Source organism: Lactobacillus paragasseri (genome assembly GCF_003584685.1).
GTDB lineage: Bacteria > Bacillota > Bacilli > Lactobacillales > Lactobacillaceae > Lactobacillus > Lactobacillus paragasseri.
The window spans coordinates 1,211,104-1,268,774 of sequence record NZ_AP018549.1; the positions used below are offsets into that span (position 1 = coordinate 1,211,104).

Annotated in this window: 56 protein-coding genes and 1 other annotated feature (1 of these 57 running past the window's edge); of the genes, 6 read left to right on the forward strand and 50 right to left on the reverse strand. The window is 35.0% G+C overall.

What is annotated here, in order from left to right; translation table 11 throughout:
* Positions 1-174 precede the first annotated feature (174 nt).
* The 3 genes from LpgJCM5343_RS05850 to rpsO all read right to left on the reverse strand — a co-directional run bounded on the left by LpgJCM5343_RS05850 (position 175) and on the right by rpsO (position 3,237).
* A complete protein-coding gene (locus LpgJCM5343_RS05850; protein ID WP_003648635.1) occupies positions 175-1,032 on the reverse strand; it encodes a hypothetical protein in 858 nt (285 codons plus the stop codon).
* Positions 1,032-2,807, reverse strand: coding sequence for a ribonuclease J (locus tag LpgJCM5343_RS05855; RefSeq protein WP_077958801.1), 1,776 nt, complete (start codon positions 2,805-2,807; stop codon positions 1,032-1,034). The genes LpgJCM5343_RS05850 and LpgJCM5343_RS05855 overlap by 1 nt, the downstream gene beginning before the upstream one ends.
* 160 nt (positions 2,808-2,967) lie before the next feature.
* Positions 2,968-3,237 carry a 30S ribosomal protein S15 gene (rpsO, locus tag LpgJCM5343_RS05860; RefSeq protein WP_003648633.1) on the reverse strand — a complete coding sequence of 90 codons (270 nt, stop codon included), beginning with the start codon at positions 3,235-3,237 and terminating at the stop codon, positions 2,968-2,970.
* A gap of 193 nt (positions 3,238-3,430) precedes the next feature.
* Between rpsO and rpsT the strand changes: the two genes are divergently transcribed.
* Positions 3,431-3,688 (forward strand): 30S ribosomal protein S20, encoded by a 258-nt coding sequence (rpsT, locus tag LpgJCM5343_RS05865; RefSeq protein ID WP_003647133.1) that lies wholly within the window; start codon positions 3,431-3,433, stop codon positions 3,686-3,688.
* Between the two features lie 69 nt (positions 3,689-3,757).
* On the opposite strand, the gene holA is transcribed toward rpsT, so the two are convergent.
* The 9 genes from holA to typA all read right to left on the reverse strand — a co-directional run bounded on the left by holA (position 3,758) and on the right by typA (position 13,258).
* The gene (gene holA, locus LpgJCM5343_RS05870) at positions 3,758-4,747 is read right to left on the reverse strand and encodes a DNA polymerase III subunit delta (RefSeq protein ID WP_003648632.1); all 990 of its coding nucleotides are present in this window, start codon (positions 4,745-4,747) and stop codon (positions 3,758-3,760) included.
* Positions 4,744-7,029: a DNA internalization-related competence protein ComEC/Rec2 gene (locus LpgJCM5343_RS05875; RefSeq protein ID WP_101890794.1), complete on the reverse strand. Its 2,286-nt coding sequence runs from the start codon at positions 7,027-7,029 to the stop codon at positions 4,744-4,746. The genes holA and LpgJCM5343_RS05875 overlap by 4 nt, the downstream gene beginning before the upstream one ends.
* Positions 6,983-7,669, reverse strand: coding sequence for a helix-hairpin-helix domain-containing protein (locus LpgJCM5343_RS05880; protein WP_039156264.1), 687 nt, complete (start codon positions 7,667-7,669; stop codon positions 6,983-6,985). Before LpgJCM5343_RS05880 ends, LpgJCM5343_RS05875 begins: the two co-directional genes overlap by 47 nt.
* Positions 7,670-7,727: 58 nt before the next feature.
* Complete coding sequence (locus tag LpgJCM5343_RS05885) at positions 7,728-8,738, reverse strand: SepM family pheromone-processing serine protease (protein WP_101890795.1); 1,011 nt, start codon at positions 8,736-8,738, stop codon at positions 7,728-7,730.
* Positions 8,725-9,225, reverse strand: coding sequence for a pantetheine-phosphate adenylyltransferase (gene coaD / locus LpgJCM5343_RS05890; protein WP_077958796.1), 501 nt, complete (start codon positions 9,223-9,225; stop codon positions 8,725-8,727). Before coaD ends, LpgJCM5343_RS05885 begins: the two co-directional genes overlap by 14 nt.
* Before the next feature lies 1 nt (position 9,226).
* Entirely contained in the window at positions 9,227-9,775 is a 549-nt protein-coding gene (gene rsmD, locus LpgJCM5343_RS05895; RefSeq protein WP_113576144.1) for a 16S rRNA (guanine(966)-N(2))-methyltransferase RsmD, read from the reverse strand.
* Positions 9,772-10,107, reverse strand: coding sequence for a YlbG family protein (locus LpgJCM5343_RS05900; RefSeq protein WP_003648624.1), 336 nt, complete (start codon positions 10,105-10,107; stop codon positions 9,772-9,774). The genes rsmD and LpgJCM5343_RS05900 overlap by 4 nt, the downstream gene beginning before the upstream one ends.
* Positions 10,104-11,288, reverse strand: coding sequence for an FtsW/RodA/SpoVE family cell cycle protein (locus tag LpgJCM5343_RS05905; RefSeq protein WP_020807146.1), 1,185 nt, complete (start codon positions 11,286-11,288; stop codon positions 10,104-10,106). The genes LpgJCM5343_RS05900 and LpgJCM5343_RS05905 overlap by 4 nt, the downstream gene beginning before the upstream one ends.
* 113 nt (positions 11,289-11,401) lie before the next feature.
* Positions 11,402-13,258, reverse strand: coding sequence for a translational GTPase TypA (gene typA / locus LpgJCM5343_RS05910; RefSeq protein WP_003647125.1), 1,857 nt, complete (start codon positions 13,256-13,258; stop codon positions 11,402-11,404).
* 244 nt (positions 13,259-13,502) lie between these two features.
* On the opposite strand from typA, the gene def reads away from it, so the two are divergent.
* From def to LpgJCM5343_RS05930, 4 genes are all read left to right on the forward strand, one after another.
* Entirely contained in the window at positions 13,503-14,057 is a 555-nt protein-coding gene (gene def, locus LpgJCM5343_RS05915) for a peptide deformylase (RefSeq protein WP_020807147.1), read from the forward strand.
* 189 nt (positions 14,058-14,246) lie between these two features.
* Complete coding sequence (locus LpgJCM5343_RS05920; RefSeq protein ID WP_003648621.1) at positions 14,247-14,474, forward strand: DNA-dependent RNA polymerase subunit epsilon; 228 nt, start codon at positions 14,247-14,249, stop codon at positions 14,472-14,474.
* Between the two features lie 5 nt (positions 14,475-14,479).
* Complete coding sequence (gene rnjA / locus LpgJCM5343_RS05925; RefSeq protein WP_101890796.1) at positions 14,480-16,159, forward strand: ribonuclease J1; 1,680 nt, start codon at positions 14,480-14,482, stop codon at positions 16,157-16,159.
* 48 nt (positions 16,160-16,207) lie between these two features.
* Positions 16,208-17,143, forward strand: coding sequence for a diacylglycerol/lipid kinase family protein (locus LpgJCM5343_RS05930; RefSeq protein ID WP_048686472.1), 936 nt, complete (start codon positions 16,208-16,210; stop codon positions 17,141-17,143).
* A gap of 40 nt (positions 17,144-17,183) precedes the next feature.
* Here LpgJCM5343_RS05930 and recD2 read toward each other — a convergent pair whose 3' ends face one another.
* The 26 genes from recD2 to LpgJCM5343_RS06060 form a co-directional block, all read right to left on the reverse strand.
* Positions 17,184-19,562: an SF1B family DNA helicase RecD2 gene (gene recD2 / locus LpgJCM5343_RS05935; protein ID WP_101890797.1), complete on the reverse strand. Its 2,379-nt coding sequence runs from the start codon at positions 19,560-19,562 to the stop codon at positions 17,184-17,186.
* On the reverse strand, positions 19,531-20,193 hold the full coding sequence (locus LpgJCM5343_RS05940; RefSeq protein WP_101890798.1) for a tetratricopeptide repeat protein: 663 nt from the start codon (positions 20,191-20,193) through the stop codon (positions 19,531-19,533). Before LpgJCM5343_RS05940 ends, recD2 begins: the two co-directional genes overlap by 32 nt.
* Positions 20,194-20,195: 2 nt before the next feature.
* Entirely contained in the window at positions 20,196-20,855 is a 660-nt protein-coding gene (locus LpgJCM5343_RS05945; RefSeq protein ID WP_020807150.1) for a histidine phosphatase family protein, read from the reverse strand.
* Between the two features lie 96 nt (positions 20,856-20,951).
* The gene (gene mnmA, locus LpgJCM5343_RS05950) at positions 20,952-22,079 is read right to left on the reverse strand and encodes a tRNA 2-thiouridine(34) synthase MnmA (protein ID WP_020807151.1); all 1,128 of its coding nucleotides are present in this window, start codon (positions 22,077-22,079) and stop codon (positions 20,952-20,954) included.
* Between the two features lie 17 nt (positions 22,080-22,096).
* Positions 22,097-22,432 (reverse strand): DUF1831 domain-containing protein, encoded by a 336-nt coding sequence (locus LpgJCM5343_RS05955; RefSeq protein WP_101890799.1) that lies wholly within the window; start codon positions 22,430-22,432, stop codon positions 22,097-22,099.
* A 113-nt stretch (positions 22,433-22,545) separates the two neighbouring features.
* Positions 22,546-23,700, reverse strand: a complete 1,155-nt coding sequence (locus LpgJCM5343_RS05960) for a cysteine desulfurase family protein (protein ID WP_101890800.1) — start codon at positions 23,698-23,700, stop codon at positions 22,546-22,548.
* Between the two features lie 96 nt (positions 23,701-23,796).
* Positions 23,797-24,498: a 5'-methylthioadenosine/adenosylhomocysteine nucleosidase gene (locus LpgJCM5343_RS05965; protein WP_003648612.1), complete on the reverse strand. Its 702-nt coding sequence runs from the start codon at positions 24,496-24,498 to the stop codon at positions 23,797-23,799.
* Between the two features lie 15 nt (positions 24,499-24,513).
* Positions 24,514-24,795 (reverse strand): hypothetical protein, encoded by a 282-nt coding sequence (locus LpgJCM5343_RS05970; RefSeq protein ID WP_020807154.1) that lies wholly within the window; start codon positions 24,793-24,795, stop codon positions 24,514-24,516.
* Entirely contained in the window at positions 24,788-25,351 is a 564-nt protein-coding gene (locus LpgJCM5343_RS05975; protein WP_003648610.1) for an NUDIX hydrolase, read from the reverse strand. Before LpgJCM5343_RS05975 ends, LpgJCM5343_RS05970 begins: the two co-directional genes overlap by 8 nt.
* 13 nt (positions 25,352-25,364) lie before the next feature.
* Entirely contained in the window at positions 25,365-25,574 is a 210-nt protein-coding gene (locus LpgJCM5343_RS05980) for a cold-shock protein (protein WP_020807155.1), read from the reverse strand.
* The gene (gene ileS / locus LpgJCM5343_RS05985) at positions 25,574-28,375 is read right to left on the reverse strand and encodes an isoleucine--tRNA ligase (protein WP_077958787.1); all 2,802 of its coding nucleotides are present in this window, start codon (positions 28,373-28,375) and stop codon (positions 25,574-25,576) included. Before ileS ends, LpgJCM5343_RS05980 begins: the two co-directional genes overlap by 1 nt.
* Before the next feature lie 232 nt (positions 28,376-28,607).
* Positions 28,608-29,399: a DivIVA domain-containing protein gene (locus LpgJCM5343_RS05990; RefSeq protein WP_039156241.1), complete on the reverse strand. Its 792-nt coding sequence runs from the start codon at positions 29,397-29,399 to the stop codon at positions 28,608-28,610.
* Positions 29,400-29,403: 4 nt separating this feature from the next.
* Complete coding sequence (locus LpgJCM5343_RS05995; RefSeq protein ID WP_003648607.1) at positions 29,404-30,201, reverse strand: YlmH family RNA-binding protein; 798 nt, start codon at positions 30,199-30,201, stop codon at positions 29,404-29,406.
* Between the two features lies 1 nt (position 30,202).
* Positions 30,203-30,499, reverse strand: coding sequence for a YggT family protein (locus LpgJCM5343_RS06000; RefSeq protein ID WP_003647107.1), 297 nt, complete (start codon positions 30,497-30,499; stop codon positions 30,203-30,205).
* The gene (locus LpgJCM5343_RS06005) at positions 30,499-30,933 is read right to left on the reverse strand and encodes a cell division protein SepF (RefSeq protein ID WP_003648605.1); all 435 of its coding nucleotides are present in this window, start codon (positions 30,931-30,933) and stop codon (positions 30,499-30,501) included. The genes LpgJCM5343_RS06000 and LpgJCM5343_RS06005 overlap by 1 nt, the downstream gene beginning before the upstream one ends.
* An 18-nt stretch (positions 30,934-30,951) precedes the next feature.
* Complete coding sequence (gene ftsZ / locus LpgJCM5343_RS06010; RefSeq protein WP_077958786.1) at positions 30,952-32,325, reverse strand: cell division protein FtsZ; 1,374 nt, start codon at positions 32,323-32,325, stop codon at positions 30,952-30,954.
* A gap of 19 nt (positions 32,326-32,344) precedes the next feature.
* A complete protein-coding gene (gene ftsA / locus LpgJCM5343_RS06015; protein WP_003648603.1) occupies positions 32,345-33,715 on the reverse strand; it encodes a cell division protein FtsA in 1,371 nt (456 codons plus the stop codon).
* A 64-nt stretch (positions 33,716-33,779) separates the two neighbouring features.
* Positions 33,780-34,634: a cell division protein FtsQ/DivIB gene (locus LpgJCM5343_RS06020; protein WP_039156229.1), complete on the reverse strand. Its 855-nt coding sequence runs from the start codon at positions 34,632-34,634 to the stop codon at positions 33,780-33,782.
* Positions 34,635-34,652: 18 nt separating this feature from the next.
* The gene (gene murG, locus LpgJCM5343_RS06025; protein WP_003648601.1) at positions 34,653-35,765 is read right to left on the reverse strand and encodes an undecaprenyldiphospho-muramoylpentapeptide beta-N-acetylglucosaminyltransferase; all 1,113 of its coding nucleotides are present in this window, start codon (positions 35,763-35,765) and stop codon (positions 34,653-34,655) included.
* Position 35,766: 1 nt separating this feature from the next.
* The gene (gene murD, locus LpgJCM5343_RS06030; RefSeq protein WP_003648600.1) at positions 35,767-37,149 is read right to left on the reverse strand and encodes a UDP-N-acetylmuramoyl-L-alanine--D-glutamate ligase; all 1,383 of its coding nucleotides are present in this window, start codon (positions 37,147-37,149) and stop codon (positions 35,767-35,769) included.
* A gap of 7 nt (positions 37,150-37,156) precedes the next feature.
* Positions 37,157-38,116 carry a phospho-N-acetylmuramoyl-pentapeptide-transferase gene (gene mraY / locus LpgJCM5343_RS06035; protein WP_003648599.1) on the reverse strand — a complete coding sequence of 320 codons (960 nt, stop codon included), beginning with the start codon at positions 38,114-38,116 and terminating at the stop codon, positions 37,157-37,159.
* Between the two features lie 25 nt (positions 38,117-38,141).
* A complete protein-coding gene (locus LpgJCM5343_RS06040; RefSeq protein ID WP_101890801.1) occupies positions 38,142-40,292 on the reverse strand; it encodes a penicillin-binding protein in 2,151 nt (716 codons plus the stop codon).
* Positions 40,292-40,654 carry a cell division protein FtsL gene (gene ftsL, locus LpgJCM5343_RS06045; RefSeq protein ID WP_003647099.1) on the reverse strand — a complete coding sequence of 121 codons (363 nt, stop codon included), beginning with the start codon at positions 40,652-40,654 and terminating at the stop codon, positions 40,292-40,294. The genes LpgJCM5343_RS06040 and ftsL overlap by 1 nt, the downstream gene beginning before the upstream one ends.
* 29 nt (positions 40,655-40,683) lie before the next feature.
* On the reverse strand, positions 40,684-41,631 hold the full coding sequence (rsmH, locus tag LpgJCM5343_RS06050; RefSeq protein WP_048686454.1) for a 16S rRNA (cytosine(1402)-N(4))-methyltransferase RsmH: 948 nt from the start codon (positions 41,629-41,631) through the stop codon (positions 40,684-40,686).
* Between the two features lie 5 nt (positions 41,632-41,636).
* Positions 41,637-42,068: a division/cell wall cluster transcriptional repressor MraZ gene (gene mraZ, locus LpgJCM5343_RS06055; protein ID WP_101890802.1), complete on the reverse strand. Its 432-nt coding sequence runs from the start codon at positions 42,066-42,068 to the stop codon at positions 41,637-41,639.
* 180 nt (positions 42,069-42,248) lie between these two features.
* On the reverse strand, positions 42,249-42,584 hold the full coding sequence (locus tag LpgJCM5343_RS06060; protein ID WP_003648595.1) for a DUF3397 domain-containing protein: 336 nt from the start codon (positions 42,582-42,584) through the stop codon (positions 42,249-42,251).
* 98 nt (positions 42,585-42,682) lie between these two features.
* On the opposite strand from LpgJCM5343_RS06060, the gene LpgJCM5343_RS06065 reads away from it, so the two are divergent.
* On the forward strand, positions 42,683-42,811 hold the full coding sequence (locus LpgJCM5343_RS06065; RefSeq protein ID WP_003648594.1) for a DUF4044 domain-containing protein: 129 nt from the start codon (positions 42,683-42,685) through the stop codon (positions 42,809-42,811).
* Between the two features lie 46 nt (positions 42,812-42,857).
* On the opposite strand, the gene mreD is transcribed toward LpgJCM5343_RS06065, so the two are convergent.
* The 12 genes from mreD to LpgJCM5343_RS06125 all read right to left on the reverse strand — a co-directional run.
* A complete protein-coding gene (mreD, locus tag LpgJCM5343_RS06070) occupies positions 42,858-43,391 on the reverse strand; it encodes a rod shape-determining protein MreD (RefSeq protein WP_101890803.1) in 534 nt (177 codons plus the stop codon).
* The gene (gene mreC, locus LpgJCM5343_RS06075; protein ID WP_039156214.1) at positions 43,391-44,242 is read right to left on the reverse strand and encodes a rod shape-determining protein MreC; all 852 of its coding nucleotides are present in this window, start codon (positions 44,240-44,242) and stop codon (positions 43,391-43,393) included. The genes mreD and mreC overlap by 1 nt, the downstream gene beginning before the upstream one ends.
* Positions 44,243-44,306: 64 nt before the next feature.
* Entirely contained in the window at positions 44,307-45,308 is a 1,002-nt protein-coding gene (locus tag LpgJCM5343_RS06080) for a rod shape-determining protein (protein WP_003648591.1), read from the reverse strand.
* Positions 45,309-45,444: 136 nt separating this feature from the next.
* Entirely contained in the window at positions 45,445-46,056 is a 612-nt protein-coding gene (locus LpgJCM5343_RS06085; RefSeq protein WP_035429888.1) for a JAB domain-containing protein, read from the reverse strand.
* A gap of 38 nt (positions 46,057-46,094) precedes the next feature.
* On the reverse strand, positions 46,095-46,775 hold the full coding sequence (locus tag LpgJCM5343_RS06090; RefSeq protein ID WP_101890804.1) for an HAD family hydrolase: 681 nt from the start codon (positions 46,773-46,775) through the stop codon (positions 46,095-46,097).
* Positions 46,772-48,031 (reverse strand): bifunctional folylpolyglutamate synthase/dihydrofolate synthase, encoded by a 1,260-nt coding sequence (locus LpgJCM5343_RS06095; RefSeq protein ID WP_101890805.1) that lies wholly within the window; start codon positions 48,029-48,031, stop codon positions 46,772-46,774. Before LpgJCM5343_RS06095 ends, LpgJCM5343_RS06090 begins: the two co-directional genes overlap by 4 nt.
* 2 nt (positions 48,032-48,033) lie before the next feature.
* Positions 48,034-50,673 (reverse strand): valine--tRNA ligase, encoded by a 2,640-nt coding sequence (locus LpgJCM5343_RS06100; protein WP_020807170.1) that lies wholly within the window; start codon positions 50,671-50,673, stop codon positions 48,034-48,036.
* Between the two features lie 40 nt (positions 50,674-50,713).
* Positions 50,714-50,922: a binding site (T-box leader), on the reverse strand.
* A 41-nt stretch (positions 50,923-50,963) separates the two neighbouring features.
* Positions 50,964-53,591 carry a cation-translocating P-type ATPase gene (locus LpgJCM5343_RS06105; protein ID WP_101890806.1) on the reverse strand — a complete coding sequence of 876 codons (2,628 nt, stop codon included), beginning with the start codon at positions 53,589-53,591 and terminating at the stop codon, positions 50,964-50,966.
* Between the two features lie 213 nt (positions 53,592-53,804).
* Positions 53,805-54,908 carry a glycerophosphodiester phosphodiesterase gene (locus LpgJCM5343_RS06110; RefSeq protein ID WP_101890807.1) on the reverse strand — a complete coding sequence of 368 codons (1,104 nt, stop codon included), beginning with the start codon at positions 54,906-54,908 and terminating at the stop codon, positions 53,805-53,807.
* Between the two features lie 12 nt (positions 54,909-54,920).
* Complete coding sequence (locus tag LpgJCM5343_RS06115; RefSeq protein ID WP_101890808.1) at positions 54,921-55,622, reverse strand: pseudouridine synthase; 702 nt, start codon at positions 55,620-55,622, stop codon at positions 54,921-54,923.
* 51 nt (positions 55,623-55,673) lie between these two features.
* Positions 55,674-56,891, reverse strand: coding sequence for a tRNA uracil 4-sulfurtransferase ThiI (gene thiI / locus LpgJCM5343_RS06120; protein ID WP_101890809.1), 1,218 nt, complete (start codon positions 56,889-56,891; stop codon positions 55,674-55,676).
* A gap of 9 nt (positions 56,892-56,900) precedes the next feature.
* Positions 56,901-57,671, reverse strand: partial view of a cysteine desulfurase family protein gene (locus tag LpgJCM5343_RS06125; protein WP_020807175.1) — the 3' portion only. The gene runs 384 nt beyond the window's last position; only the last 771 of its 1,155 coding nucleotides appear in the window; its start codon lies beyond the right edge, outside the window; the stop codon is at positions 56,901-56,903.

Genomic DNA, 57,671 nt, shown 5'->3' on the forward strand with positions numbered 1-57,671 from the left:
TATGACCCTCCTGTAAATTTGCAAGAAGTCCGTTGAGTAAGTAACGGATAATTCTCTGTTGATTATTATACTACTTTCAAAGGTAAAAGCCTAGCTCGTACCCCTTTGAAAATATCCTTTATTGATTATACTAGATCCAGAGAAAATGTAAACCTTTTTTGCTCAATATCGGGACTAAAAATCAGAATTTGTTGCTTTTTCATATGCCAAATATTCATATATTTTATTTAGAAGTTTCTGATTTGCTCCGCCTTCTTTTTTCTCAAGATATTTTCTGAAATCATGAGCAAATTGGTCCGGATCTTTAATATAATCTCTTAAGCGTGGATAAAGCATCCCTAAACAAACATTCATTTCGCCAATCATTAAAGGTAATTTGCTTGGATCCTGTCTAAAATAATCAGCTAAACTTACGCAAACTTCTCGATAAATTGGACTTTTCTCAAGTAAGTCTGTTTCCTTAGGAATAAACTCTTTTGCTTCTCCTAAAATATAAACTTGAATTTTTTCGTTATCTCCAAGTTTCACCAAGTCTTCGCATAATGAAAGCCGTAATGCAAAATTAGGAGATGGATCTATCAAAATACTCTTTGCTAGATTAGTAAAATTTTCTACGCTTAAACAGTATAAGAGTAAATAATCTCTTTCCTGAATATACTTAAGCTTTTTAAAATTTTTCATTATTTCTAGCTGCTTAATTTGGCTAACTGGTTCAATCTTGAGCGGTAACTTTTTATCAAGTAAGTACTCTAATTGCTTAGCTTCAATTGCATAATGCTGAAACTTCAAAATCTTAAGATAAGTGTCGTAAACCTTCTTATTAGAAAAAAGGTCAGGCTCCTCTTTAATTAAAGAATATGCCTGATCTCCCTTCTCTTGGCTTAAGTATATTTCACATAACTCACAAACAATATCTGAATCATGGCCTAATCGTAAAGCTTCAAGCAAATATTGTTTAGCTTGCGGCAAGTCATTATGTTCTTTAGCTTCCTTAGCTAAAAGCAAAAAATTGTCTTTGCTTGCATGTGTCATTATGCTTTTGCCTTCTTTTGTTCTGAATCTTTTTTATGATAACTTCTTCTATTTTGACGCTTTTCTGAATTATTTTCTTGATTGTTTCGTCTAGCCATTGCACGATGTCTATTTTGGTTAACTTCCATCACAACTGGCAAAACAACCGGACGACGACCTGTTTGCTTGTAAAGATACTTTTCAACATCATTACGGACATCTTGCTTTAATTCAGTCCAGTCAAATTTCTTATGTTCAAAGTTATTGTTAACTGCTTCTTTGATTACATCAGAAGCACCATTCATCAAAGCATGGTTAGCCTTAATGTAAACAAAACCTCTAGTTGAAACACGTGGTTCTGAAATGATTTTCTTTTTCTTTCTATCGATAGTAACAGCAGCGATAAAGACACCATCATCAGATAAAACTTCACGGTCTCTTAAAACAATGTTACCAACGTCCCCAACACCAGAACCATCAATCATGATATCTTCCCCAGGAACAGCATCGGTACGATAGAAGCGACCTTTTTCTAAAGCGTAAGCATCCCCATTATGTGGTAAGAAAATATCTTTCTTATTCATTCCAGCTTCAATTGCTAAATCTTTATGAATTTCAAGTAAACGGTATTCCCCAATAACTGGAATTAGGAACTTAGGCTTCAATGTATCAATTAGCAATTGCAAATCACGACCGGTTGCGTGTCCACTAGTATGCTTATCTCTACCAAGTTCTTTAACCGTACCACCCGCACGGTAAATCATGTCACTTGTCTGAGCAACCATTGTTTCAACTGAATGAGAAGGAGTAGTAGCGATAAATACCAAGTCACCCTTCTTGATTTTGATCATGCGGTGGCGGTTAGTTGCCATTTTTTGAAGTGACTTAAGTGGCTCACCCATGCGACCGGTTTCTAAGATCACTAATTCTTTATCAGGAATCTTCTTTAAATCTTTACTATGAACTAACAAGCCTTTAGGGACATTTAAGTAGCCTAATTTCATGGCAGTGTAGACAATTTTACCTGCATCTCTACCAGTTAAGAAAACGTGTCTTCCAGTTGCTGCTGCTGCTTGAAAAATCTCTTGGACACGGACAATATTCGATGCTTTAGCTGCCGCAATGATGCGGCCGTTATAGTTTTCAAATATATTAAAAATATACTTTTCAATGCTAGTCTGACGATCATTTGGGAAGTTAGCTTCAGCATTAGTTGAATCACTAAGTAATGCTAAAACGCCTTTTTGTGCAATTTCAGACAAGCGTACAAAATCAGTCCGGAAACCGTCTTTTGCTGATGGATCAAACTTAAAGTCCCCAGTATAAACAATTTCTCCTTCTTTAGTAGAAATATCAATACCTAAAGAATCTGGAATTGAGTGCGTAGTCTTAAAGAAAGATACATTTGCATTCTTAAATTCAATTTCTGTATCTGCATCAATAACATGGAATAAGTCATTTTTACGACGTCTATTTTCACGTTGGACAGCAATCTTAGCTAATTCAATCGTTAATTTTGAACCAAAGACTGGAATATCATAATCTCTTAAGATATATGGCAAAGCACCAATTGAATCAGCATGACCGTGTGTTAAGAAAATACCGGCAATCTTATCACCATAATCACGGAAGAAATCTAAGTCAGGGATTACGACATCAATTCCAAGTAACGATGAATCAGGATATTTTAAACCTGCATCCATAATAAAAATTTCGTCTTCTACTTGAACAGCGTACATATTTTTACCATTTTCACGTGCGCCGCCCAAGATCATTATCTTAATCTTTTGTGACATTTTCTTGCTTCTTTCTATATTTACTTAAATTATTTATGGATCTTAATGATCAAAACGAAGTTAATCTAATTAATTTTACCATATACTTATATGAATTTGAAAGAAACAAAAAAGCTACTCTTTATGACAAAGAGTAGCTGAGGCTTATGAATTATTAAGATTAACGACGTAAACCTAACTTGTTAATTAATTCACGGTAACGTTGAATATCCTTGTTCTTCAAGTAACGAAGTAAGTTACGACGGTGACCAATCTTCTTAAGCAAACCAACGTATGAGTGGTGGTCTTGCTTGTTAGCCTTTAAGTGAGCGTTCAAGTTGTTGATATCACTAGTTAAAAGTGCAATTTGAACTTCTGGAGAACCAGTATCGCCATCGTGACGTGCGTATTCTTTAATTAATTCATCTTTCTTTTCTTTTGAAATAGCCATTAGAAAATACCTCTCTTTTAAATAATTGCCATTAACAACGTTAACCGTCGGCGGCGGGAAAACAGCGTTAATGGTTCCAACAAATAATAATATTACATTGAAGTTTTTAAAAAAGCAAGCCCAAATTACCTTGCACCAAAAGCTTCTATTAAGTATAATTAACGAGTAAATCTATTTTATCGAGGTGATTTTGATGCCACAAATTAAATCAGCAATTAAACGTGTTAAGACTACTGCTACTGCTAACAAGCGCAATGCTGCTGAATTAAGTAAATTGAGAACTGCTGTAAGAAAATTCAACGAAGCTGTTGAAAATGACGCAAAAGATGTCCTCGATTTAGAAGTTAAAGCTGCACGTGCTTTAGATAAGGCTGCTTCTAAAGGTCTTATTTCTAAGAACAAGGCTAACCGTGATAAGTCACGCTTATCTAAGAAGGCTGCTAACAAGTAATCACTTGCTTGACACTTTATATTAGACAAAATAAAAGCTCGGAGATAATTCTCCGGGCTTTTTTGTCGTCTAAATTTTTAGTAAGAAAAGTTTTAAAAACTCATCCCCGCGATATGTTCCATTTTTATATCCAAAATCAAGTTCAATTGCCTGCTTTAATAGGCTCGCTAACTTGTTCAAAGAAACTTTATTCTCCATAGCTAACTTTACCCGATATGGATTTACCTTTAACTCTTTAGTAATTTGATCTTTACTCCAACGCCGATTTTGAAGAACTTTAACGCAAGTCAAAAATTCAATTTGCGACTCAAAAATAGCTAATAATTGAATCGCACTTGCTCCTTCTCTTAGATGATCATCTAAACGCTGAGTAGCTTCTTGATAATTTTTATTAAAAGCGGCTGTTAATATTTCAAAAATATTTTCCGAAAGAGAGCGATCAATATTTTCATTAATTAGGGTCTCTGTAATTCTTTTATCTTCCCCAACAATATTTTTTAATTTCAAGTAATTACTTAACGCTGCATCTAAAACTTGATCACTTCTTTGGATTAAAATTTGCAGCGCCATGTTTGTAATTTGGTAGCCTTCTTCCTTGCTAATTGCTTTAATTACCCCACTCACTTCATAGGGCTTAAGCGCTGTTTCAACAACATTAACATGCTCCAGCAAAAATTTACTGATCTTTTTTCGGCGATCGATTTTTTCATAATTAGCTACAAAAGCCACTATATCTTCTAAGTCATCTAAATGTTCAATAATTTTAGTTAATTTTTCAATTTGCTTTTTATACTTTTGCGGGACCTTAGCCATTAAAAAGAAAGGATTCTTAACAACGACAATTTTCTTAGAACTAAACAAAGAAGACTCTGTTAAAGTAGCCATTAGTTCATCCAACCCATCTTCAAGGCAATCCACAATTACTTGATCAAGGTCTGTAAATTTCTTTTGATTAAGATAATTACGCACTAAATAATCATTAAAAAAAGAATCTGGTCCCTGGATCAAAAGATTAGCATTCTTAGGATTAGTCTGTTTAAAAAGAGAGATTAATGTCATTTTGTATTTCCTTTATAAAAAGTCGTAATTGTCTCACTGTTAAATGGTGAGTAATTCCAAGTAATTGTACCACTATCTTGCGTATTTAAGTATGGAATGCTCAGGTCTTTCAATGTTTTTAAAGTTTCCTGATGGGGATGACCAAAGCGATTATCTCGTCCTGATGAAATAAAAACAAGTTGCGGATTTAACTGTTTTAAAAAGTCTGGATCACTAGAAGTCTTACTACCATGATGCCCCAGCTTGAAATAATCTACTTGTAAATTATAGTGATTTAAAATTTCTTTCTCTCCTTCTCTACCTAAGTCTCCGGTAAAAAGCCAACGTTTATTTGCTAACTTAAAAGTTAAAGACAGAGAATCTTCATTTTTACCCAAACCAGGTTTAAAAGGATAAACTACATCAAAATTTAAATCTTTAGTTTTAACTTTATCTCCTGCAAGTAAGGGAACTAATTGGACATCTTTTAAATGTCCATTTATTTTCCTTCTAAAAGATTGGTTATCTGTTAATCCTTTAGCAAAATATAACTTCTTTACTGGAATTTGATCAAGGAGTGCTTTTAAATCACCAATATGATCTGCATCCTGATGACTTAAAAAAACGCCATCCAAATGATCAATTCCTTGAGCATATAAAAATGGAATCGTAATTCGGTTTAATTGCGGCTCGCTTTTCCTTTTACCAAAATTCAATTTTCCACCGGTATCTATTAAATAAGTCTTTCTGTTCAAAGGCGTAGTAATCAAAATGCTATCGCCTTGGCCAACATCAATAAAAGAAATTTGTCCTTTTAAAGGAAAATGAATCAAGCAAAAAATACTAACATATGCTCCAACTATCATCGATCTTAACTTTAACTTTTGAATCATATGTTTAGGTAAAATAATTAAAAACACTGTCACAACTAATAAAAATATTGTTTGCAGCCAATTGATTTGACCAAAAGTTACTAAGCCCAATTGCTTATCAGCAATAAAATTAGTTAAATCTGCAAGTCCTTTAAAAATTGGTTCACTTAACTTTACAGTTGCTGGCAAACACCAAAACAAAAAAATTACAATAAAGGTCAGTGGTAAGAGAATAAAATTAAAAATTGGAACAATTAAAAAGTTATAAATGACAGTTAAAAAATTAATCCGATAAAAATTATGCAATAAAATCGGTGTGATTAACAAATTAAGAGCAAAATTCTGTCTAATTTTCTTAAAGTCTTTACTTATTTCTAAACCCAAAACTAGTAAATAGCTCAAAATAGCTCCACTGCTTAAAAATAATAAAGGATTAAAAAGTAAATGCGTTAAAACCACTATCCCTAACTTGTCGCCGCTACTAACCATAATTTCCTTTCTTTTAAAGAAAACACTCCAAAAGTAACTTAAACTTGCACGAACAAACCCAGCCTGAAAATTAGACAATAAGATTTCGATTACTAAAAAAGTAACGCAAAGTATTGTAACCTCTTCTTCTGTTCTCTTCATCACTGTCCCTAACCATGTAATACCTAAGATATATAAACTCACATGTAAACCGGAGATACTCAGAAGATGAATAATGCCTAAGTCTCGATAACTATTCAGTAAAACCTTATTATCTGTACTCGGGTTTTGTGCTAACACCATTTCACTAGCAAAAAATCTAGTATATTGGGGCATTTTTTCAAAATAATTCATCAAAAATTTACGGAGCATATGAACCCAATCAAAAACAACAATATGCTTAGGATAAATTTGATAACTCTCAAGCTTAACTCTTTCCCTGATCTTTTTACTGCGATAATATTTTTGATAATCAAATTCACCAGGATTCGTTGCAGGCATAATTGTTTCTACTTTTGCCTTGTAGTTTACCAAATAAACGACATGATATTTGTTTAATTCCTTTTCAAAAGACTTATTTGCACTTCCATTGACTAAAACTTTATTCTTCCCTATTTTTCCTTCTCCATAGAAGAAATTATCACTCACCTTCACTTGATCACTATATATTAGAATCGGCTCTCCAATTTCTAATTCACTTGTTCTTTGATTAATAAAGCATAAAGTTGTAATTACTCCTAAAAATATTGCAACTAAATGCCAATATTGCGGAAATTTATAAATTAGCAACAAACAAAAAATAATTAAAAACAATGTAGCAACAATACCTTGGATAAGGTTACTGGTCTGCAAGATAAGAAAAGTTGCTGAAATACAAACTAAGCCAAGCAATAAATAAAATCCAGTGGCATAGAAACTAGAGTGCCAACTGATCTTTGAGCTTTTCAAAAGTTTTTTCACCAATTCCTGTTACCTTGGTCAAATCTTCAATTTGCTTAAAGCCACCATTTTGATCACGATATGCAATGATTTGTTCTGCCTTCTTTTGACCAACGCCGTTTAACTTTTGTAAGTCCTGCACCGTTGCTGAATTTAAATGAACTTGCTCTGAACTTGAACTAGAAGTATCGGAAGCGGCAGGATTTTGACTATTTGAAGCTCCATTTCCAGGAAGATTTTCTACTTTTTCACCAATATGCGGGACATAAATTTGATCTTGATCTTTTAATAAGGCTGCTCGATTAATTGCCCGCGTCTCTGCTTTATCAGTTAAGCCGCCACAAATTCTCAACAAATCGTTTAGTCTAGCCCCATTTTTCAATGTATAGACACCACTATGTCTAACAGCTCCAGCAATGTCTACAGTTACTGTGTTTTGCTTTGATGAGCTATTTAAGTTTGATGTAGATTGGGTAGTTTTGTTCTCACTTTTAGAAAATTCCGTTGACTGGGTCTTATTATTTTCGCTCAAGACCTGGGTGTTATTGACTGCTGGCTGGTTATTTTTCTGAATAAAATATCCTCCACCTAGGATCAAAACAATAATTCCAATCACCCAAATTTTCTTTTCTATTATGAATTCTTTGATTTTTTCTAAATCCATTTTTATCACCTCATTATTTATTACGAAAAAAAGCAGCAATTTTTTTGCTGCTTTCAATTTATTTTTCTAAATAATTTAGTGCATCTTCGAAACGAGCTACGGGCACAATCTTCATCTTAGTATGTATTTTCTTAGCAGTTCGGACTGCTTCGGCATAATTTGTTTCATTCTTTTTAACAACTTCTGGTTGATCAGTTGGTGCAAAAAAGACTCTCATTCCTTGACGGCTGGCGGCTATTACCTTTTTATCAACGCCACCAATCATTCCTACCTTACCATCACTATCAATTGTTCCCGTACCAGCTATTTTCTTAGCACTAAGATTCTTACCAGTAAACAATTGATAACACTCAAGTGTAAACATTAAACCTGCAGACGGGCCACCAATATCTCCTGCATCAATCTTAACTGCAGGATCAGTTACGACCTTCGTATGATCTACCAACTGAATACCAATTCCATAACGATTGGTCCCAGATAATTTAACTGTTTTTCCTGAAAAAGTCAGATGCTTCTTTCCTTGAATAACTGCTATTTGTACTTTTTTATGCTTTAATGAAGAAACGTATTTTATTAGATCCTGACTAGAAGAAAATTTTCTACCATTTACGCTAACTAGAATATCTCCAACTTTCAACTTATTCTTAAAAGTTGAATTTTTCATAACTTCCATCACATAAACGCCTAAAAATTCTTGACGATACGGGACTTTTGCTTTCTTAGCTGCGTAATAGATTGCATTGTTCTGACTAGTTTCCATGTAGTATTGCTGCATTTGATTATATTCAGCACTACTTGATGTCCCCATTAATTCAGTCTTTGAATAACGGCTATCTCCTGCCCTAAAGAAACTAGTTAAATAATCAATCATAACCGCAGGACGTTCACTCACAGTGACTAGATAAAAATTAGGATTAGGTTTTCTTGTACTTTTAACATACTTACTAATTTGAAAAGCTTCCCCCGGCGCTTCAATATAGTATTGCGTAGGCCATAGACAAAAAACAACTGCTATTAAAAATGCTGCTATTCCTAGCAGCCAAAATTTTAATTTTTTATTTTTCTTCATTATTTCGATTCCTCAGCTTTTCTTTCAAAGCAGCTGCCACTGACTTTGGAACTAGAGTTGAAACATTGCCACCAAAAAATACTGTTTCTTTAATCATACTTGAAGAAATGAAGCTATCTTCTGGACGAGTAAACAATAAAACTGTATTTAATTTTGGATCTAAAGTCTTATTAATTCCAGCAATATCACGCTCATAATTAAAATCAGTGGTATTTCTCAATCCTCGAACAATTGCCCCAGCATTAAGCTCATGAGCTACTTCAACAGTCAATTCAGCTGGACGAGCAATCACTTCAACATTTTCATCGTTTTCAAAAACTTTTCTAGCCAAATCTAAGCGCTCTTTTTCATCAAAAAGATACTTCTTACTTGTATTCGTCATAATTACTACGTACAGTTTTTCAAACATTCTGGCTGCTGCTTCAACCACCTCAACGTGACCATTGGTTATTGGATCGAAACTCCCAGGGAAAATTGCCTTTGTCATTTTACTTCCTCTTGTAAACTTTTACTTTTGTTCTACCTAACTGATGATCCTTAATAATTGAAAAGCCAGAAACTTCTGGTAATTCATCATGCTCATCAGTCTCAGCTACAATCAATGCATTATCATTTAATAGATCATTTTCAAGCAATTTAGTCATAATCTTAACAATCTTTTGCTTAGCATATGGAGGATCAAGAAAAATTAAATCAAACTTTTTCCCTTCCTCGTTTAAAATTTTAATGGCACGATTATCATTACACTTTAGAACTCTAAATCTATCTTCTTCTTTAGTAAGTTCAACATTTTTCCTAATAATTTGACATGCTTGACCACTAATATCAACTAAAACTGCACTGTCATAACCGCGAGAAACAGCTTCAATTCCTAAAGCTCCACTACCAGCATAAAGGTCTAATACTCGCCCACCATCAAAAAATTGCCCCAAGGAGTTAAACAAAGAGCCCTTTACTTTATCGCTAGTCGGACGAGTAGCATTACTTTTTAAAGTATGTAAATTACGCTTAGCATATTTTCCTGCAATAATCCTCAAACTCGTAAATCCTCGTTTTCTTCTCGTAATTTTTCTGCTTCTTCTTTTAGTTCACGCATCATCTTTTCTTCGTGTTCAGCAGAAAAATCAAGCTTATCGGTTTTTGAAGTTTCTACTGACTGGACATAATTCTTACTCTTTAATTCAGTAATTACCTTTGAAGCATATTCTGAACTTACATATAGAACTACATACTTATTTTTACGTGAAAAATAGATAATATTGCCAAATCGGCGCAACTTGTATTGATCGCTAATTTGATAAAGCCAAACAATTATTTGTGTGCGCGCCGTCATTTTGTTATTTGACTCATCTTTAAAAACCAAACTCAAAGTACACTCCTACTTTCTATCATTGTCTTCTTTTCAGCAGCTGAAATATTTAAGACTAATCCTAAAGCAGCAGTTAAGACAATCATTGAAGATCCACCATAAGAAATAAATGGCAAGGTTACCCCAGTGATCGGCAAAAGACCCAAAACTGCTCCTACATTAAAGAGCGTTTCGGTAAAAATCATAGTTACCACACCAAAGCAAACCAAAGCATTGAACTGTGAATCAGCGTGAATTCCAACTTCCATAATGCGCCACATCAGGAAGAATAATAAGGAAATAATCACAATCGCACCAATTACACCTAACTCTTCAGCAGTAATAGATAAAATAAAGTCGGTATATGGCTCTGGTAAATAACCTCTTTTTTGCATACTGTTACCTAAGCCAACACCAAATAAACCGCCATTGTGAATTGCATAATAGGAATTAACTAACTGAGCACCACCAGTTTTTTCTAGTTTGAAGGGATGAACAAAGGCTAATAAGCGTTGGAACTGATAAGAATCCTTAATGAATCCTGGTGTCCAAACCAATAACACTAGCATCAGTAAGACAATCCCAACGAAAAGCCCGATAAGCCAATAAACTGCTAACTTAGTTGGAATACCAGAAACACTGTACATCACAAACACAATCATAAACAGAATGGCTGAGCCACCAAAATCTGGTTCTAAAATAACCAGTCCAATCATCATAAACGAAATAACTGTCGGTCCAAATAAATTATGCCAAATTTGACCTGGAACAAACTTTCCATCCCGTCTTGATAAAACAAAAGCTAAATATAGTACTAAAGACAACTTAGCTACTTCCACAGGTTGAATATTAATAAAACCTAAATTGATCCAGCCAACTGCACCATTAATAGCAGCTTTTCCATGACTAATTACTTTCAAGACAATCAAAAAGAATAGCATAGAAAATGAAATACCTAAGTAAGACATAACAAATTTTCTATTTTTGAATATTTTTAATTTCAAAGCAAAACATGGAATTCCAAAGAATAAAAATGCAGCAACAAAATATATAATTTGCCTTTTCATATATACACTAGGTGAAAAGCCATTTACTAACAAAATATCTGAACTTGCTGAATAGACCATGATAACCCCAATGGTTGACAAAATCAGGTATGGGATCAAGATGCTATAGTCTAAGTATCTTAATTTTTGTCGCACGATATACTTGCCCCTTTAGTTAAATAATCTTTCTCATTATATCACTACCTTTACGGATAAAAAAAAGTAGCTCCACAAAATGAGCTACTTTTAAAAATCAAATAAGAATTTAACTACTTATTACGTCTCTTATCTGCCTTTTTTCTTTCGTTAGTGTTTAAGATCTTCTTACGTAAACGAATGCTTTCTGGAGTTACTTCACAGTATTCATCATCATTCAAGAATTCAATAGCTTCTTCCAAAGTCATAGTCTTAGGAGTCTTAATTGAAGCTGAGTGGTCCTTACCTGCTGCACGGGTGTTAGTTAAGTTCTTACCCTTAGTTACGTTAACAGCAATATCGCGTTCACGTGATGATTGACCTACAATCATACCTTCGTAAACTTCAACACCAGCACCGATGAATAATTCACCACGTTGCTCAACTGATTGAAGTGAGTAAGTAGTTGATTGACCTTGGTTAATTGAAACCAAAGCACCATTACGACGACCTGGTTCCCAGTTCTTAACTACTGGTTTATATGAATCAAAAGTATGGTTCATAATTCCGTAACCAGCAGTTTGAGACATGAATTCGTTGTTGTAACCAATCAAACCACGTGATGGTACTAAGAATTCAAGTCTAGTTTGACCATTACCAGTAGATTCCATATTCTTCATTTCACCTTTTCTTTGTGAAAGAGAATCAATAACTGAACCTACGTAAGCATCTGGTGTATCAACTTGAACTGCTTCAAATGGTTCACACATTTGACCATCAATTTCACGGTAAATAACCTTAGGACGTGAAAGTTGTAATTCGAATCCTTCACGACGAAGTTCTTCAACTAAAATTGACAAGTGTAATTCACCACGACCAGAAACAGTCCAGGCATTTAATTGATCAGTTGGTTCTACCTTCAAAGAAACGTCAGTACGAGTTTGACGAATCAAACGGTCTTCAAGTTTCTTAGGAGTAACTTGGTCACCTTCACGACCTGCAAATGGTGAATCGTTTGCAACAAAGTCCATTTGAAGAGTTGGTGGATCAATCTTAAGAAGTGGCAATGCTTCAGGCTTATCTGCAGAAGCAATAGTTTCACCAACATAAATATCATTAATACCTGAAATAGCAATAATGTCGCCGGCTTTTGCTTCTTGAATTTCGTTACGTTTCAAACCGAAGTAACCGAATAACTTAGTAACACGGAAGTTTTGCGTTGAACCATCACGTTTCATAACAGTGATGTTGTCTCCAACCTTAACTTTTCCGCGGTAAATACGACCTACACCAATACGACCTACATAATCATCCCAATCAAGCATAGTGATTTGGAATTGTAGAGGCTCATCAGAGTTATCAACTGGAGCAGGAATGTTCTTAACAATAGTATCAAAAATAGGATCCATTGTTTCTTCTTGCTTAGCTGGGTCTGAGTCATATGAAGAAGTACCATTTAAAGCAGATGCATAAACAACTGGGAAATCAAGTTGTTCATCACTAGCACCTAATTCAATGAATAATTCAAGAACTTCATCTAGAACTTCCTTTGGACGAGCACCTGGACGATCAATCTTGTTAATAACTACGATTGGCTTAACACCAGCTTCTAAGGCCTTCTTAAGCACAAAACGAGTTTGTGGCATAGTACCTTCGTAGGCATCAACAAGTAATAAACATCCATCAACCATGTGCATGATACGTTCTACTTCACCACCAAAGTCAGCGTGTCCTGGTGTATCCAAGATGTTAATTGTAGTGTCACCATACTTAACAGCAGTGTTCTTAGATAAGATTGTAATACCACGTTCACGTTCAATAGCATTGGAGTCCATAGCACGGTCTTCTAGGTTCATGTGCTCTGGCAATGTATCTGATTGTTTTAATAATTGGTTAACCAAAGTAGTCTTACCGTGGTCAACGTGTGCGATAATGGCAATATTTCTAATATCGTCTCTTCTTTGCAAAAGAAATTCCTCCCCGAACTTCATAAAAAAACTGTGACTCCAGTCACAGCTATCTTATGCAAAATAATAATGCAGTTATTGAAGCTTTATATCTCTATAGTTTCGTTTTACAATTCTACTCTAAAAATATCATGCCGTCAACGAAAGTACAAGCTGTGAACTGTTTATTTTTAACAAAAATATTATACCAAAAACTTCGATTATTGCCGTCTTTTCTTTCAATTGTTATCATATTCATAGCAAATTTAAAATTAAGGAGATATTTATTTTGATTTTAATGCATGATATTACGCGCGATGGCAACCCTGTCTTAAGACAAGTTGCTAAGCCTTTAACCTTCCCATTAGCTGATGAATATAAAGAATTAGCTGACGAAATGATGCAATATTTAATTAACTCGCAAGATCCTAAAATTGCTGAAAAGCACCAATTAAGAGCTGGCGTTGGCCTAGCTGCTCCTCAAGTCGGCAAGAGCATTCAGATGGCTGCCCTTTTAGTTCCAAATGATAAAGGTGAGATTATTTTCAAAGAAGTTTTTGTCAATCCAAAAATTCTTTCTGAATCAGTTAGAAAAGCTTGTCTTGCTGAAGGCGAAGGCTGCCTAAGTGTTGACAAAGATATTGAAGGCTATGTTCCTCGTCCTGATAAGTTAAAGATTCATTATTATACAGTTGATGGCGAAGAAAAGACAATTCGCTTAAAGGATTATCCAGCAATTGTTGCTTCTCACGAAATTGACCACTTAAATGGTCACTTATTCTATGACCGTATCAATAAGCGAAATCCTTTTGATTTAGCAGAAGATACCATTGTTATTTCTTAAAAATTAGTTCTTAATTTTTAAGAAATTAGGCGTTAGGACAAAATGTTCTATCGCCTTTTTACGTACTATATATAATGTAAATTGGTATACTTAAAAGTAAGTTTATGATAAAATTTTAATAGCTATGAATTTCTGCGACTTTTTCGCAGAAGTTTTTTTGAACGTTTTAATATAAGGAGATTATAAGAAATGATCTACAAAGTTTTATACCAAAAAGACCAGATCGTTAATCCAAGAAGAGAAACTACTAAAACTCTTTTTTTAGAAGCAGATAATGTAGTTGCAGCAAGAACTATGGTTGAGGATAATACCCCCTACAATATTGAACTCATCCAAGAATTAACTGGAAACTCACTTGCTTATGAAAAGCAAAGTCCAGATTTTAAGCTGACAACTTTCAAATCTGAAGATAAATAACGACCTTGAAATTAAAGAATAATGAAGTCGGCGTTTTCGCTATAGGGGGTCTAGGCGAAATCGGCCGTAATATGTACTGCGTTGAATACCAAGATGAGATTATCATCATGGACTGCGGTATCAAATTCCCAGAAGATGACATGATGGGAATTAATTATGTTATCTCAGACTATTCTTACCTTATTAAGAATAGGAAAAAAATCAAAGCATTAGTTGTAACTCACGGACATGAAGACCACATTGGCGGAATCCCTTACCTTTTAAAGAAGATTCCTGAAATTCCAGTTTATGCAACACCATTTGCCCTCGCTTTAATTCGCGGGAAACTTGATGAACATGGAATTTTAAATTCTAGTGAACTTCACGAAGAGCATGAAGATACGGTTTTGAAATTTGATAAGCTTTCAGTCAGTTTCTTCAGAACAACTCACTCAATTCCTGATACTTTGGGAATTGCAGTTCATACTCCAGAAGGTGCAGTAGTCTTTACGGGAGATTTTAAGTTTGACTTAACCCCTGTAATGAATCAACCTGCCCCTGACTTTCAGAAGATGGCTAAGTTAGGTCAAGAAGGCGTACTTGCCCTCCTATCTGACTCAACTAATGCAGAAGTTCCAACCTTTACAAAATCAGAAAGATTTGTTGCTCACTCCCTACACGATATCATCACTGGAATTAAAGGTAGAATTATTTTTGCTACTTTTGCTTCTAACCTTTATCGTGTATCAACTGCTATTAAGGCAGCTGTTGACACTGGAAGAAAAGTCGCAATCTTTGGTCGCTCAATGGAAAATGGTGTTCAAAACGGTATTGATCTGGGCTATTTAAATATTCCCGAAGGAACTTTAGTTGATGCCAATGAAATCAACCATACTCCACCTGAAAAAGCGATGATTTTATGTACTGGTTCTCAAGGAGAACCACTTGCAGCTCTTTCAAGAATTGCAGATGGAACTCACCGTCAAATTTCATTACAACCAGGCGATACAGTAATCTTCTCATCTAACCCTATTCCGGGCAATACAACTAGCGTAAACCACTTAATTAATAAGTTAACTGAAGCGGGCGCTAATGTTGTTCATGGTAAGATTCATAATGTCCACACTTCTGGACACGCTGGTCAAGAAGAACAAAAGATGATGATCGAGTTAACCAAGCCTGAATACTTTATTCCTGTCCACGGTGAATACAGAATGCAAGTTGTTCATACTGAAACTGCTCAGTCTACTGGAATGGCTAAAGATCACACCTTCGTTCTAAAAAATGGTGATGTACTTGCTTTAACCAAAGATTCATCAAGAATTGCTGGTCACATCAATATCTCGGATGTCTTTGTTGACACTTCTGGTAGTGACGATGTTGGTAATATCGTCGTTCGTGATCGTCAAATTTTAGCTGAAGAAGGTCTTGTGGTAGTGGTAGCAACTGTTGACTACAAACATCAACGTGTTTTAGCAGGGCCAGATATTTTAAGTCGTGGTTTCGTTTATATGCGTGAATCAACTGAATTGATTAGTCAAGCACAGAAGCATGTCTACCATATTCTTAAGACTGAAATGGCTAAAGATCCGCAACCAAAAGAAAATGAAATTAGAAAGGCAATTATTGAGAATCTTCAAGATTTCTTATATTCTAAGACTGAAAGAAGACCGATGATTTTGCCAATGCTAATTGAAAAGAAATAAAATAAGCCCCAAATGGGGCTTATTTTTATATGAATTAGGCAATTAACAATGAAAAAGGTTCATTTACTTGTAAATTTAAAATCTGGTAGCGATAAAGGCGCAAAAGCCCTCAAAGAAATTGAAGCTGCTCTGAAAAAAGAAAAATTGGCATATAATATACAAATTTCTACTTATCCTGGACAACTCGTCCCGATTGCAACTAAGACAGCTAATGAAATTAACAATAATCATGAATGTATTGTTGTAGTTGGCGGTGATGGATCTTTGAATCAGGCTTTAAATGGGGTAAAAAATTCACTTCATCCTGACACTCCCCTTGCCTATTTTCCAGCTGGTACCGGAAATGATTTTGCTCGAGCAGCCAAACTTCAAAATAACCCCTTGAAATTTATCAAAAAAATCAAAAATCATCCAACAGTAACAAATGTCGACTGTGGCAGATATCAAGATTTGCTTACAGGTGAAGAAAAATACTTTGTCAATAATTTAGGAATTGGCTTTGATGCGTTTGTGGTCAATAAAACCAATCATTCAAAGCTCAAAACTAAGTTTAACAAAATCAATATAGGAAATTTAACTTATGGAATAAATATTGCTCAAGCTCTCAAGGGACAAGATAATTTCAAAGTTAAGATTTTAACTAATGAACATACTTATTCTTACGATCACGCATATTTAGTTACGACAACTAATCATCCCTACTTTGGCGGTGGTGTTCCAATTTTGCCAATTGCTAATATTTATAATCATAAATTAGATATTGCGATTGTAGAAAAGCCTAACTTGGCCAAATTCTTGTATCTCTTTTCTAAGCTTCTCCTCAATGGATCACATATGCAAAGCAAGCAATTTCATTATTTTGAAGCTAATAAAATTGAAGTAGAAACCTATCAAGCAGAATACGGTCAACTTGATGGAGAAGAATTGAATAGAAGAAAATTCCACTTAAAATTTGAAGTTGATCATTTTAAACTTTTGAAATAAATGCAAAACAAGCCATCTCATAACGAGGTGGCTTGTTTTACTAATCTCTTGTTTTTAATTTTATATCTTCCATCCCAATCATTGGGTCAATTTTACCAGAATAAATTAAATCAGGAGTTAAGATATAGTCTTTGGGTTCATTTATTTCTTCCTTAATTTCAGTTTGAACCTGCTCTTGTTTAGTATTTGCGTTAGAATTATGCTCAACTACTTCTTTCAGTCCTAGCTCATGCCTGATCTTAGAAGCTAAATCCGTCTTACGGTCATTTCCTGGCGTACGTAAGGCCATAAGGTAAGCCTTTTTTTCTCCTACCATGACAAGATTTTTCTCAGCACGGGTAATTGCCGTATAAAGCAAGTTACGTCTCAACATCATATAATTCTGCATAGTAAGATTCAAAATAACTAAAGGAAATTCAGATCCCTGCGACTTGTGAATTGTAATTGCATAAGCACGAGTAATATCATTTAAATCTTTAACGTTAAATTCTATTTCTCGACCATCAAAATCAGCAATTAAGATCTTCGCCTTATCATCTGGATTAAGTCCAATAATTTTGCCAATTTGACCATTATAAATATCCTTTTCGGGATTATTTTGTAATTGAAGAATACGATCGCCAATTCTAAAGCTTTCATTATGCGCTTCAATTACTTTAGTTTTTGAAGACATTGGATTCATTACATCTTGCAAGATATCGTTCAAGTGAGTGATTCCGCCCTGACCATTATACATAGCTCCAAGGACCTGAACATCATCCTTTTTAAAACCACGCTTAATAGCTAAGTTAACAATCTGATCAATTGCATCTCCAACTAAACTAGGTTGACAAGGGATAAAGGAATAATTCTTAGTTTTATTAAAAATTATCTGTTCAGCATCTTCTTCGTTAATTGCGTGAGCTAGCTTGATAATTGATGAATCTTCTCCTTGCCGATGGATTACCTGGAGTCTAGTTGTTGGGAATGCTTCTGACTTAATTAAGTCACTAAAAATATTTCCCGCTCCAACCGAGGGCAGCTGATCTTGATCCCCAACAAAAACAATTCTTTTCGTCGAATTAATACCTGATAACAACTGCTTAAATAGAAACATATCAACCATTGACATTTCGTCAATGATTAGAATCTCGCCATTTAATTCATTAACATCAGTTGCATCATTTTCGCCAATACCTAGTCCTAACAAGCGATGAATAGTTTTAGCAGAAATATCAGTAATTTCGCTCATTCTCTTAGCTGCTCGACCAGTTGGTGCAGCTAATAAAAATGGTGGATCCTCACTATATAACGCCCCGCTCGGGATGTCAGCAAGTTCCTTTAAGCACATTAAAATTCCATTGATAATTGTTGTCTTACCAGTACCTGGTCCACCAGTAAGGATAGAAATTGGATTATTTAAAGCATTTTTAATCGCATTCTTTTGCGTTTCGTCATACTTAATCTCAAGTTCTTCTTCAGCATGATTAATTGCCTGCTCAATGTTTTCATCACTGAAGTCTTCTTTTTTTACCCGATTTTTGACTAGACGTTTTAATTCATTTGAAATATCAAGCTCCGTTTGAAAAATTTCTTGCAAGGCTGCTTTATCACCTGAAACAACTACCTTACCTTGTCGCTGAAGCTCATTCACGCTATTTGCTAAGTCATCATAAGAACTAGCCTGAACCAATTCATACGCTTGCGTTAATAAATCATCTAGTGCCACATAAGTGTCTCCCAGCGTACTTAGAGCATTCTGCAAAATACTTAAAATTGCACCTCTAACCCTTCTTGGATCATTTAATTCAATTCCAAGTGCTTGGCCAATATTATCAGCTGTTTTAAAACCAAAACCTCTAATTTCACCAACGGCTTGATAAGGATCTTCTTCAAGTTTTTTAAGAGAATCTCCATGATAGGCTTTATAAATATTTCCAGCAGTTTTTTTATTAATTCCATACTTAGCTAGTTTAATAACAATTTCTGAAAAAGAATCCATCTGATTAATTCCAGATAGTAAACTATCTTTCTGCTTTTGTGTTAAATCAAGGTCATCAATTTCAGTTGGATTGGCCTTAATCAGGTCTAAAGCATTCGTTCCTAGACTATCAATAATTCTTTCAGCAGCTTTTTTACCAATACCAGGGAATTTATCAGAACTTAGATATTTAGCTAGACTTCCCTCTTCATGTGGTAAAACAGGTTCATATGAACTAACACGAAATTGTTTACCGAATTTTTCATGTACAACAATTTGACCGACAAATTTATAAGTCGATCCAATCTGAATATCACCAAAATTACCAGTTACCCGGATATTATCACGATCATAATCTGCTAATTTGCTAATTAAATCTACATCAATAATTTTGAAAAGATCCTGATTATTTTCAAAAACAATCCCATTAATTCGTCCAGTAAAACCAGTTTCTGCCATTTTTACCTCTAATCAATTTTGCTACAGCATTGTATTGTTTTTGCGCTTGGGCAAAATATTTTGGATTCTGTTTTTTCGAAACTTTAAAATATTTTTCTGCCTTATCAGGGTTAGTATCAAATAAAGTTAAACCTAGCAAGAAGTTAACTTTTGCATTTCTTTGATCTTTTAGAATCTTACTATAAGTTTGATTTGCTGATTTTAAATCTCCCAGACTAAGCCAAATATCACCTATTAATTCTAAAGTCCTCTCATCCTGATTTTTCAAAGTTAAAGCATAAGCTAGTGCCTTTTGATATTGGCCTAACTTCATAAAAATCAAGGACTTTTGATACATCGTTTCTTCATCATCTGGAATCGAATTAAGTAAAGCTAACGATTTAGCAAAATCTCCCTGCATGTAGTAACAAACAGCAATGTTATAAGTTAAAGCCTCTGGTTGATCAACAAGTCCTCGAGCTTTTTCTAATAATTCTAAAGCTTGATCAGCCGAATTTTGTTCAATCAAATAAGTTGAAAGCTGTAAATAATTTTCAATATTTTTAGGATGATTATTTATTTTTTTAATCAATAAATGTATAGCATCATCAACTTTGCCAGCATCATATAAGTTGGCTATTTTTTTATCCATTTTTAAATTGTATCCCTACTAGTAATCTTTCGATCTAAATAGCTTGTTTCATTCCATGCTATTTCATTAAAGGTCTTTCCTTGATTTTCAGTGTCAAGAATCGTCAGGCTAGTATTAGTCAAGCCGCCACGTTTTCTAATATCAGCAACGTCATAACCTTCAAGAGTTCTAATTAATGCACATAGAGCTGCCCCGTGGCTCACCAAAAGCACCTTATCATCTTTATTTGGATAGCGTTTAACAATATCACTAATTAAACTTTTACCACGTTTAATCATGTGTTCAAAGTCTTCACCATGAAAAGTTGATGGATCGTAGCGTTCTGGCGAATAACGAAAGGCCTTAATTTGATCAGGGTATTGACTCTCAGCGTCAACAAATTTCATTCCCTCAAGATCGCCAAGATTAAACTCTTTCAGGCGATCATCTACAATAACTGGAACAGTAATCCCCATATCATTTCTAAGCATTACAGCAGTAGTTAAAGCACGTTGTAAAGGACTAGCATAAAAGGCCCTAAACTTAGTTCCCTTTAAGTACTCAGCTAATTTTTTAATATCTTCATAGCTTTCTGGCAATAGTGGTGAATTACCACTACCTCCTTGATAGCGCCCTTCTAAATTCCACTTTGTTTTTCCATGTCTAACAAAATATAATTGCATACTTTTCCCTCCACTTTTACTATTTATTATAAGTTTTCAGGACAGAAAATAACAGTTTCTAAAAACAAAAAGAAGCCTCATTGAGACTTCTTTTGGCTATACTAATTGTAATTGCTTTTCATTCTGGTAAGCACGGTCAATAGTTGCTCCGCCAAGACATTCTTCGCCATTATAAAAAACAATTGCCTGTCCTGGTGTAACGGCACGTGCAGGCTCATCAAATTCAACATGGACTGTATTATCTTTTGCATGGTAATGCATAGTAACACCAACATCTGGCTGGCGGTACCTGAACTTAGCTGTACACTTCAAGTCAATGTCATGATCGGGTAAACCAGTAAAGAAAGAAACACCACTTGCATCTAAGCTAGTAGCATATAAAAGCTTACTGTCGTATCCCTGCTCAACGATCAATTCATTCTTTTTTAAATCCTTACCAACTACAAACCAAGGATCAGTTGATTCTTTCGTTGAACCTAAGCCAAGACCAGATCTTTGACCAATAGTATAATACATTAATCCAGCATGCTCGCCCACAACTTTTCCATCAGGGGTAACCATCTTTCCTGATTGAGCTGGTAAAAACTCACTCAAGAATTTTCTAAAATTACGTTCACCAATAAAACAGATTCCAGTTGAATCCTTCTTCTTAGCAGTTGCAAGGCCTGCAGCAATTGCGATTTCACGCACCTGAGGCTTGGTTAAGTTAGCAAGTGGGAAGATTACCTTTTTCAGTTGATCTTGTGAAAGTTGACTTAAGAAGTAAGTTTGGTCCTTATTGCCATCCTTTGGCCGCATCATATGTACAATACCATTCTCATCAACTTTGGTTGCTGCATAGTGCCCCATTGCAATATAATCTGCATCTAGGTCCATTGCAAAGTCTAAGAAGGATTTAAATTTTATTTCTTTATTGCACATTACATCGGGATTAGGAGTTCTGCCTTTTTTATATTCATTTAAGAAATATTCAAATACTCGCTCCCAATAATCTTTTTCAAAGTTAATAGAATAATAAGGAATGCCGATTTCATCTGCAACTTTTTTTACATCTTCGTAATCTTCAGTTGCCGTACAAACTCCGGAATCATCAGTATCATCCCAATTCTTCATGAAGACGCCGACAACATCAAAGCCTTGTTGTTTGAGTAAAAGAGCAGAAACTGAAGAATCGACTCCCCCACTCATTCCAACAACGACTCTAATTTTGCTGTTATCTACCATTTTATCTTTTTCTCCTTTTAGCAAGGTGCAATAATCTGACGATCTTCAAGATCCTTTAAAATGAAGTCAAGTAACTCAACCATTGGTGCTAACTGCTTATTTTTAAAAATATTAACTTTCTGTAAGCCATTAGTATCAGTGACTACCATTGTTAAATGATCTAAATCTTCGTTAATTGTTAGTTTTAACTGACAGGTCGCATTATAAGGGGATTCATTATATAAAGGATGCTTATACATGAAATTACCTCTTTTAGTCTTAGTAAAGCCTGCATCAATTAAAGCGTAACGCTTAATTTCTGAACTAATTGTAAATTTACGATTATCGCCATTAATAATTACTGTATTTGCCATAAAATATCACTCTCAATATTATTATCTTATTTTTTGTAAGTGTCAAGTATATAATTTTCAATAACATTATACATTAAAACAAGTTCTAGCCAAAAATGGTTAGAACTTGTTAATTATTTACTTAATCGTTGACACATTTTAACTAAGCTATCTGCAAAACCTTTAACTTCATCTGCAGTAGTAAAACGTCCAAAACTAATTCGAATCGATTCTTCAATACGAAGAGAGTTTTTACCATACATTGCCTCTAACACATGAGAGGGATTTAATGAACCTGCTGTACATGCCGATCCACCTGAAACTGCATAACCATTCAAATCTAAGTTAGTCAAAGCAGAATAAGTTCCAACGCCCTTTAACCACAAGTTTAAAACGTGATGGGAAACGGCTCCCTTAAGTGAGCCATTAATTTCATAGTCAATCTTATTTTGATCAAGTTCATCAAGAATTATTTGCTGAAACTTTCGATAATTTTCCTGAAGCTGTTTTTTGTCCATCTCTCTCAATTCTTGGGCAGCAACGCCAAAGCCGGCAATTCCTGGAACATTCTCAGTCCCTGGACGACGCTTTAGTTCTTGCTCTCCTCCTAAAAGAAGATTACTTACATTTAAGCCATTTTTTTCATAAAGAAAGCCCAAAAATTTAGGTCCGTTAACCTTATGAGCAGAAGTAGATAATAAATCGATATTCATATCTTTAACATCGATTTCAATATTTCCAAATCCTTGCACGTCATCTACATGAAAATAGGCATTTGAGTCTTTAACTAGTTCACCAATTTCTTTTAGAGGCATGATTGAACCAACTTCATTATTAACTGCCATTACTGAAACTAGAATCGTATCTGGCGTTAATTCTCTCTTTAAGTCCTTTAAATTGATATGTCCAGCTTCATCTACATCAAGATAAACAATTTCATATCCTTCTTGAGCTAAACGTTTCATTGGATTCAAAACAGAGGGATGTTCAATCTTGGTAGTAATTATTTTCTTGCCAATCTTCTTTCTAGCACGTGCTGTCCCAAAAATTGCAGTATTATTACTTTCAGATCCACCACTAGTAAAAATAATTTCTTTATCTTCTGCATTAATTGTTTCTGCTAGTTGGTGACGAGCTGCTTCAACCACTTGACGTGCTCTACGTCCAAATGCATGTTGACTAGAAGCATTTCCAAAATCATTGGTCATCTCACTACTAATTTTTTCAATTACTTTTGGATCCATCGGAGTAGTAGCCGCATTATCCAAATATACATTTTTTCTAGTCATGTTATACCTCTTTATCTTTCTTACATTTTGGAAGTGGCTATTTTATTTTAACATAAAAAATAGACTAAGTTCATCTGAACTTAGTCTATCATTACCCTAATCTAAAACTGTTTCTTCAAGATAAGATGAAATTACGCTGGCTGCTTTAGCACCCACTTCTTTAACAAACTTATCAAAGTCATTATCAGCATTAGCATCGCCATTATCTGAAATAGCACGAATAGCAACTAAAGGCGTATTGAAATGTCTAGCAACTTGTGCAAAAGCTGCTCCTTCCATTTCCACCCCAAGTGCGTCAGAAAAGTTCTTTTTAATTTCATCTTTTTGTGCTTCAGATTGTACAAAAGTATCCCCCGTAACAACAAGACCTTCTTTAAAGTCTACATTTTGGCTTAAAAGATACTTCTTAAATGCTTCACGTGCTGGGCTCTTAAGATTAAATCTTGCTGGTTCACGTGGAATTTGACCTTCAACGTATTCTCCAGCGCTCACACAATGTGCATCATGGTAAGCAAAACTATCTACCAAAATTAAATCTTTTCTTTTCACATTTTCTTGCATTGAACCAGCAGAACCAGTCATAAACACTAAGTCAATATCTTCTTTAGTTAATAAGCTAGTTAAGTTCATAGCCGCATTAACTTTTCCAATTCCACTAAGACCTAAGTAAATGTCATTTCCATTAATTGAAAAGTGATCAAATTCAGTTGTACCAAAAACTTCTTTAGTTTCAGACTTAAAATGCTTTTTATAAAATTCGGCCTCTTCTTCCATTGGAACAATAATCGCAATTTTCATTTTTTACCTCTAAATCTAAAGTTTAAACAAAGCGAACAAAACTATAATTAATAAAACAACAACAATTAAAATTGCATAGTTCAAGCGCTTTTTTAAACGATTAATTCTATTTTCACGCTCTTCTTCTGAAGAAAAATTCTCTCTTGATTCAAAATTAGCAGATTCCTTAACTGTTGGTTCTGGATCAACCTCATCAACTTGTTGATCATCTTTCTTCAAGCGCTTAAAATTATCAAAAATTTTTCTTATTTTTTTCTGCTGTTGCTTTTTACGATAATCTGCCCGTTTTTCAGTCATTACTTTGGTTTCCTGTTAAAATCATATTTTCCCAGAATGTAATTGCCATAACGGTCTTAGCATCCATAATCTTGCCTGACGCAATTAATTGTTTTATCTCAGGAAGACTGTACCATTCTTGAGTTAAAAATTCATCTTCATCAAGAGGACGTTTGTGCTCAATTTTTGACAAAGTATCACAATAGAATAAATGAATTTTTTCATCACAGAATCCAACTGAAGTATAAAATTCACTTACCTTTTCCCAATATTCTGCCTTATAGCCGCCCTCTTCATTTAACTCTCTTTTCATTGCATCAAGCGGAGATGCATCTGTTTCGTCAATTAAACCTGCAGGAATTTCTAGAGTTAACTGTTTGATAGGTTCTCGCCATTGCTTTACAAGAAGCATTTTTTTCTCATCATTAATTGCAATTGCTGCACTAGCATCGGGATGCTTAACTATTTCACGAGTTGCTGTTTTTCCATTAGGTAGACTAATAGTTTCAACGTTTAAGTCGATAAGTCTACCTTCGAATACAGGCTTGTTTGAGATTTCAGTTTCTCTTAGATTCACTTAATTTCTCCTTTTAGTCATGATCAACATAAACGTTGATACATTGTAGACCCTTTTTTCCTTGTGCTAATTGGTAACGTACTCTTTGTCCTACATTTAACTTTTTATAACCCTCTTCTTTAATCGATTTATAAAAAACAAAATAAGATGAGTGCGTTAGATCATCCTCAATAAATCCGTACGCAGAATTCGAATCGAATTGTTTAACAGTACCCTTACGCATTATTTCTCTAAGCCTTCTTTTTCTGCTTCAGGAAAGTTTTCAGCTACAATAGCTGCACAACGCGCACATAATTCTGGGAAGCGTGAGTCACTACCAACATCAGTTGTAGTACGACGACATCTTGGACAAACTTCACCAGCTGCATGTTCTACCACGATTGAAGCAGTTGATAATTTTTCTGCATTTTCAGGTGCTTGATCATCACTGATTGTTAAATCGGAAACAATTAAAATCTGTCTTACATTTGCATTTAATTTATCAAGAAGTTTTCTAGTTTCTTCAGTTGGGTAAAGAGTAACGTGTGCTTCAAATGACTTACCAATTACCTTAGCGCTACGTGCTTCTTCAAGAGCCTTCAAGACATCAGAACGAACCTTCATAAAGTCATTCCAGTCTGTTAGAACTTCATCTTCATTAGCAAAATGTTCTACTTCTGGCATATTAGCAAGTTGAACGTAATCTTCTGGTTCCTTTAAATAGCCCCAAACTTCTTCCATCGTATGTGGCAAGATTGGTGTCATCAACTTAGTTAACTTAACTAAAACGTCATAAATCACAGTTTGCATTGAGCGACGAGTTTCGCTGTCTTCTGGATCGATATAAAGAACATCCTTAGCAAAGTCTAAGTAAAAGGCAGATAAGTCATTTGAAATAAAGCTAAATACTTTCTTATAAACACTATTGAAATCAAACTTATTGTATGCTTCAATAGCTTCTTCAATCAAGCGATTCAACTTGATTTCCATATATTGATCAACACCAGACATGTCTGGGTAAGCAATTGAATTTTGCTTAGGATCAAAGTCAGTAGTATTAGCGAGCATAAAGCGCATAGTATTTCTAATCTTACGGTAACTTTCAGCAGACTGACGTAAGATATCTTGAGAAACAGCGACGTCAGAAGTAGTATCTGCTCCGGCTACCCATAAACGAATAATTTCTGCACCCATTTGCTTAACCACATCATTAGGTGAGATTACATTACCTAATGACTTAGACATCTTGTGTCCCTTATCATCTAACACAAATCCTTGTGATAAAACTTGTTTATAAGGAGCTTTACCGGTTACAGCTACTGAAGTAATTAAACTTGAGTTAAACCAACCACGATATTGGTCACTACCTTCAAGGTATAAGTCTGCTGGGAATCCTAAACCATCTCGCTCTTTCATTACACCAGCCCATGATGAACCAGAATCAAACCAAACATCTAAAATATCAGTTTCTTTTCTGAATTTACCATTTGGTGAATGCTCTGACTTAAATCCTTTAGGAAGCAATTCTTCAGCAGTATGAGTATACCAAGCATTAGAACCTTCCTTTTCAAAAATTTGAGCAACGTGTTCAATTGTTTCCGGAGTAACAATTGGTGTGTCATCTTCTGCGTAGAAGATTGGAAGTGGAACACCCCAGGCACGTTGACGAGAAATTACCCAGTCACCACGATCTTTAATCATATTGTAAAGACGAGTTTTACCCCAGGTTGGAATGAAGCTAGCTTTTTCAATTTCTGCTAAAATTTGATCTCTAAATTTATCAACCGAAGCAAACCACTGAGTAGTTGCACGATAGATAACTGGTTTCTTAGTGCGCCAGTCATGTGGGTATGAGTGAGTGAAGAAGCTAAGTTTTAAGAGCGCACCAGCTTTTTCAAGTTTATCGGCCACCACTTTGTTAGCATCATCATAGAACATACCAACTAGGTCAGGATCTGGCACTTCTTTAGTAAATCTACCTTGTGCATCCATTGGACCAAATACTGCCAAACCATAACGACGACCAACATTGTAGTCATCCTCACCAAAACCAGTAGCATTATGAACTAAGCCAGTACCATCATCATCAGTAACATAGGTATCGTTCATAACTAGACCATATTGACCTAACCCAGTCTTACCATAAAGAGGATGTCTATATGTCATTCGGTCGAAATCAGTACCCTTTAGGGTCTTAAGAACTTTATAGTCTTTCCAGCCTAAATCCTCAGCAACTGCTGAAAGGCGATCAGCACCGATCACATACTTTTTACCGTTAACTTCAACAACTACATAATCAAATTTGGGATTTACAGTAATTCCGACGTTACTTGGAATAGTCCAAGGAGTAGTAGTCCAAATTACAAGTGAAGTATCTGAATCTAAGATTCCTTTTCCATCTTCAATTGGGAAAGCAACATAGATTCTTGGTGATTTAATATCATGGTATTCAACTTCTGCTTCAGCCAAAGTTGATTCACTTGACCATGACCAATAAACAGGCTTCTTACCCTTGTAGATGTAACCTTTTTTGAACATTTCGCCGAATACTCTAATTTCTTCAGCTTCAAACTTAGGCTGTAAAGTAATATAAGGATGATCCCAATCAGCCATTACGCCTAAACGCTTAAAGTCGGTCATTTGCTTCTTAACTTGTTCTTCAGCAAATTGACGGCAAAGTTCTCTATACTTTGCGCGATCCATACTTTTACGATCAACGCCCTTTTTAGCTAGCTGCTGTTCAACTGGAAGGCCATGCGTATCCCAACCAGGAACATAAGGAGCATAATAACCATTCATATTCTTGAAACGAACGATAATATCCTTAGAGATCTTATTTAATGAGTGACCCATGTGAATATTACCATTAGCAAATGGAGGGCCATCATGAAGGTCAAAGCGAGGCTTGCCTTCATTGAGCTTTAATCTTTGTTCATATAATTTATTTTCTTCCCATTCTTTTTGCCATTGAGCTTCACGCACTGGAAGATTTCCGCGCATCTTAAATTTAGTTTTGCCCAAATTCAATGTATCTTTGACTCTCATAAAAAATCCTTTCTTATATAAAAAAGCTTCATCCCAAATAGGACGAAGCTTCTCGTGGTACCACCTAACTTGAACAGAACAACAGAATACAGTTATTCCATTCCACTTATATCTGTGTATCGCACAGACAAACGTTTAAGCCAATTGGCAGCTGATTAACTTTCGACAAGTGTTAGTCTTTCACCATCACTAACTCGCTAAATCGTCTACTTGTTGGTACTGTCGACTTAAATTAGTTATTTTTTAAATCATCCGGGAAAATAATTACAGGACCATCACGCCGCTGGGTATTTTCTTCTGTAGCATGCATGCTTTCCTTAACTGGACTATCTCCGGTCAAGACACCTGGCTTATCTTCCTTTTCTTGAACAGAGTTTACTTCATTTACCGCATTATTGTCAACCTCTGGATTAGCTGATACAACATTTTCTTGTGGTGCTACTTCGTTATCCATTGGACCATCAGGAATTGACTCATCTTCAACTGGTTGCGATCCATCTGCTGGATACAAACGTGAACGACCATAATATTTATCTAAGTAATATTGCCAATCAGAATCACTTAATTCTTTAACTTGATCCTTTAACATTCCTTGAACGGCTTCTCTAAAGTCTTCAACTTTTGCCTTAAGCAAATCATAATCATGATTCAAAGTATCATACTGGCTCTGAAGTTCGGCTCTCTTTTTATCCCCATCATCTTGAGCCTTTTTAAGAATATCATCCGCGTCTTGATTAGCTTTTTTGATAATTTCTTGAGCTTCGACATTTGTCTTCTTTTTAATTTCTTCAGCATTTTCTTGTGCAGAAATTAAGGATTCATTAATCGAATCTTTTACTTTGTCATATTTTTCAACACGTTTTTTTAACTCAACATTTTCATTTTTTAAATCAACAATTTGGTCAAGTGCATCCCCATATGCATCAACAATTCGATCTAAAAAACTATCTACCTGTTTGGAATCATATCCACGAAGTTTAGTTGCAAACTCTTTATTATGAATATCCATTGGCGTTAATGTCATATTATCACCTTTTCTTTGCTTGCCATGCCTTTATTTCAAGTCGTTTCTTACCTTTCTTCGTAGTGGTAAGATTAATAATCTCATATCTACCATAATGGCGAATACTAAGCATATCCTGTACAGAAACAATTATATTAGATTGAGCTACAAGATGCCAATTTAATTTTACTTCACCATCTTCAATCATCTTTTTAACTTGGCTTCTACTTAAATTAGTAACAGCGCTAACCACTGCATCTAAACGTAAAGAAATGGTAATCACACTCAATTCTTTACTATCATCTTCTTGCACTAAAACTTTTGAAAGTGGAAATTCATGCAACTTTACTTTTGTCCTACCAACACGAGTAACTTGTTCAAGGAAGTAATTCTTCAATTCAGTTTTAACAAAAAACTGCCACGTTCCATTCTCATCATTGATAATATCGCCAAAAGTATCTAATTTAATACCTAGATGGGTCAAGACACCTAAGATTTGACTATGAGTAAGTTTAGCCCATTTGTGCGGATAAGCAATTTCAAAAAGTGTAATTTTAAACATTGAGGGTTCATATGCTTGAATCCAATCGCATAAAAGCAACCTCTTTTTTTCAGCATTTGAAAAACCACCAAAGCTATACAATTGTGCATAGCCACCAACAATTTCTCTAAAAATATATTGTTCCCTAGGATTTAAGAAATCAGTCAAAATCGGCTCATTTTTAAATAAGAATTGATTAAAAAGACCGACGAAATAATCTACCGTCGGTCTTTCACTTTCATCAAAATGTTGATAAAAACTACTAGCTTGTCTTTTTTCCATTTTATCTAATAAGTACGTACCTAATTATATTTGCTATCCAATAAAGAACATAATTATTTACAAAATAAATTACTAATAAAGCTACCACTGGAGCAAAGGAAATTCCGGCTATTGGAGGGATGAAACGTTCAAATATCTCCAAATAAGGCTCGACAATTTTTCCTAGTACTCGACCAACTTTAGTTACAAGTAACCTTGGAATCCAAGTTAGTAAAGTATAAATTACAATCAGAAAGCTATAGATATTCAATAAATCAGAGATAATACGTAATATCCAGCCTACAATTGAAAATATCATTAATCCATTTTATCTTTCTTTTCAACTAATTCAGCAATTTTGCCATCAGTTTCAAATTTAGGTGGAGTTGCCAAAAAGATCTTATCGCCAACGCGCTGAATTTCACCGTTTAAGGCATAAACAGTACCAGTAATAAAATCAACTATTCTACGTGCCTGTTCATCATCCATACGAGCAAAATTAATAATAACAGCCTTGTTATTGAGAAGATTTTGAGCTACTTCTTTTGCATCGGAATATACACGTGGTTCGTACAATACAATCTTGCTAGTAGCACCTACGCCTGAATTGATAGAAACAACATTAGCTCTTCTCTCATTTTTTTGAGCTTGAGGAACTTCTTCCCCTTGTTGTTCTGCTTCAGAATATGGTGCTTCATTCATTTCATCATCTTCAGCAATACCAAAAAATCTGCCTAATTTGTCAAAAGCCATAATATTTTCCTCCAAATATTAATCCTGACGACGATGCTTGAAGAATGGAATATCATTGTCTGATTCATCATCTGCACTAGTTTCGATTTGAGAAATGCTAGTAGAGTCGTCTGAACTAAATGAATCGAACTCATCGTCATCTTTTTCTTCATTTTCTACAGGTTGTGGACGCTTATTTTCTTTTCTATCTTGCTTCCAAACGCTTGTGGGGTCAAGTAAAGTATCTTGAGATTCTTTCTTTTCTGCATTTACTTCTGGAGTAGCTGGAGTAGAAGTTTCGTTTGAAACTGTATTTTCAACTTTAACTTCTGAAGTTTCCATTGGTGAAGGAACTGTTTCAGTTTCTTCCTTCTTTGCAGGTTCTGGATTTACTACTTCTTGACGGCTTGGACGTGAAGGGCGACGCATTGGTTGTTTTGAAGCCTCTTCTTCTGCTTTTGAGTCAATTCCAGTAGCAATTACTGTAACTACAACTTCATCGCCCAAGTTTGCATTAATTGATGTACCAAAAATAATATTTACTCCATCACCAGCAGCTTTTGAAACAATATCAGAAGCATCTTGAGCTTCAAATAAAGTTAAATCTGGTCCCCCAGTAATGTTAAGCAATACTTGCTTAGCACCATCAATTGAAACTTCCAATAATGGAGAAGAAATAGCAAGTTTAGTAGCTTCAACAGTTCTATTTTCACCACTAGCACGGCCAATTCCCATTAAGGCTGCACCTTGATTTTCCATAACAGTCTTAACATCGGCAAAGTCAAGGTTCACATAGTCAGTTGAAGTAATCAAATCAGAGATACCTTGAACACCTTGACGAAGAACATTATCAGCTTCTTTAAAGGCATCCATCATAGGCGTCTTCTTATCAACCATTTCTAACAAACGATTATTAGCAATGATAACTAAAGTATCAACATATTGCTTTAATTGAGCAATTCCTTCTGCCGCATTTTTTGAACGCTTTGGTCCTTCAAAAGTGAATGGACGAGTAACTACTCCAACAGTTAAAGCGCCAGTTTCACGTGCGATCTTAGCAATTACTGGAGCAGCACCAGTACCAGTACCACCACCCATACCAGCGGTAATAAAGATCATATCTGCACCTTTAAGTGAGTCTTCAATTGTCTGTTGACTCTCCTCGGCAGCTTTTTGACCAACTTCTGGATGAGAACCCGCACCTAAACCACGAGTAAGTTTAGGTCCAAGCTGAATCTTGTTTTCTGCTTTATTGCTATTAAGAGCTTGTACATCAGTATTTGCAGCAATAAAAGAAACACCTTGTACTCCTTCATCAATCATTCGGTTAACGGCGTTACCACCGGCACCGCCAACACCGATTACTTTAATGACTGCATTTTTGTTGTCATCAGAATCGAAAGTAAAATCCATTTACTAAACCACCTTATTATTAATCAAAAAATTTCTTAAAGAATTCTTTGATTCCTTTTTTATTATTCTTATTATCATCATTCTCTTCAGACGTAGAGACCGTTGATGTAGCACTAGTCTTATTATAATCTTCTTTCTGCTCCATTTCACTAGGAGTTAGACGTCTTTTGAAAAATTTCATATTTTCTTGAGACGAAGATTGATTAGAAACAGGTGTAGCAACCTGATTTCCATAAATAACGCTGTTAACTAAATAGTCAATATCTGCCAAGCTATAAGCATAATTTACTACTCCATAGCCTGCTGCATACATTGGATTCCGTAGTCCCATTTGGTCAGGTTGAAAAATTCGAGCTTTAACGCCAAAATCGTCTTTTACAATATCGTCAATTCCTTGAAGTGCACTACTTCCACCCGTAATCACAACACCGCCCGGCAGGCTAAATGCATCATGAGACTTTAGTCCCTTTCCAATTCGACTAAAGGTTTGATCAAGACGAGCATTGATTATTTCACTCAAATACTCTTCATCAATCATCTTAGGAGCATTCTCGCCTACCACATTAACTGGAAATTGATTGTCACTAGAAGTTAAACTTGGATCAGCATATCCAAATTGCAATTTGATCTTTTCAGCTTCTTTTTTAGATGTATTCAGGACAACTGAGATATCATTGGTGATATCAATTCCACCTTCTAAATCAATTGTCGCGTACTTAATCTTATTTTCGTGAATTACAGTGGCTGTCGTTGAACCTCCACCTAAATCGAGAATAATTGTTCCAAATGTTCTCTCGCCTTCATCAAGAGCCACACTTGCAATTGCTAATGGTGTAGGAACAAAGAAGTTATTTTGATACCCTGCTCTTTCAATAGCTTTGCGAATATTGTGCAGGTCGGCACTAGGCGCAGTTAATAATATGCCATGAACTTCGAGAGAATGCGCGATCATTTTTCTTGGATCGTCCACATCCGTTTTTCCATCAATTAAAAATTTATTAGGTAAAAAAGCAATTGCTTCTCTACCATCTTTTAAAGCAGTATCGATCGCAGTTACTAAAACACGTTTTACATCGTTATCTGTAACTTCTCTACCATTTTCTTCAATATTAATTAATCCGACTGCATTCTCCAATTGTAATAAGCCTACTGGAATTCCAGTCACTACTCGATAAATTTTAGAATTTGTCTTTTGTGCTACTTTCTTTAAAACAGCACTGATACTTTCAGCAGTTTGATCAATATCAACTATTTTTCCATGCCGCATTCCTTTGGTAGGTCCATTTGCGGCACCAATAATTTGCATTTCATTTGATGCAGTGTCTGCGACAACTGCTTTTACGCTTGTTGTTCCTATATCCAAGCCTACAAGTAAATCAGTTTTATCCAAGGTAATGCCCCCAAAACATAACTATACAATAAATTTTAACATATGGCTTACATTCTCACTAATCTCAAGTCAGCCCTAATTTTACTTTTTCTGCTTGTGTTAGCGGCCTGCTATAAGCGCCAATTTCAAAGTCAATTACTGACGGTTCTTTAAGCTGACTCTTGATTTTGTCATAGTACTGTATCTTGCTTTTAATTGTTGAAAGATTTCCAATAACTATATTATTATCTTTCATTACTAAAACGATCTGTGTCGGTCTGCGCGTTTCACCACTCAGCATCTTTACCTGATCGCGAATATGTTGTGGGAGACTGGCATAAACCTTAATATCTTCGCTAAGAGAAACTTTCTGATTATATCCAATAAATAAAGGTTTATTTTTATCAATTTTGTTTTTATCAATCACCTGACTACCCACTTTTCCTGTAGCCAAAATTTTTCGATAACCTATCCCTTCATGGATATAACCAATAATTGGACGTTCTTTAATAGTTAGAATTAAATGATTAGTATTCTGTACACTCACCTGTACTTTTTCTATTTCAGGAAAAGCATCCGACAATTGCTTACTGTATTCTTTTCCTTTTAGTAAACAAAATACAATCTTATTTCCAGGAGAAATATTTGCAGTTTTAACTACCTGCTTACTATTTAACTCGGGTGCACCCTTCACCTGAACACTTGCTACATTAGCTTTTGGAGATACATAATAGCCCAAGGCCAAAATACAGCATAATGAAAAAAGAATTATAAATCCCAAGCGTGTTAACAAAGCATGTCGTCGTTCAGCCTGCAATTTAGTTAGTGAGGCAGAGACCCGTTTTTTCTCATTATTATTAACTTTATTTTTATAATCAATCCATCCCGATAATTCTTTTTTAGGATCTTTCTTGGTTATTTTATCTTTCTTTTTGGTCACATACCTCACTTCCTTTCATTATTTGTTTTTAATTAAACCTTCCATTACTGAAATTACTTGATCGGATGCATCCGGTACACCTAATCTCTTTGATGCTTCACTCATCTGTTTAGCATAATTTGTATCCAGCAGAATATGATCAATCGACGATACAAAATTATTTGGATTCAAATCATCTTCTGCAATCACTAGAGCAGCGCCTGCTTTTTCCATATCCATCGCATTCTTCATTTGATGATTATGAGTTACATTAGGACTAGGAATCAAAATTACAGGAACTCCAAGTGCAGTAAATTCGGCCAAACTAGTTGCACCTGATCTTGCTACAACACAAGTCATTTGTGGTAATAAACCTGGCATATTATCAATATAAGGTACAATTTTCACGTTTGAGCTAATTTTCTTGCCAGCCAATTTCTTTTTGACGTCACCATAATATAGTTGCCCAGTAGCCCAAATAACTTGATATGGCTTTGTTTCAAGTTCTGGAAGAGATTTTTCAACGATTTGATTAATTGCCAAAGCGCCACGAGAACCACCAAAGATCAGAACAGTTGGCATGTTAGGATTTAAGTCCCACTTTTTAGCAATATCAACGTTTTCTTTGTTTAGTCCCAGAACTTGCTGAGAGCGTGGATTTCCTGTTTTAACAAGTTTCTTTTTTTCTGAAAACTGCTTTGCAGCATCATCAAATGTGTAACAAATTTTATCGACATAATGCGCTAAGAATTTATTAGCTAATCCAACAACAGAATTAGATTCATGAATAATTGTTGGTACATGCATTTTGGCTGCTTCATAAACAATCGCACCTGAAACGTACCCACCAGTTCCGACTACTACATCAGGTTTGAAATCCTTGATAATTTGTTTGGCTTCTTTAGTAGCTTTAATGAAGAGCTCAATTGTCTCAAAGTTCTTTAAAGGATGTTTACGATCAAATCCTTTGATTTTTAATGTTCTAAAAGGAACTCCAGCTGCGGGAACGATCTTAGACTCTAATCCACGATCAGTTCCGACAAATAAGATCTCATCGTTTGTAACTAACTTACGTTCTTTCAAACGCTCGATTAACGCCATAATTGGATAAATGTGGCCACCAGTTCCGCCACCAGAAAAAATTACTCTCATTTTACTTAGTCTTTAATTCCTTAATAAATTTTACAAAAAAGTCTCCACGTTCTTCAAAAGTATTAAATTGATCCCAAGAAGCACATGCTGGTGAGAACAAAATAACATCTCCTGCTTCACTCAGTTCATATGCACGTGGAACAGCTTCTTGTAAAGTATTAACAATAACAATATCTTTAATGCCAGCTTTACGAGCAGCATCAGCTAAAAGATATTTAGTTTCACCATAAAGCACAATTGATTTTACATGTTTTTTAAATAGTGGGACAAGAGAATCAAACATAAAGCCACGATCTAATCCACCAGCAATTAAAACTTCTGGTTCTTTAAACGAAGGAATAGCTACTGTAGCTGCTTCAATATTAGTTGATTTTGAATCATTATAAATCTTACGATCATTGTAAGTCATTACATATTGCAGACGGTGTGTAGCACCAGTAAAAGTACTTAATGCATATTGAATATCACTATCGTCTGCACCCATCAATTTAGAAATAGCAATTGCTACTAGGCAATTTTGTTGGTTATGAATACCTGGGATCTTAATATCGCTGATCTTCATAATTTGATGATCATCTTTACTTTCAAGATATTCATCACCAATAAAATAATCTGCTGTCTTATCTGTTTCAGAAAATGTTTGGACTTTAGCTTTAGTTTTCTTTAATTCTCTGTCTAAAATATTCTTTTGATCAAAGTTAGCAATAAAATAATCGTTTTGATCTTGTGATTGAGTAATTCTTAGTTTAGCTTCAACATAATTATCAAAGGTCTTATGGTAATCAAGATGAACATTGTTGTAAATATCTACAATTGCTGCTACTTTAGGCTTAATATCTGTTACACCAAGCAATTGGAAGCTAGACATTTCTACTACAAGTAAATCTTTATTTGTAGCTTTTTCGACAACTTCTGAAATTGGCACACCAATATTACCAACTGCATAAGCGTGGCCACCATTTTTAGATAAATGATGATCCATAATCCTTTGTGTGAGCATGACAGTAGTCGTTTTACCATTTGAACCAGTAACACAAACATATGGAGCTTCACTTACATTAAGTGCAATCTCTGGTTCAGTGATAACTGGAATGTTTAGTTTTAGCGCTTTTTCAACCATTGGATTTTCATAAGGAATGCCGGGGTTTTTAACAAGATAGTCGAATTTTTCCTTATCAAAAATCTCTACTGGATGATGTCCCGAAATAACTCGAACACCTAATTTATCTAATTCGGCTGCGCGGTCATCATTAGATAAGTCCTTTTTATCATTTAAGGTAAGTTTAGCACCTAGCTTTAAAAGAAGTTTAGCTACTGAAAAGCCACTCTTTCCTAAACCTAAAATTAAAATATTTTTATTTTCATATGTTTTTATTTTTTTCATTTTAAAATTAACCCCAGATAATTAAATAAATAATACTTCCAATTAAACCAACAATCCAAAATACAATATCAACTTTCCATTCAGACCAGCCAAGCATTTCAAAATGGTGATGGATCGGTGTCATCTTGAAAATTCTTTTTCCAGTAGTTTGGAAAGAAATGACTTGCAAAATAACGCTGAGTGTTTCTAAAACAAATACAATTCCGATTAAAAGTAATGACCATGGCCGATGAAGGAAAATTGATACGGTTGCTAATCCTCCGCCAAGAGCTAAGGAACCTGCATCCCCCATGAAAATTTTAGCTGGTTTGTGGTTAAAAATAAAGAAACCAACTAAACCACCAATTACACTTAAAGTAAATGCAACAATTACCCAATTTCTTTCTTGGTAGGCAATCCAGGCATAAGTTGCGTAAGCAATAATAGATAAACCAGTTGCTAAACCATCTAAGCCGTCGGATAAATTAACTGCATTTGAAAATCCAACTAACCAGAAAAGTACAAATAAACTGAATAAAAAAGAATTTCTTACCATTCCTGCAAATGGAATATATAATTCAAAGGCAAAATGATCGCTAAATGCTAGGGCAATAATCAAAGCAGCAATGATAATTTGACCTAACAATTTCTGCCAAGCTTTTAATCCTAAATTACGTTTGAAATATAACTTAATTCCATCATCTAAGAAACCAATAATTCCATAGCCTAAAAAAGCGATAATTAAAATCCAAGTAGTCTTATTTAAATCTTTCTGCCAAATTAAAACCCATAAGGTGGAAATAACACTGGCAAGCATGAAGACAACTCCACCCATAGTTGGGGTACCAGATTTTTTCTCATGCCATTTTGGCCCTTCATCTCTAATCACTTGGCCTTCATGTTTCATTCGCATAAAGCCAATAAACAACGGTAAGAAGATAACCGTAAGAGCAAAACTACTAATGAACGGTATCAAAGAAAACTGCATTTTGTATTACTCCTTTAACTTTTTGTTATTTCAAGTTTACTGATAACTTACTATTTTTATCAATTACTTTTCCAGATGCAATAGATTGTTTTGTAACTTTCCCTTTTCCATTAATTGTAATTGGAATATCAGTTGTTGTCATAAAGCTATTAACCTCAGCTTCTGTCCACCCGACCATGTTCGGGCAAGTAACTTGACCACCGGTAAATAAGAAAATCTTATCATCCGTACCTTGTTTTACCCCGGCACTAACTGATTGACGACTAACTGTTTTGCCAGTTCCGATAATCTCAATTGAAACTCCAGCGTTGTTAGCCTCTTCTTTCGCTTTTTCAATACTTTTACCAGTTAAAGCTGGAACTGTTACTTTTTCGTTAACCTTTGCTGTCGAATCTGAAAGAGAAATCAAACGATTCATAATCGGCTTAAAAATGGAAGAAAGAATTGTTTCTGCTGGTTTAGACATCTTTTGAGGTTGCTTCATTGTTAAATAAACACAATAGCGTGGATTATTAGCAGGCGTTACACCAACTACAGAGAAAATATAGTTATTATCACCTGTTAAATATCCTCCATGTGGTCCAGCAATTTGAGCCGTACCAGTTTTAACAGCTATACTCTTTCCTGGCATCTTATAAGCAGCCCCTGTACCATAAGATGCATTCACGACATCTTGCATTCCCTTTAAGACAGTTTTTGCTGTCTTAGCAGAATAAATTGGAGCACCAACTTTTGTACGGTGGAATTTTTCTACTACTTTTCCTGAAGGAGAAACTATTTTCTCAACAAATTGCGGCTTCACCATTTGTCCATTATTTGCTAAAGCGCTATATGCTTGCATCATTTGCATCGCATTAACGTTAACACCCTGTCCAAATGCTGTAACTGCTTGGTTTAATGGGGTAGAAAAGTTTAAAATTCCAGCTGTTTCACCAGGAAGGGTTACTCCTGTTTTTTTGCCAATTCTGTATTTATTTAAATACTCTTTCCATGTCTTAGCTCCCATCTTTTGCTCAAGCTTTACAAACCCAACATTACTTGATCTTGGAAATGCTTGGCTAAATGGAATACTTCCCCAACCACTATTATTCCAGTCATGAATTGTTGATCCTTGAACAGTAACTGCACCAGATTTATATTGCTCATTAGGGTTGTAATTTCCACTTTCAATTGCACTTGAATAAGTCAAGACCTTAAAAACTGAACCTGGTTCATAAGAATCTTGAACTAGTATATTACGCCAAGAAGTATCTAAACCTTGTTTGGTCTGAGGGTTAAAAGTAGGACGCTGAGAAGCAGCCAAAATTTTACCAGTTTTGATATCTTCTACAACTGCTGTTAGCGCCTTCGGCTTATATTTATCTTGTACTTGAGACATTAAAACTTCCAAATAACTTTGGAGTCTTGAATCAAGCGTTAAGTAAATATTATCGCCATCTTGAGTTGCACGAGTTGTCTTTTGACCATTAGGTAATTGATAATTTTCTGCATCCACAAATGCTTCACGATAACCATCTTTACCCGCTAACTGTTTGTCAAAATAAGCCTCGATTCCCATAGTACCAACTAAATTACTTGTTCCCTGACTTTTTTGAGGTTGAGCTAAGCCAATAATATGCGAAGCAAAATTACCATTTGGATAAAGCCTAGATGGCGTTTCGACAAATTTAATTCCTGGTAACTTCATCGCCACAATCTTTTTCTTTTGAGACAATGTTAAGCCAGTACCCGCAGAACCAAATTCTACCTGAAAAGCCTTATGCTTCGGCGTCAAATATGAATATATTTTTTCTTCACTTAACGGAAGCACCTCGGCCAACTTTTGTGCGGTCTTACGTTTGTTTGTCACATACATTGGCTTATTATGATAATCAATTGAACTCTTGTCTAAAATTGCATATACAGTAAAAACATGGGCATCTTCTGCAAGAGTTAAACCATTTTTATCATAAATTGTTCCTCTCGTTGCTTTTAGAACTTCATTTCGCCGGTAAATTTGATTTACTCGCTTATTTAAATTCTCACCAGCAACCTGATTCGAAATACCTATATATAAAAATCTACCTATAAATACAAGAAAAACCAAAGCCAAGACTAGCTGGAGGATTCTCCCCACCGTAAAGCGGTAGCCGTGGGCTTTGGATCTATTTCTATTTAAGTTATTAAACTTTTTCATTAACGGACATTCCTAATGTTACTCTCAACCAAGTGCAAGCCTTGATCACGGGCAATTTTATTAATTCTAGTAGTTGACGTTAATTCACCAATCTCCTGACGAAGATCAGTGTTATGACTCTTTTGAGAAATTATCGTCTGCTCAACATTTGCTAACTGGTGCTGGGCACTAGTAGCAGAAATGCTGGCTGAAACCAATAAAATCATTAATCCTAATGTAATAAGTGAACCTAGAACGACTAAACTTTTTTCAAATGCTGTCCAAGGAACGCTTTTGGGATTAAGAACAATTGCTTTCTTTGGCTGCTCAGTCTGCTGTTGACTTTGTTGATAATTTAAATTTCTTGCTGAGCTATCAGCCATCTTCTTCTCCTTAAATATTAACTAAAAAACTATAATTTCTCTGCAACCCTTAACTTGGCACTGTGTGAGCGGTTATTTTCTTCTAATTCATCACTACTTGCCATGATAGGTTTGCGACTAATTAATCGCAATGTTGGTTTACTGTCAGCCGGAACCATCGGCATTCCGCGTGGTATCTCGACTTCAGAATACTTTTTAAAGATCTTTTTGACGATTTTATCTTCGTGAGACTGAAAAGTAATCACACTAATTCGACCACCCGGTCTCAATAGCTTAATTGCTTCTTCAAGAGATTCTTGCAATACACCTAATTCATTGTTAACTGCAACTCGAATTGCTTGAAAGCTCTTCTTAGCAGGATGCCCTCCACTTCGTCTTGCATATGCTGGAATTGCATCCTTAATTACATCTACCAAATCAAATGTAGTTACAATCGGTTTTTCTCTTCTTCGATCTACTATCTTTCTAGCAATCTGACGAGAAAACTTTTCATCTCCATACTTATACAAAATGTCACTTAGTTCTTTTTGTGACCAAGTGTTTACAATTGTATAGGCATCTAACTCTTGGCTTTGATCCATCCTCATATCTAATCGAGCATCAAATCGATAAGAGAAACCTCGTTCAGGTTGATCAAACTGCGGAGACGAAACTCCAAGATCGTAATATATACCATCTATTCCATCTGAAATTCCCAGCTCTACCAGATTTTCTTTCAAATGACAGAAGTTATCGTGAACCAGTATTAATTTAGGTTCAGCTCCTGGTTTCAATTCCTCAGCAAAACTTTCTTTTGCCATCGAAATTGCATATTCATCTTGATCAAATCCAATAACTGTTCCTCTATTCAACTTACTGAGTAGATATCGGGCATGACCGCCACCACCAAAAGTTGCGTCAACATAAAGACCATCATCTTTTGGATTTAAATTGTCTATTGTTTCGTGCAAAAGCACACTTTTATGCTTGAATTTCATAATTTTTATAACTCGATGTCATCCAAGTCTTCTGCGATATCGTCATAGTTCTCATTGGCTTCTTCTGAGAAATCATTCCAGCGTTCTGCTGACCAAATTTCAATTCGATTAGAAACACCAACGATCACACATTCCTTAGTGAGTGCGGCATGCTCTTTCAGTATCATGGTCAGATTAACACGTCCTTGCTTGTCGAACTCACTCTCCATCGCACCTGAGTAGAAAAGACGCGTAAACTTACGTGCACTTCTCTTTGTCAGTGGAAGTTTGGCTAACTTAGCCTCAATTTTTTGCCATTCTTCGATTGGATAGCCAAAAATACAGCCCTCCATTCCACGAGTAAATACCATCTTCTCGCCAATCTCGTCTCTAAATTTGGCCGGTATAATGAGCCGCCCTTTACTATCGAGATTATGATGATACTCGCCCATGAACATGGTCTAGCCCCCTTTCCAATGAATAATTTACCACACTTCCCCACTTTCTACCACAAGTTTTACACTTTTTATTTAGATATTCTGTTATTTTATGATAATCATAATTTTATCCAAAACAAAATGCCCTTATCACAAGGATAAGAGCACTTTGATTTTTAATAGAAAAAGTGGGGAAAAACGTTATAATAACAGCAAAATTAAGAGACCCACATACCAAACAATGGAAGAAGCAGCGAGATAATGCCACAATGTACCCAAAGTTTTTGCAACAGAAATATTTTTATTCTTGACAGCGGTATAAACAGAAACAATTACTACCAAAATAAAATATAATAAAAAGCCATAAGGCAAAAATGACGGTTGCTTAGTTTCTTGCGTCAAGAGCTGACAAGCTGCAATGAAAAAAAATGGTAAAATATCATAACCACTAAATTGAGCCTTAGGAAATAACTTCATTAAAAAAGCTGCAACGACGATCCCACATAAAGGGACTAAAAAGATAAGCAAAAAATTCATGAAAGACCTCCAATAAGTTTATTTTAAACTATTTCAATTAAATATAAAATTATAATTAAAATCATGGTAAACTAGAATTATTAATTTAGGAGGCAGCTATGAGAAAACGTAAGAAAAAATCCGGATTTCAGAAATTAACTATTGTTATGGCCTGGTTCATGGCAGTGATTACCCTTCTTGGTGTAGTAGCTACTGCCTTAATCGGAACTGGTGTCTTTCAATTTTAATTATTTTACGCAAAAAAGGAGTCGCAATCGTGCGACTCCTTTTTGTTTAAAAATAATATTCTTTTTTTAAAAATGGATACTCTTCAGCAAGTTTTATCCAAAACCAATAAGTACACAAAACTAAGATAAAACACCATAGCAAATTAGGTAAAATACTATTTAAAAAACTTGCAAAAGATAATTGTATTATCCCTACTAGATTTAATGTTAGATAAACATAAAAGCTCACACAGAGATAAACAACTAAACAAATTAACAAGCGAAACCAAAATACTTCAGGAAGAAAACGTGCACTCTGTTGAATAAGAAAACAAATTAAAGGAAATGCTACTGTATAGATACCAATCACGCCTAAATAGTAAAGGTCCGCAATAAGGCCTAAACCCAAACAAAGCCAGATATTGGCATCATTTTTATCATCGCATAGGGCTATTAAAGTAATCCCAACAACTGTCAGCCAGCAACTGCCAGAAAAGCCTCGATGAAAGATAAAAGTTTGTAAATTATAGGCTAATACTCCATCCAAAATTAGCGCCATAAATAAGGCAATGGCAACATACCATCGACGCAATTCTGCCATTACTCTTCAACCTTTCTTTTAATCACAGATACAACCGATGGATCATTAAGGTTACCAGCCGGCTGAATTTCAACAACATCTGATAAGCCAAAAGTATCTCGTGTTGTCTTTGTAACTGTTCCGATTAAAAGACCTTTTGGTGATAAACCACCCATTCCACTAGTATAAACTCGAGTACCTTTCTTTAATTTCTGCCCATCAACCACTTGTGTAAACGCTAATTGATTATTTCCTTCAACAGAAATCACACCATGCACCTTTTTACCATTAGCTGCATCAGCTTCTACAGCAAACTTATTTGTAGACTTATCAGTTGTAGTAATTAATTCAACTTTAGAAGTTGTACTATTTACCTCAACCACTCTTCCGATTACGCCTTTACCAGACATTACTGGCATATTTTTCTTAACTCCAGCTCGTGACCCTTGATCAATAACTAATAAATCTGACCAAGTATCAGCAGCACGAGAAATTACGGACCCATTGATGATAGTATAGTCGGTTAAAGTTTTCTTTAATTTTAGAGCTTGTTTTAATTGCGTATTTTCTGCTTCCAAAGAGCTGTTCCGTGCCTTAGTTTGAGCGAGGTTATCAATTTGTTTTTTCAAATGATCATTTTCAGCTTGAGTATTGAATAAATCTTCGACATTAGCCACCCCATTAGAGACCAAATTAATTGGCCAATTCACTACTCTTGTAACAATTGAAACTGTATCATTACCAATTTTTTGAACTAAGAATGGCGTTTCTCTCTTATTACGTAAGCGGATGGAAATAGACAACATACTTAAAACTAAAATAACTAGTACGAAAATTGTCAATAACTTTTTGTTTTTGAGAAATTTTTTCATCTACTACTATCTTCCTAATTTAAAAGTTAATAGAAAAAGACCGGCTTTTACGCCGGTCTCCAAATTAACGTCTCTTACGCATAACTTCAATATTTTTGAGAGATTCACCGGTACCAATTGCAACACAATCAAGTGGATCTTGAGCAATAAAGACTGGAACTTTAGTAGCGTCTGAAATAACCTCTGGTAAGTTCTTTAGAAGAGCTCCACCACCTGTTAACACAATACCATGATCAATAACATCTGCAGCGATTTCAGGAGAAGTTTCTTCCAAAGTTTCTTTAATCGCTACAATAATATTTTGAACTACTTCTTGAATTGCCTTTGAAACATCTACTGCCTCAATATCAATTGATTTTGGCAATCCTGTTACAAGATCACGACCACGGATATTCATTGATTCAATTTCTTTTGCCTTTTCAACTGAAGCAGAAGCAATCTGAATCTTAATTGTTTCAGCAGTTCGTTCACCAATTAATAAATTGTAGTTTTGGTGAATGTAAGTTGCAATTGCACTATTGAACTTATCTCCTGCCATTCTAGTAGAACGGGAGGATACAATACCACCTAATGAAATAGTTGCAACATCAGTAGTTCCACCACCAATATCAACTACCATTGAGCCGGTTGGATCCATAACAGGAAGACCAGCACCAATAGCTGCTGCAAATGGTTCTTCAATCACGTATGCTTCACGTGCACCTGCAACTCTAGCCGCGTCAATAACTGCTCTCTTTTCAACTTCTGTTACACCTGAAGGCACACAGATCATAGCAGCAGGCTTTGAATTACCCACAGTCTTTTCCATGAAATATTTAAGCATTGCAGCAGTTGTATCGTAATCAGCGATTACTCCATCTTTCATCGGACGAATAGCAACAATTGAGCCAGGAGTTCTACCAATCATTTCTTTGGCTTCTGAACCAACAGCAATAACTTCACCCGTTTGAGTATTTTTAGCAACAACAGAAGGCTCACGCAAAACGATGCCTTTACCTTCAATATAAACGAGTGTGTTGGCAGTTCCCAAATCAATCCCAATATTTTTAGATCCTAATCCAAACACGCAAAATCTCTCCTTAAATTTATCTCTTTAATTATTTTAGCCTAAATCGTATCTTTATTTAGTCTTAGATATTATAGCATAGAAAATCTAATGTAAAAATTTGCTTTAAGAAAATTTGCTCATACTTAAGGAAGACTTAAAGAAGTTCCATCTCTCGAAAGCTTAAATAAGTATTATCAGTCACAATAAAATGATCCAGAAAATCAATTCCCATACACTTACTTGCCTCTACTAATTTCTTAGTAAATCGCAGGTCATGCTGAGATGGTTGTTCATCCCCACTTGGATGATTATGAGCTACAAAAAATGCCGTACTGTTATAAATTACTGCCCAGCGAAAGATATCTCGTGGATGGGCAACTGCTCTATTTACTGTTCCTTGAAAAATCAACTTTTCAGCAATAATTTTATTCTTTGAATCAAGATAAATTCCATATAGTTCTTCTTGCGGACGGCCACATAACTTATCAGCTATGTAGCATCCTACCTGCGAACTAGAATAGAAACTCTCAATTTCTTTATTATTAACGCCTTTTATACGCTCTAGCATGAGCTGCAGTACGACTGCTAATTCATCTTCGCATTTGGGACTAGCCGCATACTGCCACATTTCCTTAAAACTACTTATGCCTACTTCTTCTAGCTTTTTAAATAAACTATCAAAAGTAACAATATCTTTTTCTTTCAAAGATCTAGCTAATTTTTTTACTAGATCGACATCAGTTTGCAATAGTTCTTCTTTTTTCATAAATATCAATTACTCCTTTGATATTTATTACGAAAAAACTATTTGATTTTTTTAAGAAAACTGTAAAAATCTTTGCAAATTAATGTCGCATTCTTTTTATCTAAAACTGTTGGTTGCTTTAAATCTGGAACCATTACGCATTTTAAACCTGCAGCACTTGCAGACGCAACACCTGTGCTAGAATCTTCAAATACTAACAAATTATCTTTTGGCAGTTGCATCTTTTGAGCTGCTAGCAAATAAATATCTGGTGCAGGCTTAGCCTTTATTTTTCCTGCTTCGACATCTTTATAGCTTAGATAAAAATCAAAATAGTCCTTTATTTTTAGAACTTCTAAATTATGAGCTACTACTTCATCATAATTACTTGATGCAATTGCGAGTTTGATATTTTTTTCTTTAAACTCTACTAATGCATCTCGTACACCTGCTTGAAGCTTCAGTTTTCCTTGATCAGTCCACTCCCAAACTAGCTCATCAGTTCTTTTAATAAACTTATCGCGATCTGCTTCAGTCTTAAAATGTTGATGATAAAATTCTTCCATCTCTTTAACCGAAGAACCAACAAGCTTCAAATAACTATCATCTGGAATGTCTAAATTTGCTTCTTTAGCGGCAACAATATTTGCATCCCAATATAGCTTTTCAGAATCAACTAGTAATCCATCCATATCAAAAATGATGCCTTCAATTGGTTCAGCAATATTTTCAACTTTCATTTTTTACCTCTTTTGCAGTAATTCAAAACTGCACCAACCAAATAAAAAGATCCAGTCACTAATAGGATATCATGTGGCTTCAATTTATTCTTCAAGTTAGTATAAGCTACTTCGAAATTTTCTTCATAATTATATTTTTTCTGAGCTTCTTTAGGAAAATCTTCTAATCTCGCAGCTCTAGGATAATCTATCCGAGTTAAGGTAACTTTTTCATCTTCGAATAAATTGGTGACTGGACCCAAATCCTTGTCTTTCATCATTCCAAGAAGTATATATATTTGACCTTGGTTCTCTTTTCGAATCAAGTGCAAAAGATTCGTCATCGCCTGCAAATTGTGTGCTCCATCGACAATAATTTTAGGTGCAGTCTGAACAATATCATATCTACCAGGAATTTGCGTCTTATTAATCGACGCTTCAATCTCTTGTTTATTTAACTGTAAATTCAAAAGTTGAACCGCCCGAACTGCCACCCCAATATCATATGCTTCTACTACAGGACGTTTCAAAAATTGATACTTATTTTCTAAATCTTGATATTCAATAGCTGTTTTAGATAATTTAATTTTAAAATCTCTTCCCAATAAAAATGATTTTGAGTTTTCTGCTTGAGCTTTATCAAGTAAAATATCTAAAACATCTTGAGGAATATTACCTAGCACAACTGGTTTATTCTGTTTGATTATGCCACTTTTCTCCTTAGCAATATCTGCTAAAGTTGGTCCGATTATTTTCTCATGATCCAAACCAATAGTTGTAATGATACTTACTTCTGGTGTAATCACATTAGTCTTATCATGCTCGCCTCCAATTCCGACTTCAATTACTGCATAATCACATTTTTTTTGAGAAAAAAATTGGAAAGCAAGAGCTACTTCATATTCAAATGTTACTAAAGAAAAATCAGGATCAGTTTTTTTCAGTTCTTTTATAGCTGCTTCAATTTTGTTAGCTACTTCGACTAAATCCCTATTACTTATATTCTTGCCATTTAATTGAATTCTTTCATTAAATTCATAAATATAAGGTGACACAAAAAGGCCAGTCTTTTGACCGGCCTTTTGTAATAGATTACTCAAATAATAGGATGTCGACCCCTTACCATTCGTCCCGGTAACATGAATTGTCTTAACACTATCTTGAGGATTATTTAATTGTTTTAAAATCCTTTTGACGTAGCTCAAATCATTTTTAGGGTGCAGCTTAGGTAAAGAATATATTCTGTTAATTACTTGGTCAACATTAGTAAACTTCACTTCTATTTACTTTCCTTTAATTCTTTCATACGTTCACGAACACCAGCAAGTTGACTTTCGTAGTCAGCTTTCTTTTCCTTCTCTTTGTTTACAACAGCTTCAGGAGCATGAGCTACAAAGCCTTGGTTTGCCAGTTTCTTTTCAGCTCTTTGTACTTCTTCTTCAAGACGCTTTTCTTCTTTTTCCATCTTCTTAAGTTCATCGTCAACGTTAACTAATTCAGTTAATGGAACAAAAATCTGAGCACCTGGAATTACGGCAGTTTTTGCAAGCTTTGGTGCCTCAATATCTGCTGCAACTTGCAAATCTTTAGGGTGCAAGAAGTTTTCTACATACTCGAAATTGTCATCCAAAATATGCTTATTTGCTTCATCATCTAATTGAATCATAATGTCAATTTGTGAAGACATTGGAGCATTAACTTCCATACGAATATTACGTACAGCCTTGATAACTTCAATTAAAAATGCCATGTCATTATCAGCTTGCTTGTTTTCAAATTCTGCATGAGTTTCTGGATATTTAGCAGTCATAATTGACTTACCTTCATGGGGCATTGAAAGCCATAGTTTTTCAGTAACAAACGGCATAATTGGGTGCATTAAACGCAAAATTTGATCAAGAATCCAAATTAAGTTTTCTTGCTTTCTAGCCTTTAATTCTTCATCATCACCATTTAAAGCAACTTTAGAAATTTCAATGTACCAGTCACAGAAGTCATTCCAAATAAAGTTGTATAGTTCACGACCAGCTTCACCAAACTTATACTCATCAAATAAACGAGTAACTTCTGATACAGTATGATTTAATCTATCAAAAATCCAGCTATCTGCTAAATCAAACTGCGTAGTGTCTGGCATGTGAGCAGGTTTTGCATCTTCAGGCAAGTTCATAATTACAAAACGACTTGCATTCCAAATTTTGTTGATAAAGTTCCAAGCAGCAGCTAATTTCTTTGGATCATAACGAGTGTCTTGACCAGGAGCAGTACCGTTTAATAAGAACCAACGTAGAGCATCGGCACCATACTTATCAACAACATCCATCGGATCAACACCATTACCAAGTGATTTACTCATCTTGCGTCCTTGTTCATCTCGCATTAAACCGTGCAAAACAACATCTTTAAATGGACGCTTCTTAGTAAAGTGAAGACCTTGGAAGATCATTCTTGATACCCAGAAGAAAATAATGTCATATCCGGTAACTAAAGTGTTAGTTGGGAAGTAACGCTTAAAGTCTGGATTATCAGTATCTGGCCAGCCTAATGTTGAAAATGGCCAAAGTGCACTTGAGAACCAAGTATCTAGAACATCTGGATCTTGTTCCCAGTTTTCAATATCTTTAGGTGCTTCTTCGCCAACGTAAGTTTCACCAGTCTTCTTGTTGTACCAAGCTGGAATACGGTGACCCCACCATAATTGACGAGAAATTACCCAATCATGAACATCTTCCATCCAGTGGTTCAAAGTACCTTCAAATCGTTCTGGAACAAAGTTAACTTTACCATCAGTCTTTTGATTCTTAAGAACTTCTTCGGCAAGTGGCTTCATCTTAACGAACCATTGCTTTGAAAGTCTAGGCTCTACTTGAACGCCAGAACGTTCAGAGTGACCAACTGAGTGAACAATTGGTTCAACTTTAATTAAGTATCCTTCTTTCTTTAAGTCCTTAACTAGAGCCTCACGAGCTTCAAAACGATCCATACCAGCATACTTACCAGCTTCTTCGTTCATAGTTCCGTCATCATTCATTACATTAATTCTTTCAAGATTATGACGGTTACCTACTTGGAAGTCGTTAGGATCGTGCGCTGGCGTAATCTTAACTAAACCAGTACCAAATTCTGGATCTACGTGTTGGTCTTCAATAATTGGAATATGACGACCAACAAGTGGAAGAACTAATTCTTTTCCTACAATATCTTTATAACGCTCATCCCCTGGTGCAACAGCTACAGCTGTATCACCAAACATAGTTTCAGGACGAGTAGTTGCAATTTCAACAAAGCCTGATCCATCTGCAAATGGGTATTTTACATGGTAAAATGCACCCTTATCGTCTTTGTGAATAACTTCAATATCACTAAGAGCAGTTTGTAATTCTGGATCCCAGTTAATAATATATTCACCGCGATAAATTAGTCCTTCGTTATATAATTGAACGAAAACTTTTCTAACGGCTTTTGAAAGACCTTTATCTAAAGTAAATCTTTCTCTTGAATAATCAAGAGATAGTCCCATTTTAGCCCATTGACCCTTGATGATATTTGCATATTCATCTTTCCAGTCCCAAACTTGCTTAACAAAAGCTTCACGTCCCATCTGGTGACGGTCTTTACCTTGTTTACGCAACTTTGCTTCCACTTTAGCTTGAGTAGCAATACCAGCATGATCCATACCTGGAAGGTAAAGAGTATCATAGCCTTCCATTCGCTTAAAACGAATTAATGTATCTTGAATTGCGGTATCCCAAGCGTGTCCTAAGTGTAATTTTCCAGTTACATTTGGTGGTGGAATAACAATTGAATAAGGGTGAGCCTTTTTATCGCCAGATGGCTTAAAAAGATCCTCATCAAGCCATTCTTGATATCTACCTTTTTCAACCTCATTAGGATTATATTTAGGTGCTAAATCTGTCATTAAAATTCCTCCAATAAAAAAGTCCTAGACAACTTATATTGTCTAGGACGAAATTTTCCGCGGTACCACCTACGTTAAGTATACAATTGTATACCTCTCTTATAAGCGATAACGGTGCTGAAGTGTCCGGATTAACCTACTAAAGTTCAATTAATCAGCTAATCAAGCTACTCGTAAAATTCTGAAGTCTCTCAGCATACTGACTTTTCTCTGTAATACGAATTTACTCCTCTTGATTCCTGCTTTGTTTATGATTATAGCATGAAAGAAAACAAGAGAAAAGGTGAGAATTAACCTCTATTTTCTCTGATTACTTTTACCAACTGAATTAAAACTGTCGGAATAATTGCTAAAATCACGATTAGCCAAACTTCTTGTCCGCTTAATGGTTGAACAGCAAATAAGCCATGAAGTGTTGGTACAAAGAGAATTAAGACTAAAAGTGCAGTGCCTAATGCAAAGGCTGCTAAACTGTACCAATTGTTTTTAAATCCAATTTTAAAAATGCTATGTTGTGAGCGACAATTAAAACCGTGAAGCAAACGTGCAAATGTTAAAGTTGAAAAGGCCATAGTACATGCAATTGCAGGACTGTCTTTTAAGCCAATTAAAAATGCAGTAATAACACTTAACGAAATTAAGAAGCCTTGCGTACTGATTTGAGTAACAAATGGTTTATCTAACAAACTAGCTTTAGGATCGCGTGGTTTACGCTTTAAAATATCAGGATTTCCTGGCTCCATTCCGATTGCTAAAGCTGGAAGCGAATCAGTAACTAAGTTAATGAATAAAAGTTGTACTGCAACAAATGGTACTGGCAATCCAGCAATTGAAGCAAATAAAACGGTAATAATTGCCGATAAGTTACCCGATAATAAGTAACCAATCGCATTTTTGATATTTTCATAAACTGTTCTACCATTTGCAACAGCTTTGATAATTGTAGCAAAGTTATCATCAGTTAAAATCATACTTGCTGCATCTTTTGATACTTCTGTACCTGTGATACCCATTGCTACACCAACGTCAGCTTTCTTAAGGGCGGGAGCGTCGTTAACGCCATCACCAGTCATTGATACAATATGATCTTTTCTTTGCCACGCGTTAACAATTCTAATTTTGTTTTCTGGAGAAACACGAGCATAAACTGCGACTTTTTCAATTTCTTGGTCTAGTTCTTCATCACTTAAAGCATCTAACTCTAAACCAGTTAAAGCAATATCTCCGTCGTTAAAAATACCAATCTTTTTAGCAATAGCTACCGCAGTAACCTTATGGTCACCTGTAATCATTACCGTTCTGATACCGGCCTCTTTTGCGCGAGCAACGGCTGCGACGCTTTCTTCTCGCGGTGGATCCATTTCTGAAACTAAACCAATGAAAGTTAAGTCTTTCTCAGTATCGGCAGATAACTCTTCATCGCTCTCTTTATATGCAAATGCAAGCACTCTTAAACCATTTTCTGAAAAATGATTATTCTGAGCTAAAATATTCTTTCGGTCTTGCTCAGTTAGTGGTCGCACTTCATCCCCAAAACGAATATTAATGCAGCGCTTAAGCAAGACATCGATTGCTCCTTTAACAAAAATTGTTGGAACAGTATGAATTAAATGCTTAGTACTCATCAACTTACGGTCAGAATCAAATGGTACTTCTTCTAAACGATCTAAGTGATTTCTTAATTCACTCTCTGATAAACCTAGCTTTCCATTTCCAAGATCAATTCCTGGTACCTTACGATACATTTCAAGCAATGCGGATTCTGTTGGGTCACCAATCTTCTTACCATCAGATAAACTAGCATCATTATTCAAAACTACATCATATAGTAAATAGCGGTGCAATTGATTACTTAAGTTAAGTTCTTCGGGCTTAAGAACTTCACCACCAATATAAATATCTTCAACAGTCATTTTGTTTTGAGTTAAAGTACCAGTTTTATCAGAACAGATTACTGAAACTGAGCCCAATGATTCAACAGCTGCTAAATTTTTGATAATGGCATGTTCCTTAGCCATTTTTTGCGTTCCCATAGCTTGAACAATTGTAACGATTGAACTTAAAGCTTCTGGAATAGCAGCAACAGCTAGTGCTACTGCAAATAATAGCGCGTCTAGTAAAGGTTGACCACGCCACATTTGTAATCCTAAGATCAAGGCACAGAAAATCAAAATTGCGGTTGCCAAGCGTGATGAAAATTGATCAAGTGAAACTTGAAGAGGCGTTCTGCGCTCCTTAGTTTCATTCATTAAGGTGGCAATCTTACCGATTTCAGTATCCATTCCAGTTGCTGTAACTAAGACATTTGCTCGTCCATATGTTACAAGCGAACTAGAATAAACCATGTTTACTCTGTCTCCTAAGGGAACTTCCTTATCAAAAGTTGTATCTAATTTATCAATATTAGTTGACTCACCAGTTAAGGAGCTTTCATTTACTTGTAATGAAAAATTATCTAAAATTCTACCATCAGCAGTAACTAGATCGCCTGCCTCAAGTAAAAGAATATCGCCAGGAACAACATCTTTTGCGGCAATTTCTTGTTTTTTACCATCCCTTAAAACTTTTGCCGCAGGTGCTGACAAAGACTTTAGGGCTTCTAATGATTTTTCAGCTTTAACATGTTGGACTGTTCCTAAAATTGCGTTCAAAATTAAAACAACAATAATAACTGCAGTACTTTCTAAATTACCAGTAAACGCAGAAATCACAGCGGCAACAATCAAGATGATGACCATTAAATCTTTAAATTGCTCTAAAAAGACTTCTAAAATACTTTTTTTCTTACCTTCGATTAAAGCATTTGGTCCTACTTGTGCTAATTTTTCTTGAGCAACTTTATTGGTTAACCCCTGCTTTTCATTAGCTCCTAATTCTTTGATAAGCTCTTCTTTGCTTTCACGATAGTATGCTTTCACTTAAACCCTCCATCTAATAGGAAAAACAGACTTTGGCATAAAAAAAGAGACCACTGTCTGAACAAAAAATGTTTAGCCAATAGTCTCACCATTTAAACTTACAGCGGAAAAATTAATTTCGTTTTGACGCCATAAATACACCTTATGCCGGTTACTCCCTATATATATTGAGTATAAGTTTACCATTTTTTACGTAAACTAGCAATTAAAACTTTATTGTTTTACCCATTGCGCTCCACCTAGATTGTAAACAGTTTTTCCATGTACTTTTTTCACCGCAAAATAATTCCATGTACCGTTTTGAGGTAATTTCCTTCCAGAATATTTTTTTAAAGAAGGATCTGTATAAATCAAGGTTTCTTTTTGAAGCTTAATTTTTCCAGTCTGTGCTTTAGGAGCAGAGTGATCCGAATTTTTTAAATTATGATCACTTAGCCAAAGATCAGGCCTAACATGATAAAAAAGCTGATTATCTTTCATTTTAACCTGATCAACTTCAACTGAACTTCCATTTTTTAAATACATCAGACCAGAAATTGATTTACTAGGAAAAGAACTAGCTTCATAATTTCTTTTAAAAATATCACTGCTATGTAAAATATTTGCTAATTCAACTGGGTAGTCAGTTAACAAACCCGACACATTCTTATCTAGCTGCAAATATTGTTTCATTTGCACTTTTTTATTAACGCCCCAAAGTAAATACTTTTTATTATGCTCACTTAAGTAGTCAGCCACTTTTTTAGAATAAAAATTATTAGCATAATATTGCATTGAAGGTGATAAATTAAATTCACCAGCTAATTGCATTGTAGGAATTTGAGGATTAATTTTAGAGATTTGCATCAAGGCTGTTTTAGAAAATGACTCTAATAATACACGATTTTCTAAATGATATTGTCTAATTAAATTAAGTAACAGCTTAATGTCTTCTTCACTGTTATCTTTAGGTTCAATCATGAATTTTACATTTGAATTTTGATAACGTTTAAATACATCTCCAAGACTATGGAGAGATTCACCATTTTGATTTTTATATGAAAGTAATTCTTGATATGGATAATCGGCAATAATTTTATCAACGCCAAAAACTCTACTCAAATTATCATCATGACTTACTACCAGAACATTATCTGAAGTTTTTTGTAAGTCAAGTTCTAAATAATCAACTTGTGCGCAAAGCGCTCGGTCATAAGCCATCCAGCTATGTTCAGCAAACTTACCCTGTTCATTATCTCCGCGATGCGCAATATTTAAAAAGCCACAGGTGAAAGGAAAAACTAAAATAAAGAAAATTACAAAAATAATTTTTTTCATATTTAAATTTCCTTACTTAATTTTATCTCGAGTAATTTCTTGATATTGTCCGCGTTTTAAGTCAGTCGGCAAAGATAATTTACCCATTGAAATTCGATCCAGTTCTAAGACCTTCATGCCAACCGCTCCAAACATTCGCTTGATTTGATGATATTTTCCTTCTTGAATTTGAATCTCAATTTGCGACAAATTATGAACTTTATCTTGAGCTAAAATTTCTAATTTTGCTGGTTTTAATTTTGTACCATCGCCTAAGGTAATACCACTAGCAAATGTTTTAATTGTTCCTTCACTTGCTACACCTGAAATTTTAGCACGATATACTTTAGTCACATGCTTATTGGGAGCAAGTAGCTCATGGGCTAAAGCTCCATCATTTGTTAAAAGCAATAAACCTGTAGTGTCTTTATCTAGTCTACCTACTGGAGCAATACCTTGATAACGATCTTTTGTTTTAAGCAATGAAATAACCGTCTGCTGACTTCTATCTTCAGTTGCTGAAATCACACCTTTAGGCTTATTTAATAAAAAATAATGATACTGTTGGTACGCAATTTCATTTCCATCAACTACCACCAAATCGTCTTCTTTAACTTGTTGTTTTGGCGTAGTTACTAGTTCTCCATTAACCGTCACAACTTTCTTTTTAATAAGACTATGAACTTCTTTACGCGAGCCAACATTCATATTAGCTAAATACTTGTCAATTCTCATTTCTATATCTTTCTCAAACCAAAAAAGCGCTAGCGGTTGCTAGCACTTTTTTTACAATAAGTCTGCATCTTCTTGAGCCTTATCATCCAAGAATTTTTGATTTGGATAAATTGGCGTAATTTCCATTCCATCAATTGCGCGTTGAATCATTTTCTCGGCATCAAGTCTGTTTTCCAACTTACGAGCCTCGTCTAACTTAGGCTTAGTCTTTGGACGAGGTGGCGCAAAAATAGTACAACAATCTTCAAATGGCTCAATAGAAAGATCAAAAGTACCAATTTGCTCAGCTAGCTTAATGATTTCGGTTTTATCCATTGTGGCTACCGGACGAAGAACAGGTGTTGAAGTAACATCGTTAATCGCAACCATTGATTCCAACGTTTGGGAAGCTACTTGACCAACAGATTCTCCATTAAAAATTGCTAAACCACCACGCATTGCGCGAATACGATCTGCTAATTGAAGCATAAAGCGACGCTGAATGGTCATCAAATAACCTTCTGGTAATTTCTCTTTGATTTGTTCTTGAATTTCAGTAAAAGGTACTGCAATAAAATTGATTTTTCCAGAATAGTTAGCCAAAATCCCAGTAAGTTCTTTTGCTTTTGCAAGTGCCTTTTCAGTAGTATACGGTGGACTAAAGAAGTGAACCATATCAATTTCAACTCCACGCTTCATTGCTAGATAAGAAGCTACTGGCGAATCAATTCCACCTGAAAGCATCATTACTGCTCTTCCTGCAGTACCAACTGGCATCCCACCTGCACCGTGGAGAAGCTGATTTGAAATATAAATTGCATCTTGACGAACTTCAATTCTCAAGACTAAATCAGGCTTCTTCATCTTTACCTTTAAGTTATCCATATTATCAAATAAGTAGTCACCAATCATAGCGTTTAATTGATTAGTGTCATATTCAAACTCATGGTCACTGCGTCTAGTATTAACTTTAAAAGTCATTCCATCCTTAAAAGTTGCTTGCATCAATTCAAGGGAAGCCTTCTTGATAGCATCAAGATTTTTCTCGACTTTTATAGTTGGCGAATAAGTTTGAATACCGAAAACAAGTTTTAATCGCTGATCGATTTTATCAAATGGAGCTCCATTCAAGACAATATGCATTCGATCATGCTTAGGATGTATTTCAATTTCTGGGAAATCTTGCAAAGCTCTTGTTACATTACCAGCTAATCTCCCAATAAAATCTTTACGATTTTTTCCTTTAGTGGATAGCTCGCCATAGCGAACCATTACTTCTGTATATTGCATATTTTCACCTTATTTCAAATGATTAATTTCAGCGAAGTGCTTATATATTTTATCAAAAACTGAAATAAATTGCTCAGCTTCTTCAATAGTATTACTTGGATCGAAACTTAATCTAATCGCACCAGTTGCTAAATCATCTTCAACCTTCATTGCATTTAAGGTTCCGCTCTCAACGCCACTTCTTGAAGAACAAGCACTAGTAGTGGAAACATAAATTTCCTTAGATTCAAGCGTATGAACTAGAGTTTCTCCACGAATCCCCTCTAAAGAAAAGCATAAAACACTTGGAATAAATTTATCATTTATCGGAGAGAAAATGTGAATTCCTGGCTTTCCATCTAAATAAGAAATGATTTTTTTCTTAACTGCTAGTTCTTGTGCTGCATTCTTTTTTTCATCTGATAAATATAAACGCATTGCCTTAGCGGTAGCCGCAATTGCAGGCAAATTTTCTGTGCTAGAGCGTAAGCCCTTTTCTTGACCACCACCATCAATTAGCGGCTTGATCATCTTGCCCTCTTTTTTATAAAGAATACCAACACCGCGAGGTGCATGAAACTTATGAGCTGATAAACTCATTAAATCAACTCTATTTGTAAATACTTCATCCCAAATATCTTTTCCCAAAGCTTGGACATTGTCAACGTGAAAAGTAACATTAGGATAATCTTCTAATACCTTACTAATTTCCTTAATTGGTTGGATTGTACCGATTTCATTATTTACACCCATAATTGAAACTAAAATAGTTTCCTTATCTAGGGCAGCTTTTAAATCATC

Excerpts from the sequence above, each read along its gene's own strand:
- LpgJCM5343_RS05850 (WP_003648635.1), bottom strand. The coding sequence starts at position 1,032 with ATGACACATGCAAGCAAAGACAATTTTTTGCTTTTAGCTAAGGAAGCT.
- LpgJCM5343_RS05855 (WP_077958801.1), bottom strand. The coding sequence starts at position 2,807 with ATGTCACAAAAGATTAAGATAATGATCTTGGGCGGCGCACGTGAAAAT.
- rpsO (WP_003648633.1), bottom strand. The coding sequence starts at position 3,237 with ATGGCTATTTCAAAAGAAAAGAAAGATGAATTAATTAAAGAATACGCA.
- rpsT (WP_003647133.1), top strand. The coding sequence starts at position 3,431 with ATGCCACAAATTAAATCAGCAATTAAACGTGTTAAGACTACTGCTACT.
- holA (WP_003648632.1), bottom strand. The coding sequence starts at position 4,747 with ATGACATTAATCTCTCTTTTTAAACAGACTAATCCTAAGAATGCTAAT.
- LpgJCM5343_RS05880 (WP_039156264.1), bottom strand. The coding sequence starts at position 7,669 with ATGGATTTAGAAAAAATCAAAGAATTCATAATAGAAAAGAAAATTTGG.
- LpgJCM5343_RS05885 (WP_101890795.1), bottom strand. The coding sequence starts at position 8,738 with ATGAAGAAAAATAAAAAATTAAAATTTTGGCTGCTAGGAATAGCAGCA.
- coaD (WP_077958796.1), bottom strand. The coding sequence starts at position 9,225 with ATGACAAAGGCAATTTTCCCTGGGAGTTTCGATCCAATAACCAATGGT.
- typA (WP_003647125.1), bottom strand. The coding sequence starts at position 13,258 with ATGAAGTTCGGGGAGGAATTTCTTTTGCAAAGAAGAGACGATATTAGA.
- LpgJCM5343_RS05920 (WP_003648621.1), top strand. The coding sequence starts at position 14,247 with ATGATCTACAAAGTTTTATACCAAAAAGACCAGATCGTTAATCCAAGA.
- LpgJCM5343_RS05930 (WP_048686472.1), top strand. The coding sequence starts at position 16,208 with ATGAAAAAGGTTCATTTACTTGTAAATTTAAAATCTGGTAGCGATAAA.
- recD2 (WP_101890797.1), bottom strand. The coding sequence starts at position 19,562 with ATGGCAGAAACTGGTTTTACTGGACGAATTAATGGGATTGTTTTTGAA.
- LpgJCM5343_RS05940 (WP_101890798.1), bottom strand. The coding sequence starts at position 20,193 with ATGGATAAAAAAATAGCCAACTTATATGATGCTGGCAAAGTTGATGAT.
- LpgJCM5343_RS05945 (WP_020807150.1), bottom strand. The coding sequence starts at position 20,855 with ATGCAATTATATTTTGTTAGACATGGAAAAACAAAGTGGAATTTAGAA.
- mnmA (WP_020807151.1), bottom strand. The coding sequence starts at position 22,079 with ATGGTAGATAACAGCAAAATTAGAGTCGTTGTTGGAATGAGTGGGGGA.
- LpgJCM5343_RS05955 (WP_101890799.1), bottom strand. The coding sequence starts at position 22,432 with ATGGCAAATACAGTAATTATTAATGGCGATAATCGTAAATTTACAATT.
- LpgJCM5343_RS05960 (WP_101890800.1), bottom strand. The coding sequence starts at position 23,700 with ATGACTAGAAAAAATGTATATTTGGATAATGCGGCTACTACTCCGATG.
- LpgJCM5343_RS05965 (WP_003648612.1), bottom strand. The coding sequence starts at position 24,498 with ATGAAAATTGCGATTATTGTTCCAATGGAAGAAGAGGCCGAATTTTAT.
- LpgJCM5343_RS05970 (WP_020807154.1), bottom strand. The coding sequence starts at position 24,795 with ATGACTGAAAAACGGGCAGATTATCGTAAAAAGCAACAGCAGAAAAAA.
- LpgJCM5343_RS05980 (WP_020807155.1), bottom strand. The coding sequence starts at position 25,574 with ATGCGTAAGGGTACTGTTAAACAATTCGATTCGAATTCTGCGTACGGA.
- ileS (WP_077958787.1), bottom strand. The coding sequence starts at position 28,375 with ATGAGAGTCAAAGATACATTGAATTTGGGCAAAACTAAATTTAAGATG.
- LpgJCM5343_RS05990 (WP_039156241.1), bottom strand. The coding sequence starts at position 29,399 with ATGACATTAACGCCAATGGATATTCATAATAAAGAGTTTGCAACTAAA.
- LpgJCM5343_RS05995 (WP_003648607.1), bottom strand. The coding sequence starts at position 30,201 with ATGGAAAAAAGACAAGCTAGTAGTTTTTATCAACATTTTGATGAAAGT.
- LpgJCM5343_RS06000 (WP_003647107.1), bottom strand. The coding sequence starts at position 30,499 with ATGATATTTTCAATTGTAGGCTGGATATTACGTATTATCTCTGATTTA.
- LpgJCM5343_RS06005 (WP_003648605.1), bottom strand. The coding sequence starts at position 30,933 with ATGGCTTTTGACAAATTAGGCAGATTTTTTGGTATTGCTGAAGATGAT.
- ftsZ (WP_077958786.1), bottom strand. The coding sequence starts at position 32,325 with ATGGATTTTACTTTCGATTCTGATGACAACAAAAATGCAGTCATTAAA.
- murG (WP_003648601.1), bottom strand. The coding sequence starts at position 35,765 with ATGAGAGTAATTTTTTCTGGTGGCGGAACTGGTGGCCACATTTATCCA.
- murD (WP_003648600.1), bottom strand. The coding sequence starts at position 37,149 with ATGAAAAAAATAAAAACATATGAAAATAAAAATATTTTAATTTTAGGT.
- mraY (WP_003648599.1), bottom strand. The coding sequence starts at position 38,116 with ATGCAGTTTTCTTTGATACCGTTCATTAGTAGTTTTGCTCTTACGGTT.
- LpgJCM5343_RS06040 (WP_101890801.1), bottom strand. The coding sequence starts at position 40,292 with ATGAAAAAGTTTAATAACTTAAATAGAAATAGATCCAAAGCCCACGGC.
- ftsL (WP_003647099.1), bottom strand. The coding sequence starts at position 40,654 with ATGGCTGATAGCTCAGCAAGAAATTTAAATTATCAACAAAGTCAACAG.
- rsmH (WP_048686454.1), bottom strand. The coding sequence starts at position 41,631 with ATGAAATTCAAGCATAAAAGTGTGCTTTTGCACGAAACAATAGACAAT.
- mraZ (WP_101890802.1), bottom strand. The coding sequence starts at position 42,068 with ATGTTCATGGGCGAGTATCATCATAATCTCGATAGTAAAGGGCGGCTC.
- LpgJCM5343_RS06060 (WP_003648595.1), bottom strand. The coding sequence starts at position 42,584 with ATGAATTTTTTGCTTATCTTTTTAGTCCCTTTATGTGGGATCGTCGTT.
- LpgJCM5343_RS06065 (WP_003648594.1), top strand. The coding sequence starts at position 42,683 with ATGAGAAAACGTAAGAAAAAATCCGGATTTCAGAAATTAACTATTGTT.
- mreD (WP_101890803.1), bottom strand. The coding sequence starts at position 43,391 with ATGGCAGAATTGCGTCGATGGTATGTTGCCATTGCCTTATTTATGGCG.
- mreC (WP_039156214.1), bottom strand. The coding sequence starts at position 44,242 with ATGAAAAAATTTCTCAAAAACAAAAAGTTATTGACAATTTTCGTACTA.
- LpgJCM5343_RS06085 (WP_035429888.1), bottom strand. The coding sequence starts at position 46,056 with ATGAAAAAAGAAGAACTATTGCAAACTGATGTCGATCTAGTAAAAAAA.
- LpgJCM5343_RS06090 (WP_101890804.1), bottom strand. The coding sequence starts at position 46,775 with ATGAAAGTTGAAAATATTGCTGAACCAATTGAAGGCATCATTTTTGAT.
- LpgJCM5343_RS06100 (WP_020807170.1), bottom strand. The coding sequence starts at position 50,673 with ATGACAGATTTAGCACCTAAATATAATCCTAATGAGGTTGAAAAAGGT.
- LpgJCM5343_RS06110 (WP_101890807.1), bottom strand. The coding sequence starts at position 54,908 with ATGAAAAAAATTATTTTTGTAATTTTCTTTATTTTAGTTTTTCCTTTC.
- LpgJCM5343_RS06115 (WP_101890808.1), bottom strand. The coding sequence starts at position 55,622 with ATGAGAATTGACAAGTATTTAGCTAATATGAATGTTGGCTCGCGTAAA.
- thiI (WP_101890809.1), bottom strand. The coding sequence starts at position 56,891 with ATGCAATATACAGAAGTAATGGTTCGCTATGGCGAGCTATCCACTAAA.